This window comes from Aquimarina addita (assembly GCF_039539305.1).
GTDB classification, from domain to species: Bacteria; Bacteroidota; Bacteroidia; order Flavobacteriales; family Flavobacteriaceae; genus Aquimarina; species Aquimarina addita.
On the sequence record NZ_BAABCW010000002.1, the window covers coordinates 1 to 57671 of the forward strand.

Annotated in this window: 55 protein-coding genes (1 of these 55 running past the window's edge); 34 read left to right on the forward strand and 21 right to left on the reverse strand. The window is 33.2% G+C overall.

The features are described from left to right. Nucleotides 1–244: 244 nt before the first annotated feature. From ABD816_RS02725 to purN, 6 genes are all read right to left on the reverse strand, one after another. Nucleotides 245–430, reverse strand: coding sequence for a hypothetical protein (locus tag ABD816_RS02725; RefSeq protein ID WP_344924526.1), 186 nt, complete (start codon nt 428–430; stop codon nt 245–247). 585 nt (nt 431–1015) lie between these two features. Continuing rightward, complete coding sequence (locus ABD816_RS02730; RefSeq protein ID WP_344924527.1) at nt 1016–2914, reverse strand: amidophosphoribosyltransferase; 1899 nt, start codon at nt 2912–2914, stop codon at nt 1016–1018. Nucleotides 2915–2999: 85 nt separating this feature from the next. Continuing rightward, nucleotides 3000–3926 carry a PfkB family carbohydrate kinase gene (locus tag ABD816_RS02735; protein ID WP_344924528.1) on the reverse strand — a complete coding sequence of 309 codons (927 nt, stop codon included), beginning with the start codon at nt 3924–3926 and terminating at the stop codon, nt 3000–3002. Nucleotides 3927–4117: 191 nt separating this feature from the next. Continuing rightward, a complete protein-coding gene (locus tag ABD816_RS02740) occupies nt 4118–4693 on the reverse strand; it encodes a hypothetical protein (RefSeq protein WP_344924529.1) in 576 nt (191 codons plus the stop codon). 337 nt (nt 4694–5030) lie between these two features. Beyond that, the gene (locus ABD816_RS02745) at nt 5031–5666 is read right to left on the reverse strand and encodes a ribonuclease H1 domain-containing protein (RefSeq protein ID WP_344924531.1); all 636 of its coding nucleotides are present in this window, start codon (nt 5664–5666) and stop codon (nt 5031–5033) included. A 156-nt stretch (nt 5667–5822) separates the two neighbouring features. Beyond that, on the reverse strand, nt 5823–6395 hold the full coding sequence (gene purN / locus ABD816_RS02750) for a phosphoribosylglycinamide formyltransferase (protein ID WP_344924532.1): 573 nt from the start codon (nt 6393–6395) through the stop codon (nt 5823–5825). Between the two features lie 276 nt (nt 6396–6671). Here purN and ABD816_RS02755 point away from each other — a divergent pair, with 276 nt between their 5' ends. The 5 genes from ABD816_RS02755 (at nt 6672) to pyk (ending at nt 11029) form a co-directional block, all read left to right on the forward strand. After that, the gene (locus ABD816_RS02755) at nt 6672–6905 is read left to right on the forward strand and encodes an acyl carrier protein (protein ID WP_027394586.1); all 234 of its coding nucleotides are present in this window, start codon (nt 6672–6674) and stop codon (nt 6903–6905) included. Nucleotides 6906–6922: 17 nt separating this feature from the next. Continuing rightward, nucleotides 6923–8176 carry a beta-ketoacyl-ACP synthase II gene (gene fabF / locus ABD816_RS02760; RefSeq protein ID WP_344924534.1) on the forward strand — a complete coding sequence of 418 codons (1254 nt, stop codon included), beginning with the start codon at nt 6923–6925 and terminating at the stop codon, nt 8174–8176. A gap of 3 nt (nt 8177–8179) precedes the next feature. Continuing rightward, a complete protein-coding gene (gene rnc, locus ABD816_RS02765; RefSeq protein ID WP_344924537.1) occupies nt 8180–8917 on the forward strand; it encodes a ribonuclease III in 738 nt (245 codons plus the stop codon). 190 nt (nt 8918–9107) lie between these two features. Beyond that, entirely contained in the window at nt 9108–9602 is a 495-nt protein-coding gene (locus ABD816_RS02770; protein WP_344924540.1) for an IPExxxVDY family protein, read from the forward strand. Then, a complete protein-coding gene (gene pyk, locus ABD816_RS02775; RefSeq protein WP_344924542.1) occupies nt 9602–11029 on the forward strand; it encodes a pyruvate kinase in 1428 nt (475 codons plus the stop codon). The genes ABD816_RS02770 and pyk overlap by 1 nt, the downstream gene beginning before the upstream one ends. A gap of 50 nt (nt 11030–11079) precedes the next feature. Here the strand turns inward: pyk and ABD816_RS02780 are convergent, their stop codons facing one another. From ABD816_RS02780 to ABD816_RS02810, 7 genes are all read right to left on the reverse strand, one after another. Continuing rightward, nucleotides 11080–11496: a response regulator gene (locus tag ABD816_RS02780; protein ID WP_344924543.1), complete on the reverse strand. Its 417-nt coding sequence runs from the start codon at nt 11494–11496 to the stop codon at nt 11080–11082. 12 nt (nt 11497–11508) lie between these two features. Further along, nucleotides 11509–12960 (reverse strand): ATP-binding protein, encoded by a 1452-nt coding sequence (locus ABD816_RS02785; RefSeq protein WP_344924545.1) that lies wholly within the window; start codon nt 12958–12960, stop codon nt 11509–11511. A 41-nt stretch (nt 12961–13001) separates the two neighbouring features. Beyond that, nucleotides 13002–13397, reverse strand: a complete 396-nt coding sequence (locus tag ABD816_RS02790; RefSeq protein WP_344924547.1) for a DUF2721 domain-containing protein — start codon at nt 13395–13397, stop codon at nt 13002–13004. A gap of 112 nt (nt 13398–13509) precedes the next feature. After that, a complete protein-coding gene (locus tag ABD816_RS02795; RefSeq protein ID WP_344924549.1) occupies nt 13510–14097 on the reverse strand; it encodes a hypothetical protein in 588 nt (195 codons plus the stop codon). A 272-nt stretch (nt 14098–14369) separates the two neighbouring features. Continuing rightward, nucleotides 14370–14984, reverse strand: coding sequence for a hypothetical protein (locus ABD816_RS02800; RefSeq protein ID WP_344924551.1), 615 nt, complete (start codon nt 14982–14984; stop codon nt 14370–14372). A 79-nt stretch (nt 14985–15063) separates the two neighbouring features. Then, entirely contained in the window at nt 15064–15681 is a 618-nt protein-coding gene (locus tag ABD816_RS02805; RefSeq protein WP_344924553.1) for an SIMPL domain-containing protein, read from the reverse strand. 222 nt (nt 15682–15903) lie between these two features. Next, on the reverse strand, nt 15904–16869 hold the full coding sequence (locus ABD816_RS02810; RefSeq protein ID WP_344924555.1) for a helix-turn-helix domain-containing protein: 966 nt from the start codon (nt 16867–16869) through the stop codon (nt 15904–15906). 276 nt (nt 16870–17145) lie between these two features. Between ABD816_RS02810 and ABD816_RS02815 the strand changes: the two genes are divergently transcribed. Continuing rightward, nucleotides 17146–18864, forward strand: a complete 1719-nt coding sequence (locus tag ABD816_RS02815) for a helix-turn-helix domain-containing protein (RefSeq protein WP_344924557.1) — start codon at nt 17146–17148, stop codon at nt 18862–18864. A 115-nt stretch (nt 18865–18979) separates the two neighbouring features. Beyond that, nucleotides 18980–19162 (forward strand): hypothetical protein, encoded by a 183-nt coding sequence (locus ABD816_RS02820; RefSeq protein WP_344924559.1) that lies wholly within the window; start codon nt 18980–18982, stop codon nt 19160–19162. A gap of 135 nt (nt 19163–19297) precedes the next feature. Here ABD816_RS02820 and ABD816_RS02825 read toward each other — a convergent pair whose 3' ends face one another. Next, nucleotides 19298–22150 carry a beta propeller repeat protein gene (locus ABD816_RS02825; protein WP_344924560.1) on the reverse strand — a complete coding sequence of 951 codons (2853 nt, stop codon included), beginning with the start codon at nt 22148–22150 and terminating at the stop codon, nt 19298–19300. 201 nt (nt 22151–22351) lie between these two features. On the opposite strand from ABD816_RS02825, the gene ABD816_RS02830 reads away from it, so the two are divergent. Then, the gene (locus ABD816_RS02830; RefSeq protein ID WP_344924562.1) at nt 22352–23644 is read left to right on the forward strand and encodes an aminopeptidase P N-terminal domain-containing protein; all 1293 of its coding nucleotides are present in this window, start codon (nt 22352–22354) and stop codon (nt 23642–23644) included. Nucleotides 23645–23834: 190 nt separating this feature from the next. Continuing rightward, nucleotides 23835–24218 (forward strand): VOC family protein, encoded by a 384-nt coding sequence (locus tag ABD816_RS02835; protein ID WP_344924563.1) that lies wholly within the window; start codon nt 23835–23837, stop codon nt 24216–24218. On the opposite strand, the gene ABD816_RS02840 is transcribed toward ABD816_RS02835, so the two are convergent. From ABD816_RS02840 to brnQ, 3 genes are all read right to left on the reverse strand, one after another. Further along, nucleotides 24215–25555, reverse strand: a complete 1341-nt coding sequence (locus ABD816_RS02840) for a cytochrome-c peroxidase (protein ID WP_344924565.1) — start codon at nt 25553–25555, stop codon at nt 24215–24217. The genes ABD816_RS02835 and ABD816_RS02840 overlap by 4 nt on opposite strands. Before the next feature lie 189 nt (nt 25556–25744). Then, a complete protein-coding gene (locus ABD816_RS02845; protein ID WP_344924567.1) occupies nt 25745–26674 on the reverse strand; it encodes a T9SS type A sorting domain-containing protein in 930 nt (309 codons plus the stop codon). 74 nt (nt 26675–26748) lie between these two features. Further along, a complete protein-coding gene (gene brnQ / locus ABD816_RS02850; protein ID WP_344924570.1) occupies nt 26749–28041 on the reverse strand; it encodes a branched-chain amino acid transport system II carrier protein in 1293 nt (430 codons plus the stop codon). Between the two features lie 37 nt (nt 28042–28078). On the opposite strand from brnQ, the gene ABD816_RS02855 reads away from it, so the two are divergent. Together ABD816_RS02855 and ABD816_RS02860 are read left to right on the forward strand one after the other, a co-directional pair. Next, on the forward strand, nt 28079–28852 hold the full coding sequence (locus tag ABD816_RS02855) for an alpha/beta fold hydrolase (RefSeq protein ID WP_344924571.1): 774 nt from the start codon (nt 28079–28081) through the stop codon (nt 28850–28852). A gap of 333 nt (nt 28853–29185) precedes the next feature. Next, complete coding sequence (locus ABD816_RS02860) at nt 29186–29455, forward strand: hypothetical protein (protein WP_344924574.1); 270 nt, start codon at nt 29186–29188, stop codon at nt 29453–29455. Between the two features lie 3 nt (nt 29456–29458). Here the strand turns inward: ABD816_RS02860 and thiL are convergent, their stop codons facing one another. Further along, a complete protein-coding gene (thiL, locus tag ABD816_RS02865) occupies nt 29459–30505 on the reverse strand; it encodes a thiamine-phosphate kinase (RefSeq protein WP_344925220.1) in 1047 nt (348 codons plus the stop codon). A 113-nt stretch (nt 30506–30618) separates the two neighbouring features. Here thiL and ABD816_RS02870 point away from each other — a divergent pair, with 113 nt between their 5' ends. The 12 genes from ABD816_RS02870 to ABD816_RS02925 all read left to right on the forward strand — a co-directional run bounded on the left by ABD816_RS02870 (nt 30619) and on the right by ABD816_RS02925 (nt 44589). After that, complete coding sequence (locus ABD816_RS02870) at nt 30619–31866, forward strand: choice-of-anchor B family protein (protein ID WP_344924575.1); 1248 nt, start codon at nt 30619–30621, stop codon at nt 31864–31866. A gap of 326 nt (nt 31867–32192) precedes the next feature. Continuing rightward, a complete protein-coding gene (locus ABD816_RS02875) occupies nt 32193–34898 on the forward strand; it encodes a choice-of-anchor B family protein (protein WP_344924576.1) in 2706 nt (901 codons plus the stop codon). Nucleotides 34899–35038: 140 nt separating this feature from the next. Continuing rightward, nucleotides 35039–36394 (forward strand): hypothetical protein, encoded by a 1356-nt coding sequence (locus tag ABD816_RS02880; protein ID WP_344924578.1) that lies wholly within the window; start codon nt 35039–35041, stop codon nt 36392–36394. Nucleotides 36395–36398: 4 nt separating this feature from the next. Then, complete coding sequence (locus ABD816_RS02885; protein WP_344924580.1) at nt 36399–37169, forward strand: MbnP family protein; 771 nt, start codon at nt 36399–36401, stop codon at nt 37167–37169. 7 nt (nt 37170–37176) lie between these two features. Then, entirely contained in the window at nt 37177–38223 is a 1047-nt protein-coding gene (locus ABD816_RS02890; RefSeq protein WP_344924582.1) for a cytochrome-c peroxidase, read from the forward strand. 221 nt (nt 38224–38444) lie between these two features. Further along, complete coding sequence (locus tag ABD816_RS02895) at nt 38445–38774, forward strand: HesB/IscA family protein (RefSeq protein WP_344924583.1); 330 nt, start codon at nt 38445–38447, stop codon at nt 38772–38774. 63 nt (nt 38775–38837) lie between these two features. Then, on the forward strand, nt 38838–40283 hold the full coding sequence (gene sufB / locus ABD816_RS02900) for a Fe-S cluster assembly protein SufB (RefSeq protein WP_344924584.1): 1446 nt from the start codon (nt 38838–38840) through the stop codon (nt 40281–40283). Between the two features lie 25 nt (nt 40284–40308). Beyond that, nucleotides 40309–40746 (forward strand): hypothetical protein, encoded by a 438-nt coding sequence (locus ABD816_RS02905; protein ID WP_344924586.1) that lies wholly within the window; start codon nt 40309–40311, stop codon nt 40744–40746. 35 nt (nt 40747–40781) lie between these two features. Further along, a complete protein-coding gene (gene sufC, locus ABD816_RS02910; RefSeq protein WP_344924588.1) occupies nt 40782–41534 on the forward strand; it encodes a Fe-S cluster assembly ATPase SufC in 753 nt (250 codons plus the stop codon). A gap of 83 nt (nt 41535–41617) precedes the next feature. After that, a complete protein-coding gene (gene sufD, locus ABD816_RS02915) occupies nt 41618–42931 on the forward strand; it encodes a Fe-S cluster assembly protein SufD (RefSeq protein WP_344924590.1) in 1314 nt (437 codons plus the stop codon). 131 nt (nt 42932–43062) lie between these two features. After that, entirely contained in the window at nt 43063–43632 is a 570-nt protein-coding gene (locus tag ABD816_RS02920) for a DUF2306 domain-containing protein (RefSeq protein WP_344924592.1), read from the forward strand. A 66-nt stretch (nt 43633–43698) separates the two neighbouring features. Then, nucleotides 43699–44589 (forward strand): YARHG domain-containing protein, encoded by an 891-nt coding sequence (locus ABD816_RS02925; RefSeq protein WP_344924593.1) that lies wholly within the window; start codon nt 43699–43701, stop codon nt 44587–44589. A 54-nt stretch (nt 44590–44643) separates the two neighbouring features. Here the strand turns inward: ABD816_RS02925 and ABD816_RS02930 are convergent, their stop codons facing one another. Then, the gene (locus ABD816_RS02930; protein WP_344924595.1) at nt 44644–45996 is read right to left on the reverse strand and encodes a serine hydrolase domain-containing protein; all 1353 of its coding nucleotides are present in this window, start codon (nt 45994–45996) and stop codon (nt 44644–44646) included. Between the two features lie 95 nt (nt 45997–46091). On the opposite strand from ABD816_RS02930, the gene ABD816_RS02935 reads away from it, so the two are divergent. The 8 genes from ABD816_RS02935 to ABD816_RS02970 all read left to right on the forward strand — a co-directional run bounded on the left by ABD816_RS02935 (nt 46092) and on the right by ABD816_RS02970 (nt 53116). After that, nucleotides 46092–47306, forward strand: a complete 1215-nt coding sequence (locus ABD816_RS02935; RefSeq protein ID WP_344924597.1) for an aminotransferase class V-fold PLP-dependent enzyme — start codon at nt 46092–46094, stop codon at nt 47304–47306. A 165-nt stretch (nt 47307–47471) separates the two neighbouring features. Further along, nucleotides 47472–48590 carry a hypothetical protein gene (locus ABD816_RS02940; RefSeq protein WP_344924599.1) on the forward strand — a complete coding sequence of 373 codons (1119 nt, stop codon included), beginning with the start codon at nt 47472–47474 and terminating at the stop codon, nt 48588–48590. Nucleotides 48591–48734: 144 nt separating this feature from the next. Continuing rightward, a complete protein-coding gene (locus ABD816_RS02945) occupies nt 48735–49742 on the forward strand; it encodes a zinc metalloprotease (protein WP_344924600.1) in 1008 nt (335 codons plus the stop codon). Nucleotides 49743–49846: 104 nt separating this feature from the next. After that, nucleotides 49847–50548 (forward strand): DUF4377 domain-containing protein, encoded by a 702-nt coding sequence (locus tag ABD816_RS02950; RefSeq protein WP_344924601.1) that lies wholly within the window; start codon nt 49847–49849, stop codon nt 50546–50548. 172 nt (nt 50549–50720) lie between these two features. Next, nucleotides 50721–51146, forward strand: a complete 426-nt coding sequence (locus tag ABD816_RS02955; RefSeq protein ID WP_344924602.1) for a SufE family protein — start codon at nt 50721–50723, stop codon at nt 51144–51146. Between the two features lie 9 nt (nt 51147–51155). After that, entirely contained in the window at nt 51156–51479 is a 324-nt protein-coding gene (locus tag ABD816_RS02960; RefSeq protein ID WP_344924603.1) for a DUF59 domain-containing protein, read from the forward strand. Nucleotides 51480–51518: 39 nt separating this feature from the next. Further along, nucleotides 51519–52028, forward strand: coding sequence for a DUF2480 family protein (locus ABD816_RS02965; RefSeq protein WP_344924604.1), 510 nt, complete (start codon nt 51519–51521; stop codon nt 52026–52028). Between the two features lie 149 nt (nt 52029–52177). Then, nucleotides 52178–53116: a DUF3078 domain-containing protein gene (locus ABD816_RS02970; RefSeq protein WP_344924605.1), complete on the forward strand. Its 939-nt coding sequence runs from the start codon at nt 52178–52180 to the stop codon at nt 53114–53116. A 70-nt stretch (nt 53117–53186) separates the two neighbouring features. Here the strand turns inward: ABD816_RS02970 and ABD816_RS02975 are convergent, their stop codons facing one another. Next, nucleotides 53187–53636 carry a GNAT family N-acetyltransferase gene (locus ABD816_RS02975; RefSeq protein WP_344924607.1) on the reverse strand — a complete coding sequence of 150 codons (450 nt, stop codon included), beginning with the start codon at nt 53634–53636 and terminating at the stop codon, nt 53187–53189. A 172-nt stretch (nt 53637–53808) separates the two neighbouring features. Between ABD816_RS02975 and ABD816_RS02980 the strand changes: the two genes are divergently transcribed. Continuing rightward, nucleotides 53809–54840, forward strand: coding sequence for a DUF3078 domain-containing protein (locus ABD816_RS02980; RefSeq protein ID WP_344924609.1), 1032 nt, complete (start codon nt 53809–53811; stop codon nt 54838–54840). Between the two features lie 90 nt (nt 54841–54930). Here the strand turns inward: ABD816_RS02980 and hflX are convergent, their stop codons facing one another. Continuing rightward, nucleotides 54931–56142: a GTPase HflX gene (gene hflX, locus ABD816_RS02985; RefSeq protein WP_344924611.1), complete on the reverse strand. Its 1212-nt coding sequence runs from the start codon at nt 56140–56142 to the stop codon at nt 54931–54933. 232 nt (nt 56143–56374) lie between these two features. Between hflX and ABD816_RS02990 the strand changes: the two genes are divergently transcribed. Then, nucleotides 56375–57346: an endonuclease/exonuclease/phosphatase family protein gene (locus tag ABD816_RS02990; RefSeq protein WP_344924613.1), complete on the forward strand. Its 972-nt coding sequence runs from the start codon at nt 56375–56377 to the stop codon at nt 57344–57346. A 50-nt stretch (nt 57347–57396) separates the two neighbouring features. After that, nucleotides 57397–57671, forward strand: the 5' portion of a protein-coding gene (locus ABD816_RS02995) for a hypothetical protein (protein ID WP_344924615.1). The gene runs 46 nt beyond the window's last position; only the first 275 of its 321 coding nucleotides appear in the window; its start codon is at nt 57397–57399; the stop codon falls past the right edge of the window.

Here is a 57671-nt window from a genome sequence, read left to right on the forward strand (position 1 = left end):
CCTTTATAACCCTGCTCTAAAACTGATATATCTAAGGAATCTATAATGGTATTGACAATACGAACAGGATGATTGGCTGGAACTAAATCATCGTAACTAGGTGGTAAAAGACTTAACTGATCTTGATCGTAAGTCTTGAAGATTACTTTGCGACTCATAATCTAAATTTACAAATAACCGAAATTTTATACAAAAAAAAGACTGCCTTTTTAGACAGCCTCTTTTAATTTTTAAACCACTGCGCTTATAGATTATAGCTTACGGTTTTTCTGCAATCAATCTTAGTTCCATCTGCTAGAATACCATAAACTGCATAGTCATCATTTTCAGTTAACGCAGTTTTGGGAGTGTACGCAATATATTTTTGAGTTGGAGTTAGATTATAAGAACCATCAAATGTTTCACACGCTATAATTTCAGTGTTATTCACATTCCTTAATTCGATACCTAGTATATCTACATCATTTGCGCTTCTAAAGTAAAAGATAGTATCTGTTTTTCTGAACTTAAATTGTTTAAGGCAATATCAGCAGCATTATCTCCTCCCCAGGAAATAAACAATAAAGAAAGAACTGCAAAAACAGTGAGTAAAGTAATTCTTAAATATTCTTTTAAGAAATTAACACCTATAAATAAGCTTTGGATAAAGAAAATAACGAAATCAGAAGTGACCAGAAAAGAAAACCAAAATGTGTGATTGGATCTTGCTATATGTATTCATTAAAAATTCCAATAATAAGCAACCTATGATAAAATAAGGGGTAACAAAAAACATCTGGCTGATGCTAAGAGTATATTAATAAAATTTATATTTTTACGAACTATTATAAAATAAAAAAAGGTGGAAAGTCCACCTTTTTTTGCCCCAAATCTACCATGAACTTAACCTACTTATGCTATGGCTCTGCTAATATAAAGCGTTATTTCATAGTGAAAAAATGTTTTAGATGAAAGGTCAGAATAATTGTTGAACTACACAAATTAACTTTTTTTAACGTGTTGGTTTTTTATTTTTTTAGTATGCCCTCTCGTGTATTCCTTCATAAAAATTAATAAAAGCTTTATTCACAACCCGATTTCCTCCCACAGTTGGGTAATCACCAGTAAAATACCAGTCTCCTAAGTTTTTTGGACAAGCTATATGTAGGTTGTCAACCGTTTGATAAATAATTTTAATTTCTGCATTTACCGTATCATCACCTAGTAACTCAGCAATTTTATCACTAATTTCCTGATCTTCGAATCCATCATAAATTTCTTTTACAAAATTCTTAACATCTTTATCCTCCAGATGCTCCTGTGCTTTACACTTTTCATACACCTGCTCTACAAGATCATAATTGCCGTCTTCTTTAAGCAATTCTAATGCTGCCTTAAATGCTATTAACCCTTCCATATTAGCCATGTCAATTCCATAACAATCAGGATATCTGATTTGAGGAGCAGAAGAAACCACTACAATCTTTTTAGGCTTTAACCGATCCAACATCTTGATAATGCTTTTCTTTAATGTAGTACCCCTTACAATACTATCATCAATAATGACCAGATTATCTTCTCTCTTTACCACACCATAAGTCACATCATATACGTGAGCGACCAGATCATCTCTACTACTGTCTTCTGTAATAAATGTGCGGAGTTTAGCATCCTTTATGGCTAACTTTTCTGTTCTTAACCTGGATGATAGTATTTGCGATAGCCGTTCATCTGTTAAGGAATCCTTCTCTGCTAATATAGTTTCCGTTTTTTGTTTATTTAATTCGTCTTGAGCAGCTTCTACCATTCCATAAAAAGAAGTCTCTGCTGTATTGGGAATAAAAGAAAAAACTGTATTTACAGTATCGTGTGCTATTTCTTTTAAGACCTGTGGCATAATCAATTTACCCAGTTTTTTTCTTTCCTTATAAATTTCTGCATCACTTCCTCTGGAAAAATAAATCCGCTCAAAAGAACAGGCTTTTCTCTCTAACGAAGTTAGAATTCTTTTTATAGATGTTGTACCATCCTTCTTTACTATAATAGCTTTTCCCGGATCTAATTCTACAATATCATCAAACGAAACATTAAACACTGTTTGTATTACCGGTCGTTCTGAAGCAACAACTACTACCTCATCATCCTGATAATAGTATGCCGGTCTTATCCCTGCCGGATCCCTAAGAACAAAAGCATCACCATGCCCTAACATACCTGCCATCGTATATCCTCCATCCCAGTCTCTTGATGATTTTTTAAGGATTTTGGCAACGTTTAATCTTTTTGCAATCTCTGGAGAAGCGTCTACTTTACTAAATCCTTCTTTTTTAAGGCTTTTATAGAGCTTTGCTACTTCAGAATCTAAGAAATGTCCGATTTTTTCCATGACTGTAACTGTATCCACTTTATCTTTAGGATGCTGTCCTAATCGGATCAAATTATCAAATAACACATTGTTATTTGTCATATTAAAGTTACCAGCCACAATAAGATTACGATGCATCCAATTGTTTTGTCTTAAAAAAGGATGTACACTCTCTACACTATTTTTACCAAATGTTCCATATCGTACATGTCCCAACAACACCTCTCCTATATAAGGTATGTTCTTTTTCTGTAATTCTACATCATCTGCATATTCTGGATTAGCGACTAACTCATGATTAATTCTGTCGTTAATCTGCGAAAAAATATCCTGAATAGGTTGAGATTCACAAGAACGAACCCTGCTGATATAGCGTTGTCCAGGAACAGTATCTAATTTAATACTAGCAAATCCGGCTCCATCTTGTCCACGATTATGCTGCTTTTCCATCATCAGATACATCTTATTTACTCCATAAAATGCACTTCCGTATTTCTCCTTATAATACTCTAATGGTTTTAAAAGTCGAATGAATGCAATTCCGCATTCGTGTTTTAAAGCATCACTCATTATATTCCAAAAATTGTTGTGTTGTTGTTATTTGTATTGTATTAAAAAAGCCCTTATTTCGTTAGAAACAGGGCTGCTTTTATAATTATGATAATTCTATTTCGAATTGTGTCAGCTCCTTAAACTGATACAATCTTTTTTGAACTTCTTCTTTCTCCAAATGCTGCATTCTTTCTGTACCAAATTTCTCAACACTAAATGATGCTAAATTAGAAGCATGAATAATCGCTTTTTTCATGTTTTCAAAAGAGAGGTCTTCCGTTTTAGCAAGATATCCTGTGAATCCTCCTGCAAATGTATCACCAGCTCCCGTAGGGTCAAAAACTTCTTCTAACGGTAAAGCGGGAGCAAAGAATACCTGACCTTTATGAAACAAAAATGCTCCATGTTCTCCTTTTTTAATCACAATATATGCCGGTCCCATATCTTCAATAACTCTTGCTGCTTTTACTAAAGAATATTCCCCACTAAGTTGTCTGGCCTCTTCATCATTGATAGTAATAACATCTACGTGAGCTATTACTTTTTTTAAGTCTTCCAGTGCGTTATCCATCCAGAAGTTCATCGTATCTAATACCGCCAGCTTGGGCTTAGTAGTCATTTGTTCTAATACACCTAATTGAACTAGTGGATGTAAATTACCTAACATAACGATATCTACATTCTTGTACGCATCCGGAACGATCGGATTAAAATCACCTAATACATTTAATTGAGTTTCGAGTGTATCTCTGGAATTCATATCATTATGATATTTACCTCTCCAGAAAAATGTTTTTCCACCTTCTACGCGTTCTATTGCAGAGGTATCAACATTTCTTGATCTAAGCATTTCCAGATATTCCTCAGGAAAATCATCTCCTATAATAGATATAATAGCAGATTCAATATCAAATTGAGATGCTGATAAGGCAATATAAGGAGCTGCTCCTCCTAGAATTTTATCTGTTTTGCCAAAAGGTGTTTCTATAGCATCAAAAGCTACGGAACCTACGATAAGTAATTTACTCATAAATAAGCACTTTTTTTTGCAAAGATAAGCTTTTGAAATTCCAAATCACAAACTAAATGAATTGTTAAAAGATTTGATTTTTCTTAGGAATATTTATTGATGAAGATGATCGTAAACAACAGTAACTACAAATTGATAATAATAAAACTTAATATAAGATTTCTTTCTTTATAAAGGCTTTTTGGTTTCTATCAATTTGTTATAATCATCAAACCCAATTTTTCAATTAAATTTTGGATAAGATCTTCTTCTCTGTAAGGATTTGACATTTTATAGCGATTACCAAATTTCTTTTCGTGAAATCTATTGAGATATAATGAAAAAGCACCAGGTTTTATATCTCCTTGTATATAACCTTTATATAAATAAGAAAACAATTCTTCTCTGGGTTTCATTTTAATTGCATGATGTATGACCAGACAAGGAGTTGCACAGGCTTTTTCACTATGTAATTTCATTGAAGGGTGACCATGTGCAATTAAATATTGTTTGATTTTTTCTAAATTTGAATTATCAATTTCTATCATTTTTAATAAAAACTGATCATATTCTTCACTTTTTTGACTAAAAGAGGATAACACATTTGTTAACTCATTTCTTATATCTTGATCTCTTTCATAAATATTTTCTAAAAATGATTGTTTTTCTTCTTCTGTTTTTAAATTTTCTATTTCAGCTATGATTGTTGACTTATTTACTCTTTTGTCACTCTTATTAAACTTACAAGATGACAACATAAGTAGAAAAATTAAAGTTCTTATAACCATTATTTATGTATGCTTTTTTATAATATCTATTAATATTTAAATTGACCGCTTATTCGGTCTACAGCTAGACTATATAATTAATCGCTAAAAATTTAAGTGGAATATTATTATAACTCATTCAAAATCTAATATAACAATACAATCTTAAGGAAGTTTTTATAATCTCATAATGATATTACTATTTTAAAATTACTCAATTACAATAAGTTAGGTTGTAAGATAAAGACTAGATAATGAAAGAATTTTTCATATACTATTAAAACCATACCTCACAGTCTTCTATAATCTGTGGCATCTAGGAACTATAAATTCCAATACTTTTTATTGCAAATTATATTTACTTCCTTCCAAAATCTGCCGGAATCTCTCCCCAGGCTTTGGTTTCCCATTTTACAATGGTTGTGGTATACGTATTTTTTTTAAGCCAATCAATGCCACGATCTACTAACTCAAACATTTTGCTGTTCTTAGCCGTTCGCTGAAGTTTAGTTTTACATGTTTTTTTCTTCACCCAACTCATCGCTATTTTAGAATCTGTATATAAAATGCGATCACTGCCCTTCTTTTTTAGGTAAGCTAGCCCGTGAACCAGTGCCAGAAACTCTCCTATATTATTAGTTCCTTGTGGAAATGGTCCCTGATGAAATAATTGTTTCTTTGTCTGTGTATCCACTCCTCTATACTCCATAATACCCGGATTACCACTAGAAGCGGCATCTACAGCAATAGAATATAAATTAGGTTCCCCTATTTTATCTAATTGCGCCTTTGTAAGTACACTTTTAGACTTTGCAGTTTCTTTATAATCTTCATAATTACCATTAAAAGCTTTTTTTGCTATGGCAAGCGTTTCAAAAGATTTAAATTTTGCTCCTGCGTATCCTTTTACAGCAACCTGACAATCTGCCCAAGTATTATAAATCCCAGGCTCATGTCCCTGCCAGACCACATAAAACTTTTTTTTCTTTGCCATATTCTAATTGATCCTTAATCGTTGTTTAATGAAAGATTTACAAAAGATAGTCGCCTTTTTCATCTTTGGCAGAAAAGAAACCACCATCATTTTCTAACTGATATATCACATTTTTAAGTGACGCTTTTTATTCTATACCTTATAGTAGATACTATATTAGCTTTTTGGAAACAACACTTTTTCTATAACGATAGGAAAGTGTTTATATTCTAAGGCATGGATATTCTCAGCAACATCAGCCGCTGTATCAGTCATCGCAATAGGAGTTGTTGCTTGAAATATAATAGCTCCTTCATCATAATGTTCATTTACATAATGAATAGTAATACCGCTTTCCTTTTCCTTGTTTCTAATTACAGCTTTATGTACATGATCTCCATACATTCCTTTACCCCCATATTTAGGTAATAAAGCTGGATGTATGTTAATCACACTATTAGGAAAAGCGTCAATGATTTTTTTAGGAAATATCCATAAAAATCCTGCAAGGATGATTACGTCAGGTTTGGCATCAAGTAGGATATTCAGCACTTCATTAGTATGATAAAACGACTCTTTGTCAAAATGTAAAGCCTTTACTCCTAGAGAATTAGCTCTCTTTAATACTTTGGCACGTAGGTTGTTAGAAAACACATGTGTAACCTGAGCATTTTTTTTCTCAAGGAAATATTTAATTATATTTTCGGCATTCGTTCCGGAGCCGGAAGCAAAAATTATAATACGTTTCATCTGATTATATTTATTATTTTTTATGAGTCATATAAAAATCACCACGAATAACTCAAAACAATATAAACTTAATTAGCAGGACTTAATTCCTATATGTTTAGAATTGTTAAAGGCTAAATTAAACACAAAAATTATTATTATTATTCATTTTAGGTAGCAAAAACGCAATACTTCCATATATTTGATAAAATACAAATACATTTTTAGCGGATTGTGGGGTTTTAAAATAAAGTTTTTTATTTTTGCCACCTAATTAAAAAATTAAAATTAAACATTATGTCAGACATTGCATCAAGAGTAAAAGCGATAATCGTTGACAAATTAGGAGTAGACGAGAACGAGGTTGTAACTGAAGCTAGCTTCACAAACGATCTAGGCGCTGATTCCTTAGACACTGTAGAATTGATTATGGAATTCGAAAAAGAATTTGATATTCAGATTCCTGATGATCAAGCGGAAAACATTGCAACGGTAGGTCAAGCAATATCTTATATTGAAGACGCAAAGTAAAAACTTCACCACAAAGTATGAGTCTTAAGCGAGTTGTAGTCACAGGGCTAGGTGCACTGACACCTATAGGTAACAATATTGATGAATATTGGGATGGATTAATAAACGGTAAGAGCGGTTGCGCTCCTATCACGTATTTTGACACCGAAAAGTTCAAGACAAAATTCGCTTGCGAAGTCAAAAATTACAATCCTTTAGATTATTTTGACAGAAAAGAAGCACGTAAACTTGATAAATTTGCACAGTTTGCTATTGTCTCTTCAGAAGAGGCTATAAAAGACGCTGGATTTGATCCAGAAGCAGTTGACAAATTTAGAGTAGGTGTTATCTGGGGAGCAGGAATTGGAGGAATCGAAACATTCCAGCAAGAAGTATTGGATTATGCTAATGGTGATGGAACCCCTCGTTTCAATCCATTTTTTATACCCAAAATGATTGCTGATATTGCTCCCGGACATATTTCTATTCGAAATGGTTTTATGGGACCTAACTATACGACAGTTTCTGCTTGTGCATCTTCTGCCAATGCTATGATTGATGCACTAAACTATATTCGTTTAGGTCATTGTGATATCATCATTACAGGAGGAAGCGAAGCAGCAGTAACGATCGCTGGTATGGGTGGATTTAACGCCATGCATGCCTTATCAACAAGAAATGAAAGTGCAGAAACTGCCTCAAGACCTTTTGATGCGACCAGAGATGGTTTCGTTCTGGGTGAAGGTGGAGGAGCATTAGTTCTTGAAGAGTATGAACACGCAAAAGCACGTGGTGCCAAAATTTATGCCGAAGTCGTAGGAGGCGGAATGTCTAGTGATGCATATCATATGACAGCACCTCATCCGGATGGTATAGGGGTAGAACGTGTCATGCATAATTGTTTAAAAGATGCAGGTGTACAACCAGAAGAAGTACACGCTATTAATACACACGGCACCTCCACACCATTAGGAGATGTTGCAGAATTAAAAGCGATTACTAAAGTTTTTGGAGATCACGCACCTAATATCAATATCAATTCAACAAAATCTATGACGGGTCACTTACTTGGTGCTGCTGGAGCTATAGAGGCAATTGCTTCTATTTTATCTATGCAACACGGTTTGGTTCCTCCAACAATCAATCACACTACTGTGGATGAAAACATAGACCCTTCGTTAAATTTGACATTAAACAAAGCGCAAAAACGTGAGATTACATATGCGATGAGTAATACATTTGGATTCGGCGGACACAATGCTTGTGTGTTGTTTAAAAAACTAGACGAATAATATATGAGTGTTATTCGAAAAATATTAAGTTCCCGTTCTGACAAGACCGGGAATTTTTTTTCTAAAATTCAAAATATACTGGGGTTTAAGCCTAAAGCAATCGCTGTATATGAAAAAGCATTTACACACAGATCCCTTAATCTAAAAGATAAAAAGGGAAATGCTATTAACTATGAACGATTAGAATTTTTGGGCGATGCGATGTTAAGCAGTATTATTGCAGCTCACTTATTCCGTGAAGTTCCAGAAGGCAATGAAGGCTATCTTACAAAAATGAGAGCCAAAGTAGTGAGTAGAAAACATCTCAATGAACTGGGAAAAGATCTTAAACTTATCGAATTAGTTCGCACTAATATACCAAAATCACAGTTCGGTATCAACATTCATGGTAACCTGTTTGAAGCATTAATTGGAGCAATTTATCTGGATAGAGGTTTCTCTTATTGCGAAAGGTTTATACACGAAGCTGTTATCAATCCTTATGTAGATATTGAAAGTCTGGAGGGGCAAGTAATTAGCTATAAAAGTTTGTTAATAGAATGGTGCCAAAAAGAAAAAAAAGATTTCAATTTTGAAATCTATGAGGATACCGGAAAAGATGAAATGAAACATTTTGCTGTAAAACTCTGGATTGATGAAAAAGTAGTAGCAAAAGCAAGAGCTACTTCTAAGAAAAAAGCAGAAGAAAAAGCATCAAAACGTGCTTTTTTCGCCTTACAATCAAAAATAGATACTGCGTAACATATTTCCTTATTTTTTTAGAAAGATGCGTACTGGATTGTAACTTCTTTATTACATCAACAGATTCTGCTTTCTTTGTATAAAAGATATGAACGCAATCGTTTTCGTATAATATCTTTATGTTTTATTAAACTTCTACGGAGTTTTTATTTGTATATTTCACGTGAATTCTGAAAAAATGTAAATTCTAATGGCTACCCAACGATTAGTTTTAGAGACCATTACGGAGGATGATTATGAATTGATTGCTATTCATTGTTCATTAGCTCCTTATAGAGTCGCTTTTCTGTTGAACACCTATTTGGACCTGCATCTTTACAGAAAAAAAGAAGATATAAACTTTGAATATGGTGATGTTACGGCTAATTATCCGTTATTTCAATATGAAGACCATTTTCATTATAATACCTATAATCTTTTGGGGAATCAATGCAAAGTAATCATACAATTAGATGCTACATCAGAGGATAGATTATTTGAATCATCAAACGATGATATGCATATTACTAAATATCTGATTCCTGAAATGAGAAAGGTAGATTACTTTCTTAAGATAGAAACAGAAACTTCTCAATTTTCGGGAAAATCACTAGCTAATCAGTTACTTACTATACCGCAGGTACTGACAGCTTATGTTGTAGATTACACACAACTTAAATCAAAGAACAATTTAATATTCGAATAATGCCAAAACGTAAAAAGACTAAAATAGTGGCAACACTAGGACCTGCAACCAGCACAAAGGCTGTTTTAAAGAAAATGCTTGATGCAGGTGTAAATGTGTTTAGAATAAACTTTTCTCACGCTGATTATGAAGATGTAAAAGAACGTGTGAAGATGATCCGTAATCTTAATAAAGAACACGGGTATAATGCAGCTATATTAGGGGATTTGCAAGGACCTAAATTAAGAGTTGGGGTTATGAAAGGTGATATTGTTGCCACTGATGGTGAAACTATCGATTTTGTAACAGGAACCCCTTTTGAGGGAACTACGGAAAGAGTATACATGAATTATGAAAACTTTCCTAAAGACGTTAAAACAGGTGAGCGTATTTTACTTGATGACGGGAAGTTAATCTTTGAAGTAATTTCCTCTAATGGTAAAGATACCGTTACTACTAAAGTAATTCAGGGAGGTCCTTTAAAATCAAAAAAAGGGGTAAACCTGCCTAATACGAATATATCCTTACCTGCACTGACTGAAAAAGATGTAAAGGATGCTATTTTTGCGTGTAGCCTTCAGGTAGATTGGATAGCATTATCTTTTGTACGTCATGCTGAAGATCTAATGGAGCTACAAGAGCTTATCAAAAAGCATAGCGAATATAAAATTCCTATTGTTGCTAAAATTGAAAAACCAGAAGGTGTAGAAAATATTGATAAAATTGTTGCTTATTGTGACGGTTTAATGGTTGCCAGAGGTGACCTGGGCGTTGAAATTCCTGCTCAGGAAGTACCTTTAATACAAAAGAAACTAGTTCTAAAGGCCAAAACTGCCAGAATCCCGGTAATTATCGCAACACAGATGATGGAAACGATGATCGATAGCCTCACCCCTACACGAGCAGAGGTAAATGATGTTGCTAATTCTGTGATGGATGGTGCTGATGCTGTGATGCTATCCGGAGAAACTTCTGTAGGTAAGTATCCGGTACAAGTGATCGAAACTATGTCAAAGATCATAAAAAGTGTAGAACATTCTGATCTCATAAAAGTCCCGCAAAACCCACCGCATATCAGGACTAAGCGATTTATTACTAAATCTATTTGTTATCACGCTGCGCATATGGCTAATGATATAGATGCAAAGGCTATCTGTACATTAACTAATAGTGGATATACTGCTTTCCAGATATCCGCCTGGAGACCAGAAGCACATATTCTTGTTTTTACAAGCAATACCAGAATACTTTCTCAATTAAGTCTTCTATGGGGAGTTACTGTATTCTACTATGATAAATATGTAAGTACTGATGAAACAGTTGATGATGTAAATAATCTTGCTCTTGAGCGTGGATTTGTAGGTAAAGGTGATATGTTGATTAATCTTGCTGCTATGCCAGTAGCTGAAAAAGGAATGGTCAATACATTAAGGGTTTCACAAACATAAAATCAATTTCATACAAAAACAACCACAAGTAGGCCCTTTATAAAAAGGGCTTACTTGTTTTCAATAGCGCCAAAAATAGATTCTAAATCTTTAATAGTTACTGGCTTTATTAAATAATCAGTTACACCGTTTAAACTTTTAGCTTTATTTATATCTGCTGGATTAATTGAGGAACTTACTATATACAAAGTGATTATTTTATTAAACTGGTTCTTAATCTTTGTAAATTCTTCCATAAACTCCCATCCATCCATCATAGGCATATTAAGATCCAAAAAAATGATTTCAGGAATACGTTGTTCTTCTATGTTTTGTAAAATCGTTTCAAAATAAACTAATGCTTCTTTACCATTTTCAAAAACTAACACGTTCTTACACAAATGTTTTGCCTTTATAATACGTTTTATAAGTCTTACATATACACTATCATCATCAATGATGCAGGCTAACTCTATTTTATCACCCATGAACTATATTTTTTAAAATTGTATGATGAAAGTAGTTCCTTTACCTACCTGACTTTCTACTGTAATTATTCCATCCAAAGATTCTACCTGATTTTTTGTAATAAATAATCCTATACCTACAGCATCTTCATTATAATGAAATGTCTTATACATCCCAAAAATCTTATCCTTAAACAGTGCCATATCTATTCCTCTTCCGTTATCCATTATTTTTAAAAACTTATTACCTTTCTCCTTATAACTTTTGATAGTTATTATGGGAAATCGATTCTCATGCTTGTATTTTATGGCATTCGTAATCAAATTCAATAAAATACTTTCTAGATATGCAGGTATATATCTAATTTCTTCTAACTCACTAAAATCTGCACGTATCTGAGATTGGCTCTGATGAATCATATGACTAATCCCATTGATTACCAATTGTAATGCTTCATTAAACTTTACAGGCAATCGTTCTTGTTTATTATTGGTTTGTATGGTTACAATCTCATTAAGATGTTCTATCGTTGTATTTAGATTAGAAGAAATCGTCTTTACCTCACTAATAAGCTCTTCTTTTTCTTTTGGGTCATCAATATCCTCTATCAACTGTACTAATAAAGATAGATTACTGGTATGGGATCGCAAATTATGGGATACAATATGCGCAAAATTAAAAAGTCTTGAGTTTTGAGCAGCTATAATATCAACTGATTTCTGCAAGCCTTCTTCTTTTTTTTTGCTTTCGTTAATGTCCTGAAAAACGCCACGTATACCTACAATCTCTTTATTATCATTATACATTGGTTTTCCAATAGCTTTTGCCCAGAACTCCCGTTTATTAGCCGTTACCATTTTAATTTCTGTATTAAATGGTGTACCTGCCATAGCACAATTAAAAAAACATTCTGCTGCAAGTTGCTGATAGTCCTCTGCATAATAATTAGCCGAATCTTTTAAGGAAGGAATATAATCTTCTGGATATTCTAGTATTCTATAGGTTTCAAAATCCCAGTAACTTTGTTTTTTATTGAAGTCAACATACCAACTGCCTGTAGCAGTCATCTGCGCCGTCTCTTTGTAATAAAAATTATCTTTTTTTAAGGTTTTATCCGGCTCCAGTTTAATTTCAAAAAAAAAGACATATTTCGTTTCTGATTTTATGTCTACCGGCAGTGTATCATTCGTAGCACATCTAAACAACTGGTAAACATCTTGATTCGTACGAATTTTGATGTGTTGTTTAAAATTTACAGAATTCTTTCTGTAATTAAGAAAGTTGTCTCTAAAAACATCTTTATCATCTTTATGAATCAAATGTTCCAAAAAATAATCTAAATTGGATTCCTTATCATTTTTGATATATCCAAGAGTTTCATAAAACAAATCTGACCAGTTTTCACCATATGGATTGATGAGCAATTCCCAATATCCCGCATTGAAATCTTGCATTACATTATTAAAAAGCTCATTTTTAAGCATCAAAAATTATTTTACGAATCATTCTAACAATATAAGAATTTCTATTCGTTTTTCTGTATGCTATCTAGTCGTATCGCTAGTGCTTTTGTAGAAATCTGAACTTCAATAAAGGATAAAATAAGAGAGATCATCAGGCATAGAAGACTTATACCAAATATGAGGTTTGCTAAATTATTATGTTCGACATATAACAAAAACATTGTTATAACACTAGTAAGGAAACTCAGTATAGCTATTGCCTGCATATTTCTTATGAGCCATAAACGTTTTCTTAAGTTTTTTATTTGTAATACAATATTGGGTGATGGACTTGCTACATGTTCATTGTATAATTGACGAACTAGCCCTGCAATAGCAAGATATCTGGCGTTATAAGCAAGCATTGTTAATGATATTGCAGGAAATAATAATGCTGGGATACTCATCGTAAGTGTCATAACCATTCTGTTTAATGGTTACTAATGTACTTAAAAAAACAGCGAATAGTAACATTGAATTTACTATTCGCTAGAGATATGTTATCCTAATTATTTTGATTACTACTACACACTATTTGGGAATATTAAATAGTTTGGCTATCTCATTATAAGACATAGATGTATAGTCTTGTGCTGACTTATTAGCGGTTGCAGTAGTTTCTCCCGGAATTAGTATATATCTAAAAGTGTCATTAAAAAAAGGAGTTCCTATATTATCAGATACCACACCTTCTACCCCAATATTAAAAGAGCCAGGTTCAATAATTCTAACAAAATAACTTTCATTTATGTTTCCATAAAGTACTAAAGGAATTTGGTATACTGTACCATTATCAATTCTTCCGTACACCAATAACGTTCCTGAATCAATCAATTCCTGAGTTAATTCTGGTGCAGAAATACTAAATGAATCAAATCCATCAGTAATATCCTCATCAAATTCAGAATCGATCCAATCAGAATAAATTACATTGGCTGTCCCTGTTTCGCCATCCGTTCCATCAACACCATCTTCTCCATCAATTCCATTAATGCCATCAGTCCCATCCTGACCAGCGGGTCCTATAGCTCCATCTTCTCCATCAGAACAGGAAAATAACATAGCCGATACCATCATTACAACTAAAATCTTTCTTACTAAATTTGTTCTTGCTTTCATTGTTTTGTTTTTTAAAAAATTAATGACACAAACCTATGAAGAGCTAGAAAATACAATGTCCGAAAAAATTTAATCTCAAAGAATCCGGACATTTTCTGGGGGGTTTACCTATATTTTTCAAATGAACTACCTTGACCCCACCAAGGTAAGAGGTATTCAAAATAAGACCGCTTCCTTACAAGAATCTTGAAACAAGACTCCCTTATCCTGATTCTATGCACTACACTCGAGCCAGAGCCCCGTGGAATTCTATTGATTAAAAAAGCTATAATTCAGTTTTTTGCTTCTTTACACCTTATTAATTGCAGTGCCTCGGTTTCTAAATCGTGGAGTTTCCAGAGATCCATCTCCTCCTTTAGCATAAGCGCATCTTGACCTGACAGGATATATCTTTTTATGACCTGTATCAACGGATCCTTATTTCCATTTACTTTTAGAAGTGATTTTCGCCCTGGTATACTATAATTTTCCTCATACTCATAGCAGAAAACAAGTACCTGATCTCCTTCTCTTAAATCTTGTTCATAAAAACAATCCGAAACCATCACCTTTTGTTTGCTATAACGATTCTTTTTTAAATCTCTGGCGACAAGTACTTCATCTATTTTAATACTACCTTTCTGAGAAGGATGGATACTTTTATCATTCTGAACGGTATGATCAATCTGCTGAATTGTTCCTAGAAAAACGAATCCATACTGTTCTCCACAATAACCAATAAAAGGTCCTGATTGTGTCCACCAATATGTATAACCTACACTAAGTGTATCTGATACTTTTGAAGCTTTAGTAATTATTTGTTTAAAATGTTTTTCACTTTGAGCACAGGTATTATTACAAAAAATAAGGCCTACAATTGTTAAATATATTAGGAGTATTTTATACATAGTATTATTGTATATTATCAGTGTCTGGATTTATATAAACGAATTGCAAAAATACACTACAAAGTGTTTTATTATCATTCTATTCTAAGCCAAATGTTACTTTTATATAATATTTTGCAGGCTCCTTTTCTTTAGAAGAACTGATATATTGATATTTATAATTTACATCTTCAATATACGTTATATTACCAATTTTTTTATTTGACACATTAGCTATTAATAAGGCTCTTTCTTGAGCATCAGCTAAAGCTCTTTTATGCAATTCGGCTAATTCTTGATTTGTTTTTTCTTTTGCTACTACATCTACCCATGTATTTCTAAGACCTTTCATTTTAATACTTACTATTTTTTCTACCTCTTCTACAGCACTTGTTGCATAAAAGAAATAAGATGCTGTTCTATATTGACCAGAAGTAATTCTATATAGTTTTTTCTCTTCGAATTTATCAAAATTTATACCTTGCTTTTGTAGCATAGTACTAAATTGTAATTGTAGTTCTTTTAAACTTTGAGCTTCTAAATTTTGATATGCATCTGCTACAATCTCATTAAATTCAACATTAACAATAAATTTTTCTATTTCGATATTTTTAATACATTCCCCTGTGACCGTAATTGTATTCTTTTGTTCTTGACCAAAAACAGGAATAAGACATATTAATAATAATGTGGTGCTTACTTTTCTAACTACGTTCATATTTATTTATTTTAAAAATTGTATTCTATAAATTCAAAAGAATCCTCATTACTTTAATCAAATTAAGTTCGGTAATGAGGACCCTATAAGCAATGAAAAGCAATTAGACTATACCTAATCATTATCCTTATACGCTTATTAATCTTATTATTTGGGAAAATACTATCAATTACAATAAAGAATGTCCAAAAAACTTGAGTTTCAAAGAATCGGGACACATTACTATATTTTTCTATATACACTTGGAGAAATTCCAGTGATTTTTTTAAAAGCACTATAAAACGTAGACTTAGAATTAAACCCTGCCTCCAGAGCAATGCCAATAATAGTGTAATTTATAAAATTGATATTTCTTAATTTTAGCTTAGCATCTTCTACTCTAAATGTGTTAATATAATCTGCAAAGTTTTTGCCTGTTAATTTATTGACTAATTGTGATAAATAATTACTACTTATTTTAAGTTTTTTTGATACACTATCTAATCCCAATTTAGGATCTCTATATATTTTAGCTTCCTTCATCAAAAATTCTAGCTCTTTATAATATGGGTTATCCTCAGTTACCTTACAATTACTATAATTACCATAAACTTGCTTAAGTTTTTTTTCTGTAAGTTTTGCTATCAAATGAAATGTAAAGATATGTTCATTAGTAAAAAAATTATTTTCTGAATGTTCAGAATCTAAAACACCGATAATTGTACCATCCATAAATATGGGTACTGCCAATTCTGATTTTCTGGAAGCATCGTCAATTATATAGTTAGAATCGCTGGTTACATCTTTAAAACATTGATAATTTCCAGATGCTGCTACATGTCCAACAATACCGTTACCGACTTTAATTTTAATTGGACTCACAATCTTTTTTTCTCCATTATTTTTGTTACCATATGCCGCTTTTTGGATCAGATATTGTCTTTCTTTATCAAACATATAAATAACACAGTCTTCTAAGTGGAGATGCGAAATACAATTTTCTACAATATCCCAGAGTATATTACTAACATTATTTTTCTCAAAAAGTGAGGTTGCAAAATAGCTAAGTATCGTTAATGTTTCTGGTAGTGTATTCTGAACGATATTTCGTTCTTTTTCCAAAAATAATGATGGTAAGCTAAGTACCTCAAAATTTGGTAATACTCTTTGTCGATTACTTTTGCTATATTCTTTTTTAGTTAAAATCATTGTGTGCAAAGGTTTAAAAACTGCAGTGTTCTTACTATTTTTTGTTTAGTAGCTATTAATAATGACAATTCTACCCTTATTGATAAAGAGCATGTTTTTTTGCCTTGTATCAAATGTACTATCATTGCATCGCATAAAGCAAGGAAAGTTTATCGATATTCTGAGAATTCCGTAATCAATTTTACAACATAAATTACTGATATATAATTAATTATAATCAAAATGTTATAAAACATAAAATAGTATATTTATATCACTATAAATAGGTAGAAATCTTTGAAACTAAAAATTACATATCGCCTTTTAACTTCTATTTTTATAAGATTCATTGTATTATTAATTATTTTTAGCGCTCCATCCATCACTGCCCAACAAAAAGATTTTGTAGTTCCTGATTCTTTACAATCATTAGATTATAATACTGTATATAAGAATTATAGAAAGACATTACGAGATACACTATCGTCAATTATCTATTTACAAACCTGTATTAAAAAAGCGACTATTGAGGATGATGATATAAAATTGGCAGAAGCCTATACTATGTTATCCTATTATATAAAAGGAGAATCAGAAAAAATAGAAATGCTAGATCACGCCATTGCCCTAAGTACGGATCTGGACGACAGCAGATACCCTTTTATGGCTTATTCTTTTAAAGGTTCTTATTATTTTAGAAAAGGAAAGTTTAGAGCCGCATTGGATTGCTATTTAAAACTTTTAGAAAAAGCAGAAAAAAAACAAAATACTGAGTTTGTTACTATAACAAAACATAATATCGCAAGGATTAAAATAGCCATAGGTAAGTATGAAGAAGCGCTACCTCTTTTTAAAGAAAATTTTACACATATTATTACAAAACACCACGCAGATACAATAAGGTATCTCAACTCAATCATTCCGTTAGCAGAGGCATATCGTTACAACCATCAATTAGATTCTGCATCAGTATATAACTTTAGTGCAATTTTAAGAGCGGTACAAAAACCGTCTTATTATGATCGATATTATGGTAGAATTCTTATTAATGAAGGTATTAATCTATATTTTAAGGAGCAATATAAAAATGCGACTGACAGTATTAATAAAGGTATTTTGATATTAAATAAAAACAATTCAGAACATCAAAAGGTACATGTATTGGGCGAGTTTTATTTGGGTAAACTCCATCTTTTGCAACAGGATAATGTTGTTGCCAGATCGCATTTCTTACGAGTAGATTCTTTACTACAAAAAGAACAAATTATCCCTACTGAAGTACGAGCAGGATATGAATTCTTAATTAATGAGTTTCGTGCCAGCAATAAAAAAGAATTACAATTAGAGTATATTAATAAATTACTTCGGTTTGATAGTATTATTAATAAAGAGACTTCTTTTGTATCTTCTCGCTTATTTAAAGAATTTGACACTCCGTTATTACTAAATGATAAAGAATTATTAATCAATGATTTAAAAGGAAATAATAAAAATTTAAATCAATTGGTGTTTTTTCTCATACTACTTAGTATCATAACTATTGCTTTTTTATATATTCAATATGTAAAAAGAAAAACGTACCAAGATAAATACGAAAAGCTTATTGTAAAGGATAAACCAGAAGAAACACTACAAGAAAAATTACCAAGTGATATCGGAGTAGCTGATGATATTGTAGAAAAAATCCTAAACAGACTTGCATTGTTTGAGAAAAACAAGCATTTCTTAAAAAAGAATATTAATACAACCTCATTAGCCAAAGAGATCAAAACCAACACAAAATACTTATCTAAGGTAATAAACCATCACAAGGGTAAAAATTTTGCAAATTATATTAACGACCTCAGGATTACTTATGCCGTGCAGCAACTCAAAGAAAACCAAACTTTAAGAAATTATACAATACAAGGAATTGCAGAAGAAATGGGGTTTAATACTGCTGAATCATTTTCATCTGCATTTAAAAAATCTACAGGTATTAAAACTTCTTTTTTTATAAAAAAACTGCAATCTTAAATATCTTATTTTATCGAAATTCACGGAATCTCGACTATTAACTGACTTATTATCAGATTATTTTCACATTTTTAGATTATTTTTAGGTGTATGAAAACACAAAAAAAGTAATATCATGAAAAAAACAAGTGGGAAAAAACTAACAATTGACAAATTTAAAATTTCTAAACTAGATCAACCATCAGCTATTAGAGGTGGTGCACAGAAAACAGATCAACCAGATGACGGTATTTTCTATTATCTTCTTACAAGAACCACCATCAATCATACTGGCGGAAATACCAATTTTGGAAATTAGCTATTCATCTTAAAAAATTAATGTGATCTCGCTAAAAAACGGGATCACATTAATTTTCTTTTTTAAGCTTATTACTTCATTATGCCTTTTGGTTCAAAACCTAAACAAGGTATCCATTTAATTAGTATGGATTTCCTAATTGATTTCTAAATCAGTTTGCACGCTTTTTTTTCCTTGAACTATTGTAACTTTATAGTTCCCAACAGGCAGGTAATACTTTCCGTTTTTCTTCTTAGAAATCTCCTCATCCGGATATTCTTTCATTAAGATTTTTCTTCCTTTTTCAGAAACTGTAAGATCATAGGATACATAATTAAATCCTTTATTCGTCTGCTTAGATAATTCCTGTACTACTTTTCCATCCTCTGTAGCGACTGTAATCGTACTAGTAGTAACTATGCTAGTATAGTAAGCAATCATAGTAGAAGGCTCTGTAGAGGGAATCCAGGAACTCCAGCTATCTCCCCATTTTGGAGAATATTCTATAGAATCCACAGGGAAAATATATAAAGTAGAAGCGCTTACTTCTTCAGTAAATTGTTGTAACGGCTCGATATTTGTTTTATAAATACTTCTACCATGTGTACCCAGCAATAGATCATTTGTTTCTTGTTGTATAACTAAATCATGAACTGCTACATTAGGCAATCCTTTAGAAAAAACTTGCCAGTTTTCTCCTCTGTCCAGCGATACATATGCACCATTATCAGTTCCTATATATAATACATTTTCATTATTAGGATCTTCCTTAATTACATTCACAGCTGATACTGGTAAATTTTGTCCAATATTTTTCCAGGTTTGACCATAATCATCACTGCTATATACATAAGGTGTAAAATCATCCCATCGATATCCATTAAGTGTTACATACACCCGCTCCTTCTTATGTGTGGATGCTATTACTCTCGAAACCCATAAATCTTTAGGAAAACTACCTGAAATTAATCTCCAGTCTACTCCAGAATTTAAGGTGACATAAACTAATCCATCATCGCTTCCTGTATAGATCAACCCAAATTGAAAAACAGATTCTGAAATGGAGGTCAATGTGCCATATGCTACATTTCCTTTTTTACCACCACCAGTAAGATCTTTAGAAATAGAGGTCCAGTCATCTCCTTGATTCATAGATCTCATTAGTTTATTACCTCCCATATATATGATATCCTGATTATGTGATGATAATAGAATAGGGGTCTGCCAATTGAAACGATAGGGTAATTCTCCTAATTCATGTTTGGGTTGGATATAGGTCTGCTCTTCTGTCTCACGATTCAATCTAAAATAATTACCAAATTGAAATCCTGTATATACAATATTAACGTTACGATTGTCAATCTCAACCTGCATACCATCACCTCCCATAATCTGTTGCCAGGGATAGTGTCCGGTCTGATGCCATTTTGAATCTTCTTTGGCATCTATGGATCCTACCCAGACTCCATTGTCCTGTAAACCGCCATATACATTATACGGTTCCTCATGATCTACATTAATAGCATAAAATTGACCCACATTAGGTTGATTAGCTTTTAGCCAATTGCTGCCATCATCATAACTTATATTAACACCGCCATCATTACCGTTAATTAAATGATGAGGGTTCTGCGGATTGATCCACAACGCATGATGATCTGCATGTACATTTTCTGAACTTATACTTACAAATGATTTCCCGCCATCCTTAGACTTTAAAATAGGTACACCAGAAATATAAATATGATCTTTATTCTCTGGACTTACCTGTATTTGTCCAAAATAATATCCGTAACTATAAAAAATATCATTTAGATATTCCTTGTGTGTCTTTTCCCAAGTCACGCCTCCGTTATCGCTCCTATACACCTCAGCACCTATTACCGGAGTGTCAAAAAGTTGAGAGTTGGCATTTTCAAGATATTTTGCAAGATCAATTGGTTTTACAGCACCACTATGAACCATTTGTTTTACATTTTCAGCCCGATACTTCTCCTGAAATCCATTCGTTTTTAAATATTGATTAAGCTTTTTATCATCTAATTCAATAAATGTTTCTACAGACATGGTTTTAAAATCTTCTTTTGTCAATTGGCCTTGCGGTTTATCCATTTTATCAGCATCTCTTCTAAACTGATTATCCAATATAGCATATATAGTATCTTCGTTATAAGCTGCTAATCCAATCCTTCCAACACCTGTTCCAATAGGAAAGCCACTTGTCTCTGTTGAAATTTTCTTCCAGGTATTGCCACCATCAGTACTTTTATAGATTCCTGATCCTGATCCATTACCTTTAAAATTCCAGGCTTTTCGATCTTTATCCCAAGCTGATGCATACTGAATATTAAAATTTCCGGGAACAGATACTACATCGATTATTCCTGTTTGCGCATCAATAAATAAGGTTTTCTTCCAGGTTTTTCCACCATCGACTGTTTTATATACTCCTCTTTCCTCATTAGAAGAATATAAATGTCCGGTTACTCCAATAACCACTTCATCAGGGCGCTCAGGATTAATTAAAATACGACCTACATGATGCCCGTCAATAAGACCTGCATTTTCCCAATTTTTACCAAAATCTGTAGATTTAAGGATGCCTACACCAGCATACGAGGATCGCGAAGCATTATTTTCTCCTGTACCTACCCAGATAGTTCCATGCTGCCAATCTACAGCAATATCTCCAGTATTAATGGTCTCAGCAGTATCCAGAATGGGCTCAAAAGTTGTTCCATTATTTACAGTGTGCCAAACTCCTCCGGATGCATAAGCCACATAAAACTCTGTTGTATTTTCTGGATTTACTTCTACATCCACCACACGACCACTCATTACAGAAGGTCCTATATTCTCAAAAGGAATAGTACGCACCAGAGAAGAAATTTCCATTTGTTTTTTTTGTAATAGTGCTTTCTGTACCTCATCAGCAGGAGTAGCTACTTGCTGAGAAAAAATTGGCATGGATAGAAAAATGAAGACTATTGATGCGATATGTGTATGCATTATAAGCGTTTTAATTTTGTTCATTTAGTACACCTTAGGATATGGCACGATACGATAGATATTTTAATAATCGTATATATCGTTAATTTAAATGAAAATAGATAATGCCTATATCGTGTCAAAACTTTTAGACATTGTTTAACAAAACATCTCTTCTGCTTTAGTATTTTTGGTAGTCTATACAGATCTAACAAACAGGATATGAAATACCACCAAATAGATAATAATCTTTTTATAAAAAACCGTAAAAATTTTATCGCTAACATGAAACCAAGTAGCATTGCCGTTTTTAATAGCAATGATATCTACCCGATAAGTGCAGATAGTACCATGCCATTTGAACAACATAGGGACATTTTCTATTTAAGTGGTGTAGATCAGGAAGAAAGTGTGTTGGTATTATTTCCGGATGCACCCAATGAAAAGCATAGAGAGATTTTATTTTTAAAAGAGACCAGTGAATTAATTGCTGTTTGGGAAGGTGAGAAACTAACAAAAGATAGCGCGTTTACAACTTCTGGAATTAAAACGGTCTACTGGTTACAAGATCTGGAAAAGATCTTCTTTGAGCTCATGACGCAATGTGATATTGTATACATTAATACTAATGAGCATTACAGATCGAGTGTAGTTACAGAAACTCGTGAAGATCGTTTCACAAAATGGCTAAAAACAACATACCCTGCACATTCAGTGGCAAAAAGTAATCCTATATTACAGCGATTACGGTCAGTAAAAGATCCTATAGAAATCGAATTGATGCAAAAAGCTTGTAACATTACAGAAAAAGGATTTAGAAGACTACTTGGGTTTATCAGACCCGGAGTATGGGAATATAATATCGAAGCAGAACTACTTCATGAATTTATTAATAACAGGTCTAAAGGTTTTGCCTATACACCTATCATTGCCAGCGGTACTAATGCTAACGTTTTGCACTATATAGAAAACAATCAACAATGCAAAGAAGGAGAACTTATACTGATGGATGTTGCCGCAGAATACGCAAATTATTCTAGTGATCTAACCAGAACAGTACCTGTATCCGGGAGCTATTCTAAACGTCAACGTGCTGTCTATGATGCTGTATTACAAATAAAGAATGAAGCCACAAAAATGCTGATTCCAGGAACTATCTGGGGTGAGTATCATAAAGAAGTTGGTAAACTGATGACTTCTGAGTTATTAGCACTTGGGTTACTGGATAAAGCAGATATACAAAATGAAAGCCCGGATTGGCCTGCTTATAAAAAATATTTTATGCATGGAACCTCTCACCATATAGGATTAGATACGCACGATTATGGAATCTTAACTGAACCTATGCAAGCGAATATGGTTTTTACTGTAGAACCTGGAATTTATATCCCTGATGAGGGATTTGGAATCAGAATTGAGGATGATGTTGTAATTCAGGAAAAGGGAGCACCTTTTAATTTAATGGGCACGATCCCTATAGAAGCCGAGGAAATTGAAGAATTAATGAATCAATGATAACTTAGGTCTATCGTTAAAAATTCTCAAAACCAATAGGAAAAGTCAGAACTTACGTAATCATCAATGGGTTACACTACTTCATAACTTTTTAAAACAAAAACTTCATCCATAAATTAGCAAAGTTTTTTAATTGCATAAAAAATAATTCATAGTATTCCTGCGTTGACTATTAAATTAAAGTAGGATCATGCGACGAATGAAAATTACGGCAGGACATCAACAAGCGATGCCCTATCTTATCGTAAAAGATGCAGAAGAATTTATTGAGTTTGTTAAAAAAATATTTCACGGTCAGGAAATGATCCGTAGCCTGGATGCTCATAAAAAAATTCAGCATTCAGAAATTGTGATTGGTGATAGCACCATTATGGTTACAGAAGCATCCAGAACATATCCGGCACAACCTAGCTCTATGTACGTGTATGTCAAAGATACTGATCAAACCTATTTTAATGCTATAGATGCCGGCTCTAAACCCCTTATGAAACCTATAGAGGAAGATTATGGAGCTCGTGGAGCAGGTTTTAAGGATCCTTTTGGAAACACCTGGTGGATCACTACACTTAATTAGTTACAGCCTAAATCACTCTGAGATGTGGGATCGTTATTAGGAAAACAGTTGCCAGAACTAATAGTTTCTGGTACATACCTCGATAATGCTGGATCTCTTAGACTGTAAGCGATAAATGAAGTTAAGTTTTCTATTTCTTCATCTGTTAAATCAATCGTTCCAAATTGTTCTGCCAAATTCTCTAAAGGAACTTCTGTGTTCTGCGGAGTACCCTCATTCTTATAAACTATCACATCTTTGATAGAAGTAAAAGTAGCACCATGACCATAAAAACTATTATCGATCAAATTATAAAGGGTAGGTGTTTTGAACTTGTAATCATCTGCCTGATTTGATGTAAAACCACCCCTACCTTTTTTAACTGCATCAAAATCAACATCCGATAGAATCATCGCTTTATCTGAATTGTCAAAATCGCCCATACCAAAAGCGTGGAATTTTTTGTCTTTTAACGCTGGTCCTGTATGGCACTCATAACATTTACCATTACTAAAAAAAGTAATTGCACCTTCTTTTTCAGCCGTGCTCAATGCTTGAGTTTCTCCTTTTAACCATGATTGCCACGGAGATTTATTAGCTAGTAATGTTCTTTCATATGCAGCTATTGCCAGCGCTCCGTTCTGTTTAGTATACCTGTCATTTTCTTCGATTTCTGGAAATGCAGCATCAAAAAGGTTTTTATATCCGTTTGTAAGTACAAAATCTCTATCAATAAGTAATCGATGTGCTTTTTGTCCCACAATACCTTGTACTTCTAATCCTTGAAATCCTAAAAAATTTTCTTGAATCTCTGTCCAACTTGCCTCTGTACCAGCGTTTGTTCCAGTGCCACCCAGCTGACCATTCCAAAGCATCACATCCTGATACGCCACATTAAGTAATGTAGGTACGCGTATTGGTTGTACATCTACAGAATCTCTGGGTACTGCTGTATTCACAAATCTACCTTCTCCTTCACTTCCAAAACCTACTCCACACTCTCCAATTCCTTGTCTTAATCCTGAACTAAATCCTGCTTTAGGATGATGACAAGATGCACAAGAATAGGTGCCTTTCATCTCCTCTATTTTAGGGTTTCCTCCTGTCGCTGTTTCGTGTAGAAGTAACTTTCCTAATGCTACTTTTTCTTTTGTGATAGGATTTAAAGGATCTTGTGGGATATTTATAAAATCATCGCTCTCAGGCAATACAAAAAAAGAAGTACCTTTTCCATCAGAAACCTCATCTAATACATCTAATAACTCACTATCTAAATCTGATTCTATTGGAATATACTCATCATTTGCACAAGATATTAATAGTAAAAAAACTGTTCCCAGAGTAATTTTTTTTCTCATACATACTTTTTTAAAAATAAAGCTTTATTGTTAACAACTCTTAATGAAGTGTTAAAAATACAAACTTACTAAAAAAAGTAATATGTAAAATGAGTTTACTGAATTTTAAAACCATTTTAATTCAGCTCACTATAAACTAAAAATTCTGTATTTAATTTGTGTTTACTTATGATCCAAAAACTCAATTTGTTAAAGTTTGATAAAACGATCAACTCCCAGATCAGATGTTACAAGATATATTCCGGGTGAAAGTGTTGTAATATCTATTGTCAAGTTTTCCTGAATAGCCTTGACTTCTTTCACAACCATTCCAGCAAGAGAAATAATTTTAATAGTCGATTGTTGATGTTGTTTTATATGCAACTGATTTTCTTTTACAGGATTAGCAAGTACCTGCAAATAACTACCTGACTCATCATACTGAAGCTCATAAATCCCTAAAGTACCTGCACAATCTGTATCATCTAATTGATAAATAGCTTCACGATTATTAGTTCCATACTGATCAATTTTAAAAAACACGATACGATCCACATTATATTGTTTTGATCGGCCTGACATCACAAAGGTATAAGTTTCTCCAGCTTTAAAATCATAGATCGGAATCCTTTTATTAGTCTCACCGCCAAGATCAAGATTAAATGAAGTACCCCATGAGTCAGTATTACCACCAAATAACTTAGTGTCTTTCTGTAAATCTTCTAATCTGGCATCATCTTGATGATTGTCACCTGCATCAGGACTCTCACCATAATCCCCGTCTACCCGAACATAAGAATCATTACTTTTATCAGAGGTATCTCCCTCAGAAATTCTCTTTCTTGATCTTATAATTAATCGATATAGTCCTCCTTGATTAATTTTAAATGTATAAGCTAATGGGGATTTAGGACTACCATTACTTGTAGTATTGCCTGTAAATTCTAAATGACCCGAACCTTTGTAATCCTCCACATCAGTTTTCAAAACCCATAAATCGTAATCAGATTTAGTATCTTCTGCTTCCATAATAACCAAACCATCTACCTCATTGTATTCTGTTGAACAATCAGTTTGTCCGTAAATTACAACAGCAGGGATAAAGGTACATAGCAATTTTAGTAGTGTTTTTGTCGTCATATTAAGTTATCGTAGTTAGTGTGTAAAAAACAATAACGCAAAAAAATAACTTTCCTTATTTGGAAATCAATTATTTAGATGTTAAAAATAGTAGCTTTCTTTTTTAACCAAATAAAAATATTCAGTAACCATAGTGTTAAAAATGCTGGTAGTAGCCAAGCTAAACTATGTGTTCCTAATGGCAATGCATTTAAGATAGGGGTCACGAATTCTTTCATCCCTATAGATGCTAAAAAATCTGGTAAACTAAAAACAATAGTCATTATTACTACAGCTCTAAAAACAAAAGAAGATGTATATTTTTCTGGAAGTACGTTTAAAAAAATCAGCACAATCGTTATTGGGTAAATAAACATTAATGCGGGTACTGCCACCACTATAATATCGTTTACATCTAGTTGTCCCATACCAATTCCTAGTATACATCCAATAATAGCAGTTATAGTATAAGCTTTTGATGATTGATGGCATACTCCTTTAACAAAATCGGCAGTTCCTGTTACAATACCTACCGCTGTAGTAAAACAAGCTAATGATACTAAAACACTTAAAAAAATAGTCCCTATACTTCCTAATGTTTTGATGCTTAACCCTGATAACAGGTTAGTTCTGGTTATACCTTGCTCAAAATCGGCATTAAACAATGCTCCATTCATTATCAATCCTGCATATACAATAAAAAGACCTGTCCCAGCGATGATCCCAGCCTTGCGAATCAGATTTCTGGTTTCTTCAAAACTCTTTTTTCCTTTAAGCTGTAATGAAATAATCACCACACCCCCTACAACCACTGATCCAATAGCGTCAAATGTTTGATATCCCTCTAACAGTCCATTTATAACCGGTGTTTTATATAGTGATTCATTCATTGGTGGATGTATGGAAAAAATTCCTATAAGAATAATACTTAGAATTACTAGAAAAATGATGGGCGTTAAAAACTTTCCTAAAACAGAAAGAATTTTAGACCTGTTAAGTGCAAAGATCAATACCAGTATAAAATAAACACTGCTTGTTATTAAAGTATGTACCTCATAAAAAGGAGCTATTGCCATTTCATATGTTACAGAGGCTGTTCTAGGAGAAGGTAAAGCAATAGAAATAATATATACGATGGAGCAATAGATAAGACTAAAACCAAAGGAAACTTTTTTACCAAAATCTAACATAGTTCCTTGTAACCTTGCATGTGCAAAAATCCCAAGCAATGGTAAAACAACCGCAGAAATTACAAAACCTACAGTTACCCAAGGCCAAGTATTACCAGCCTCTAATCCTAAATGGGGTGGAAGAATTAGGTTTCCCGCTCCAAAAAACAGAGAAAACAAAGCAAATCCTGTAATAAATGTTTCTTTATTAAATCGCATTTAGTTAGGTTTATCTCGCTAAAATAGAAATTTAGAAATGACATTAGGATATAAAGGAATTAAAATTAATTATGACACCGAAGGAAATGGCACTCCATTAGTTTTCTTACACGGTTTTTTAGAAAATTCTACTATGTGGGATATGATTACTCCTCATTTTTTACCAACTTATCAATGTATTACGATTGATTTATTAGGGCATGGAAAAACAGATTGTAAAGGATATATCCATAACATGGAAGACATGGCCAATGCTGTAAAAGCTGTATTAGATATATTAACAGATCAAAAAATTACCATTATTGGACATTCTATGGGGGGATATGTCGGGTTGGCATACCTGGATTTATTTCCAGAAATGGTTTCAGGACTTTTATTGCTTAATAGTACTTCCTTACCAGACAGTGACGAAAGAAAAAAAAATAGAGATCGTGCGATACAAATTGTAAAGAAAAATCCGGATGCATACACCAGTATGGCAATTGCTAATCTTTTTGCGGCAAAAAACCGTGCAGCTTTTAGTAAAGAAATCGATGCTATAAAAATTAGAGCTTCAAAAACTACACTGCAAGGAATCATCGCTGCGTTAGAAGGAATGAAAATAAGAAAGGATCGCTCAGAGGTATTTAAAAACTTTAACGGTTCCAAAGCAATTTTTGCAGGAAAAGAAGATCCAGTTTTACTCTATCAGCAGCGTATACTGGAAGCTAAAAAATATAATATCAATTTAGTTTCTTTTGGAGGAGGTCATATGACCTATCTTGAGAATAAGGATCAATTTTTGAGATCACTGCAAGATTTTTTAAAATAAATAACTACTTATAGCATACAAATCAAATAAATTCTTAAAATGATTTTAATTAATGCAGAAAAAATATGTCAATGTACTTTACTACGACCCATATAATTTTCTTATATTATTCATATCAAAATTCCCTAATATGAAGCTTATAAATAAATTTATTAACAAATATTTTATCGACAGATTATACCGATAAAGTGCTTTTTTTTAAGCTGAAGCGTAAAAAAATGGGTTAAAAAAGAAAAAAAAGAGGTTTTTTTAAAATTTTTTCTTACAAAATATTGTTAATAACTAAAAAAACAGTATTATTGTACTGATAATGAACTTTTAACCCCCTACATTATGAAGCATTCTACCCCTAATTCGAGCTTTTCGATTGCTAAAATCTACTGTTCTATCTTTGGACATAACTATATAATGTCTAAACAAGTTACCCATCATATCAAAGAGTACACATGTTCACACTGCCGTGAGCAGGCAACTACAAACAGTAGAGGACGTCTGGAGGTAATGACTCCTAAACTTAAAGAAATTAATGATGCGCTAGCTTCAGTACACGCCAAAAAAGCAGCTAGAAATACAAACAAGGTTCCTTTTCAGGCAGCATCTTAATAATTATTCTTGTATCGGATTCCATCCCTGAGCCTGTAATTCAATCTTCTCATTAGCTCTTGTTACTAGTCCCATACCACTACTCTCGTTAGTCATATGACCAACAATACTTAGATTTGGATTTGCTTTAATCTTAGGAAAATCATCCTGTTTTATAGTAAACAGCAACTCATAATCTTCTCCACCATTTAGTGCCACTGTTGTACTATTTAGTTTAAATTCTTCACAAACAGCAATTACAGAAGGATCTAACGGAATTTTATCCTCATATAAATTCACACCAACATTAGATTTTTTACAAAGATGAATCACTTCAGAAGATAAACCATCACTAATATCAATCATACTGGTAGGTGTTACTTCTAAAGCTTTGAGAAGACCCTGAATATCTTTTCTGGCTTCTGGCTTTAACTGACGTTCAATTAAATAAGAATACATATCTAAATCGGGTTGCGAATTAGGATTTGCTAAAAATACCTGTTTCTCTCTTTCTAAAATTTGAAGTCCAAGATATGCAGCACCCAGATCACCAGTAACAACTAATAAATCTGATTCTCCCGCACCGTTACGATATACTAGATTTTCTTCATCTGCATATCCTAGTGCTGTAATACTAATCATTAACCCTGTGGTCGAAGAAGTAGTATCGCCTCCTACTACGTCTATATTATATACCTTTGCAGCAGCTTGTATTCCAGCATACAGCTCCTCTAATGCTTCCAATGGAAATCTATTAGAAATAGCAATCGATACTGTAACTTGCGTAGCAGTAGCATTCATGGCATATACATCAGACAGATTTACCACTACTGCTTTATATCCTAAATGTTTTAATGGAACATAAGATAGATCAAAATGAACACCTTCTATCAATAGATCTGTAGTTAATACGCATTTTTTATCTTTAAAATCCAATACGGCTGCATCATCACCTATACCAAAAACCGTAGATTCCTGAACAATATTAAATTTCTTAGTTAAATGATCTATAAGTCCAAATTCTCCTAACTCAGATAAGGACGTTCTTGTAGTATTTTTATCTTCAATCATAAATGCAAAGGTAGGGAACGTTCTCATTTTGATTTATAAAACATATCAAAAAAATAAAATAAGGAGACTTTCTTCATTTAGTTATTTTATATTTATAGAAGAAAATAAAATTAATGAAAAATAAAATACATCTTTATATACAAAAGTCCGGAACATTTTTACTTTTATTCATTATGATAGCTACAGTTATTAAATGTAGTAAAGATGATGACTCAGAGGATTCATCATCAGCTAATAGATGTATTAATGAAATTGCGGGAGGAATATTTCCTTGTAATAATTTTGATCTCCTTGCCACCATATCTCTTACTGATATGGGTGCCACGTCAGGCAATGATAGTTGGGGATGGACAGATCCTTCTGATGGTAGTGAATATGCTATCATTGGTCTTAATAACGGTACGGGTTTTATTGATATTTCGATTCCTGAGAGCCCTGTGTATCTGGGTAAGTTACCTACTGCGACTGCTAGCAGCTCCTGGCGTGATATTAAAGTGTATCAAAACCATGCTTTTATAGTCAGTGAAGCCTCTGGTCATGGAATGCAAGTTTTTGATTTAACCCGATTACGTACAATTGTTGATGCACCTCAAAGCTTTACTGCAGATACCTGGTACACAGGTTTTGGTAGTGCTCATAATATTGTGATTAATGAAACCACAGGTTTTGCATATGTAGTTGGTACCTCCAGATCAGAAACATATCAGGGAGGTCCATTATTTATAAATATACAGGACCCTAAGAATCCTATAAATGCAGAAGGTTTTCTTGCTGATGGTAATCAAGCATATAGTCACGATGCACAAGTAGTAAGTTATAATGGTCCGGACAGTGATTATACCAATAGAGAAATTTTAATCAGCAGTAATGAAATTGAAGTTGTAATTGCTGATATAACGGATAAAAGTAATCCTGTTACCATAGCTACCATTGGCTACACTAATATTGGATATACACATCAAGGTTGGTTTACAGAAGACCAGCGGTATTTTCTTCTGGGAGATGAGTTAGATGAACAGTCTATAGGTTTTAATTCCAGGACTATCATTTTTGATTTAGAAGATTTAGATAATCCTCTTTTTCATATGGAATACAATGGAACAACCCCGGCTATTGATCATAATGGATATGTAAAAGGAAATACTTTTTATCTGGCAAACTACAGAGCAGGTATAAGAGCTATTGATATCTCTGATATTGCAAATAAAAACGTAAAAGAAATTGGATTTTTTGACACATTCCCTTCTGATGATAATGCTGAATTTAATGGTGCATGGAACGTCTATCCCTTTTTTGAAAGTGGAAATATCGTAATTAGTGATATCAATGCCGGGTTCATTTTGGTAAAAAAAAGTGAATAATGCATCTTTTTCTTGCTGACTAACAAATAAGTACAAAAGGATTTCCTAAATTGCATAACTCAAACAAACTCAACAAATGAAAAAAAACTCACACTTATTCTATTATCACTCTACTTTATTCTAAAGTCTAAGGACTACTTATAAAAATTAAATGATAACTAATTTTCTGCTGAAGTAACTACACCCTAGTTTTAGAAACAGGCTACCTAATAACTTAAAACTATTTAACCACAAGTTTTAAATCATAGGTTGTTTATTCATTTTATAATATAAAATACTATGAGCTAAAACCTAAAAAAACACAAACTCTTAAAAACTCAAACTCAATGAAAAATTTAATTTACACACTTCTATCCGTATGCACGGTAGTTTTTTCCTTTGCACAAACTTCGCCTTGTGTCAATGGTTTAGCAGGATCTTACCCTTGCAATGATTATGACCTAATGTCTTCCATATCACTTTCTCAGATGAGTGCTAGTGATGGTAACGATAGTTGGGGATGGACTGATAGCTTAACAGGAAAAGAATATGCTATTATTGGTTTAAATAATGGAACTGCATTTATAGATATTTCAGACCCTGTAAATCCTATATATCTGGGTAAAGTACCAACTGCAACTGGTAATAGCCTGTGGAGAGATATAAAAGTTTATAACAATCATGCGTTTATTGTTAGTGAGGCATCAAACCATGGGATGCAGGTTTTTGATCTTACCAGATTGAGAAATGTACCAAGTCCTCCAGCGACTTTTAATGCAGATACCACCTATACAGAATTTGGTAACGCTCATAATATTGTCATTAATGAAGACTCTGGCTATGCATATGTAGTAGGAGCACAAAGAAATTCTGGTCCCTATAGTGGAGGTCCTTTATTTATTAATATTCAGGATCCTAAAAACCCTGTCAATGCCGGTGGACTTTTATCTAGTGGTCAACGTGCATATACGCATGATGCACAAGTTGTAACCTATACCGGGCCTGATAGTGATTATACTGGTAGAGAAATCCTAATCGGCAGTAATGAAATAGAAGTTGTAATTGCTGATATAACGGATAAAAGTAATCCAGTAACTATAGCAACCATTCAATATTCTGATATTGGATATACGCATCAAGGATGGTTCACAGAAAATCAACGATATTTCATCTTAGGGGATGAAACAGATGAGCAAGGTGTAGGATTCAATACCAGAACTATTATTTTTGATTTTCAGGATTTAGACAACCCAATACAACATATGATCTACAATGGACCCACTGCTGCCATTGATCATAATGGATATGTAAAAGGTGATTTATTTTATCTGGCTAACTATCGTGCAGGGATGAGAGTAATAGATATTTCTGACATAGCTAATAAAAATATGACAGAAGTAGGTTTCTTTGACACTTACGCTTCTAGTAATAGTGCCTCTTTTAATGGTGTGTGGAATGTCTATCCTTATTTTACAAGCGGAAACATTGTTATTAGTGATATAGAACAAGGTTTTTTGCTACTTCGAAAAAGTAGTCCCGCTGTATGTGACCCTACTACTCCAACTGCAGTTACTACTGCTACTATAGGAGGAAATCAAGCAAGTATAAACTGGGATACTGTTACCAATGCAACCTATCAGATTAGATCAAGACCTACTGGCACATCTTCCTGGACAACTAATACCGCTACAACAAACACATACACAATCACCGGGTTAACAGCTACTACAACATATGAAGTGCAGGTAAGGAGTATTTGTGCTGATGGCAGCACATCTGGATATAGTAGTACTATCACCTTTACTACCACAGATATTCAATTAAATTATTGTGATGCTAACGGACAAATCACAACAGACGAATTTATAAGTAATGTAACCACAGGAACAATTAATAATACCTCAGGAGCTTCCAGTGGTGGTTATGGGGATTTTACTGCTTTTACCACTGATTTTATTATAAATAACACATATCCAATAGCAATTACCACTACGTGGACAGGTACAACCTATAGTGAAGGATATGCCGTTTGGATCGATTTTAATCAAGATGGTGATTTCTCTGATGCGAATGAACAAGTATTGACACAAAATGCTACTCAAGCCAGCCCGGTTAATGGAAGTATTAGTATTCCAGTCGGAGCTGTTGCTGGAAACACAAGAATGCGTATTGCTATGAAATATAATGGCGTTCCCACCTCTTGTGAATCATTTCAATATGGAGAAGTAGAAGACTATACCGTCAATATACTTACAGATGGAGGTGGCCCAGGAAATGAAACGTCTTGTACTGCTGAGATTCTATCATATCCGTATGCTCAAGAATTTGAAAATACCTTAGGTTCCTGGCAACAATCTGAAGAAGACGATCTTGATTGGTCAATAAATTCTGGTGGGACTCCATCAAACAATACTGGACCCACTAATGCAAATCAAGGAACATATTATCTATATGTAGAAGCTTCAGGAAACAATACAGGCTATCCTAGTAAACAAGCAATTATTACCTCTCCCTGTTTTGACTTGAGTACACTGTCAACAGCTACTTTTTCTTTTGAATATCATATGTATGGTGCTATAGATATGGGTACCATTGCCTTAGAAGTAAGTACAGATGATGGAACTTCCTGGATAAGTATCTGGAATGAAACAGGTAATAAAGGGAATTCCTGGAACACTGTATCCGTTGACCTGTCAGCTTATACCGGACAAACAATACAGCTTAGGTTCAACAGAATTACAGGAGGTACCTGGCAAGCAGATATTGCAATTGACACATTAACGTTAACTACAGGAAGTGCTAAAAGCACCTCTATAGTCAAAACTAACGAACTCATATTATCTATATATCCTAACCCTGCAGAAACAACAATACAAGTATCATTAAATACTAAAGATTTCTCTGGATATGAGATCAAAAATTATATAGGGCAACTAATAGATAAAGGAGATGTTACCAATACTATAGATATTTCTGATTTAACATCTGGAATCTATTTTTTTCAGGTTGTTTCAAAAGATCAAATTCTTTCCACACGATTTGTTAAAAAATAAAATATTGATTTAACAATTATTAAATTGAGGTATTTATTTGATGAAAATGATAAAAATTAAAGACATTTCTTCGTAACACTCTTTTAAATCAATTACAATCAATTAGTGAATCTTAAAAAAACTTATCAAATTTAAAGAAAATGACTACTAAAAAAGTAATATCATATGTCTCGGCACTCTTTATTGCACTCATCCTTTTGATGAGTTGTAATGATGACGAAGGCGAAGCTATTATACCCGATGATGAGTTTAATGGCGAAATTGACTGGATTACTACGTATGGAGGAAGTAATGAAGATAGTGCATTATCCATCGTAGAAACTTTGGATGGAGGATATGCTATAGCAGGATATACCTTTAGTTTAGATGGTGATATTACAGACAAAACTGCAACGGATAGTGATTATTGGTTACTTAAATTAAATCCTGATGGCACCTTACAATGGAGTAAAACCTATGGCGGAACCAATGATGATCGTGCCACAAAATTGATTCAAGCAACAGATGGCGGTTTTGTAATGGTGGGATATAGTAGAAGTAATGATGAAGATGCAAGTTTAAACGCAGGACTTCAGGATTACTGGGTGATTAAGGTAAATACCAATGGAGAAATCATTTGGGAAAAAAGTTTTGGTTTTGGTGGTATTGATCAGGCATTTTCAATTATACAAACAACAGATGGTGGTTATTTTATAACCGGTTTTCTAGATGTAACCGCTAGTGATGGTGGTGGTAATGATGACAAGAGTTTTGGCACAAAACATGGGGTTGGTGAATTTTGGGGTATTAAATTAGACGCCGATGGAAATCAGGAGTGGAGACGATATTTTGGAGGTACTAATAACGATCGAAGCTATGATGTTGTTCAAACAGAAGATCAAGGTTTTATATTAATAGGTTCTTCTGAGAGTGTCGATTTTGATATTACCAATAGCAAAGGAAGTTATGATTTCTGGGTTCTAAAAATCAATACACAGGGCACTCTTGTATGGCAAAAATCATTTGGAGGTTCTGAAATTGATGTTGGCTACACTATTGGAGCAACGGGCGACGGAAAATACATTATTGTAGGAGATGCCAGAAGTACTGATGGTGATATCACTAGTCCTAAAGGAAATGCAGATTTATGGATGATACAAATTGATGGAAATGGTAATTTACTATGGCAAAAATCCATAGGTGGTACAGAATTCGATACCGGTAGAGGTATCCATAAAATGAATAATGGTAATTTTATCATTACAGGAAATACCAGAAGTACTGATATGGATATCACGGATAATAAAGGCCAGGCAGATCTTTGGAATATTATGATCAACACAAATGGTGACATGATATGGAATACTACTGCTGGAGGTAGCAAAGATGATTTTGGCTTTAGTTGTATAGAAACTATGGATCAAAAAATAGTGGTTGTAGGAAGCTCAGAAAGTAATGACGCTGATATTCTTACTAATAGAGGATCAAAAGATATATTAATTATAAAATACAAATAAAAACATGAAAAAATTCACATTATTTACACTTATAATTGGCTTTTTCTCAATCATATCTTGTGGAGATGATGATAAAAATACAGAAGCTACATTTGGAACCGTTGAGCTTAATTTTACCAATACTATTGATAATGCTCCTATTGAATTAAATAATACCTCTTATATTAATGGAAGTGCTGAGAGTTATACGATTTCAGAATTAAAATATATTGTTAGTAACATCGTATTGATCAGTGACGACGGATCTGAATTTGTATATCCGGTAGCTGAAAGTTACTTTGTAGTGAATGAAGAAATAGAAACAAGCAAAAAAATAACATTGACCGATGTTCCATCTGGTACCTATACTAAAATCCAATATGGTATCGGGGTGGATCAATCTAATTATCCATTAAATGATGTAAATGATTTTATTCCCACTGCAGATGAAAATGGAATGCTTTGGTCTTGGTCAGCGGGATATAAGTTTCTCAAATTCGAAGGAACCTATACCCCAGAAGGAGGAAGCCCTGCAGATTTTATTATTCACGTAGGAAGTCACGGTGCTACATTGGACAACTATAAAGAGCTTACACTCAACCTATCTGATGCATTGCAAATAAAAGAAACCTCCTCATCAGAAATCATGATCAATGCTGACGTTGCTAAAATTTTTGACAGTGCTAATACACATTCTCTTACTGTAAAAAGTGATATTCAGGTAGATCCTGTGAATGCTCCAAAAATAGCTGAAAACGTGCAGACAATGTTTACTATTAGTAATGTATCAAACTAAAAATATATTGAGAATACTATTATACATATACCTCTTTATTTTCATTACTGCCTGTAGTTCTGAAAATAAAGAGTATGTAAGTATCCCAGAAAATCCACTATTAGAATTTACAGTTCCTGCTAATTTTCCCGAACCTAGTTATAATATTAGCCTTAATCCTCCCACAAAAAAAGGGTTTGAATTAGGCAAAAAACTATTTTATGATGGTAAGCTTTCCTCTGATGGAGTAATTTCCTGTGGATTTTGCCATTTACAGGATTTTGCATTTACACACCATACGCATATTGTTAGTCATGGTGTAGATGGTGCATTAGGCACCAGAAATGCACAACCACTGCACAATCTTGCCTTTATGAACGAGTTTACCTGGGATGGAGCGGCTAGTCATTTAGATCTACAACCTATCATACCTATTACTGCCGCCGTAGAAATGAATGAGACTTTTGCCAGTGTCATTACAAAATTAGAAGAGACACCTGAATATGTGGAATTATTTGCAGCAGCTTTTGATAATCAACAAATCAGTACTGATAATATCCTTAAAGCATTATCTCAATTTACCATCATGATGATTTCAGCTAACTCCAAATATGATAAAATTGAAAGAAATGAAGGTACGGTTTTTACAGATGATGAAGCTGCAGGATTAGAATTATTTACAGCAAAATGTGCTTCTTGTCATAGCGGAACATTGTTTACAGATCAGTCTTACCGTAACAACGGTTTATCCATCGATCCTCAATACAACGATGTAGGTAGAAACCGAGTAACAGGACTTGCATCTGATCTATATAAATTCAAAGTTCCTTCCTTACGAAACATAGAACTTACTTTTCCGTACATGCACGACGGTAGATTAAAAACATTAGAAGATGTACTAAATCATTACAATACAGGAATAGTAGATTCAGAAACCTTAGATCCCATTTTTAAGAACGCCACTTCAACTATTGGAATATCCTTATCCGAAATCGAAAAACAGCAAATCATAGCATTTTTAAAAACACTTACAGATGATACCTTTCTTAATGATAGTCGTTTTTCTGAATTCTAAAAATATCCAGAAGGGTAAATACTATCGTATTTTCAAGTTTTAGTACCTATATCGTTAAAAACCAATTTTTGAGTCAGTATTAAGAGTAAATAAATTATAATCTGCCTTAGTATAGCTTTTGTCTATTAGTATATATGTTAGATAAATGTTAGGTTTTGCGTATAAAACCTACTTATGTAGTATATTTGCAATCAATTTAGAATTTATCTATTTTATAAAGTATGATTAAAGTATCCGATATAGCTAAAAAGAAGGTTGTAGAGATGATGAACGATGATGGATATAATGCTGCTACAGACTACATTCGTGTAGGTGTAAAAAGCGGTGGATGTTCTGGTTTATCATATGACCTTAAATTTGATAAAAATCAGGAAGAAGACGATAAGGTTTTTGAAGATAATGGTGTAAAAATCATTGTGGATAAAAAGAGTTTTTTATATCTTATTGGCACCACCCTAGAATATTCTGGAGGACTCAATGGAACTGGTTTTGTATTTAATAATCCCAACGCAAACAGAACCTGTGGTTGTGGAGAAAGTTTTTCCCTTTAACAATTAAAAAACAGGTCTTATTATAATAAGTAAGACTCTGTAAAAAAGTTCAGGAACAAATAGATGGCATATACTGAAGACGACTTAAAGAAAGAATTAGAAACCAAAGAATACGAATACGGATTTTATACCGATATAGAATCTGATACGTTTCCTGTAGGTCTTAATGAAGACATCGTTCGCGCAATTTCTATTAAAAAAGAAGAGCCAGAATGGATGATTGAATGGAGGCTTGAAGCTTTTCGTATTTGGGAACAGATGGAAGAGCCGGAATGGGCGAATGTACACTATGAAAAACCTAATTTTCAAGACATTTCATATTATTCTGCACCTAATAAAAAACCAAAATACAATAGTATTGATGAGGTAGATCCTGAATTACTGGATACTTTTAAAAGACTTGGTATTTCTTTAGATGAACAAAAAAAATTAGCAGGAGTAGCTGTGGATATCGTTATGGATTCGGTCTCTGTAGCCACTACTTTTAAAGATACATTAGCAGAAAAAGGAATTATATTTTGTTCTATATCAGAAGCAATCCGAGAGCATCCGGAATTGGTTAAAAAATATATGGGTTCTGTAGTACCTCAAAAAGATAATTTTTATGCAGCATTAAACTCTGCGGTCTTTAGTGATGGTTCTTTCTGTTATATCCCAAAAGGTGTTCGATGCCCGATGGAATTATCTACCTATTTTAGAATCAACCAAGCCGGAACAGGCCAATTCGAGCGTACACTCGTCATTGCTGATGAAGGCAGTTATGTAAGCTATCTGGAAGGTTGTACAGCTCCATCCAGAGATGAAAATCAACTACACGCAGCTGTGGTAGAATTAATAGCATTGGATGATGCAGAAATAAAATACTCTACCGTACAAAACTGGTATCCTGGCAATGCAGAAGGAAAAGGAGGCGTTTTCAATTTTGTTACTAAACGAGGGTTATGTGAGAAAAACGCTAAAATTTCTTGGACACAGGTAGAAACAGGATCTGCAGTAACCTGGAAATATCCTTCTTGTATTCTTAAAGGAGACCATTCGGTTGGAGAGTTTTACTCTATTGCCGTTACTAATAATTTTCAGCAAGCAGACACAGGAACAAAAATGATCCACCTTGGTAAAAACACCAAAAGTACCATCATTTCTAAAGGAATCTCTGCTGGAAAATCACAAAATAGCTATCGTGGACTCGTACAGATAAATAGCAGAGCAACCAATGCACGTAATTTTTCTCAATGTGATTCTTTACTCATGGGCAATGAATGTGGCGCTCACACGTTTCCATATATTGAAGCAAAAAACAAAACTGCTCAGATAGAACATGAGGCAACTACGAGCAAAATTGGAGAAGATCAGATTTTTTACTGTAATCAACGAGGTATTGATACAGAAAAAGCCATTGCTTTAATCGTAAATGGTTTTAGTAAAGAAGTTCTGAATAAACTTCCCATGGAATTTGCCGTAGAAGCTCAAAAACTTTTAGAAATATCTCTGGAAGGTTCTGTAGGGTAAATGTATAACTAACAAAATCACATTAATGAAAAAATCAATCATCCTCCTTTTCGTAAGCTTACTTATCTTTTCGTGTAAAAAAGATACTTCTAAAGAATCAGATAAAGAACCTACATTAATTAGAGGTGAATTTATATTAATCGATGGAGCAGGTGTTATTAAAGGTGCGGATTTTATTTATGGTGTTATCATAGATGATATGGCTAAACAACTAGATGCAAAAGTAAAGCCACTACAGCGAGAAGAATATGATATGGTACCAGTAGTCATAAATGGTATTATACAAAAAAATGCTGATGAAGGATGGCCGGAAGTAGTTAAAATCACTGAAATTATTGGTGTTACTGAACCTACCTCTGAGCTTCCCACAAAAATAAAAACTTCTGAAGGTTCTACAGAACAGAATGAAGCTAGTGAAGGTCACGATCACCAAGGTCATGGTCATGAAGGTCACAGTCACTAAATCAATTAGTTAACAATAGAAAGATACAACACAAAATGTTAGAGATAAAGGATTTACACGCTAGTATAGAAGACAAAGAAATTCTAAAAGGTCTTACACTAAATGTAAAAGCTGGTGAGGTACACGCGATAATGGGACCTAATGGTGCCGGTAAAAGTACATTAGCCAATATTGTTGCTGGTAAAGAGGAATATGAAGTAACAAAAGGTACCATCATCTTAGAAGGAGAAGATATCGAGGAATTAGCTGCAGAAGAACGTGCTCATAAAGGTGTTTTTCTTTCTTTTCAGTATCCGGTAGAAATTCCCGGGGTTACGGTTACTAATTTTATGAAAACCGCTATTAACGAAACCAGAAAAGCACAAGGGCTTGAAGAAATGCCTGCTAAGGATATGCTTAAAAAAATACGTGAGAAGTCTGAATTGTTAGATATTGATCGCAAGTTTTTATCGCGTTCCTTAAATCAAGGATTCTCTGGAGGTGAAAAAAAACGTAATGAAATCTTCCAGATGGCTATGATGGAACCTAAACTGGCGATTCTTGATGAAACAGATTCTGGATTGGATATCGATGCATTGCGTATTGTAGCAAACGGTGTAAATAAACTTAAAAGTGAAGACAATGCAGTAATTGTTATTACTCATTATCAGCGTCTTCTCGATTATATAGTTCCTGATTTTGTCCACGTTTTATACGATGGTAAAATCGTAAAATCAGGAACCAAAGAATTAGCATTAGAATTAGAAGAAAAAGGATACGATTGGATTAAAGAAGAGATCAACGCATAAAAGTTGTTGGTAAAGTTGATAGTTCTAAGTTATTAGATCTTAAAATCTTTTAAACCAACAACAGACAACAAGCAACAATACAAATGGATTTGAAAGAAAAATTAGTATCTTCCTTTTTAGCTTTTGAAAATACTGTGGATGTAGAAGATACTATTCATGATATAAGAAGTCAGGCAATAAAGAATTTTGAAGAAAAAGGATTTCCTACAAAAAAAGAGGAGGCCTGGAAATATACATCGCTTAATGCAATCTTAAAACATGATTACAGTGTTTTTCCAAAAGAAGAAAATGCATTAGAGTTCAAAGATGTAAAGAGGTACTTTATTTATGATCTTGACACTTATAAGATAGTATTTATTGATGGACAGTATTCATCTCATTTATCAGAGACTACTCATGATAAAATAGATGTGTGTTTAATGTCATCTGCACTTACACACGATAAATACAGACCTATAATTGACAACTATTTTAATAAAATTGCTCCACAGGATGGTCTCACATCATTAAATACTGCTTTTTCTAAAGAAGGTGCCTACATTAGGATTCCTAAAAACAAGCTAGCAGACAAACCTATCCAGATTATACACCTTTCTACAGGCAAAGAATCTTCTCAATTATTGCAACCACGTAACCTGATTGTAGTGGAAGAGAATTCTCACGTGCAGATTATAGAGCGCCATCAGAGTTTAACTGATAATCCAACATTAACAAACTCAGTAACTGAAATTTTTGTTGATAAAAGAGCTATTGTAGATTATTATAAAATCCAGAATGATAATGAGCATGCATCATTAGTTGATAATACATTTATCGAACAACAAGCACATAGTATCGCGTCTGTACATACATTTGCTTTTGGAGGAAACGTAACAAGAAACAATCTGAACTTTATTCAAAAAGGAGAAGGTATTGACTCTATACTTAATGGTGTTACCATTTTAGAAGGAAAACAACATGTAGATCATAATACCCTGGTGCACCATACAGAACCTAATTGTGAAAGTCATCAAGATTATAAAGGTATTTTTGATGAAAGAGCAACTGGTGTGTTTAATGGAAAAATTATTGTTAATAAAGAAGCACAGAAAACTAATGCTTTTCAATCTAACAATAACATCTTATTAAGTGATAAAGCAACTATTAACTCTAAACCTCAGCTGGAGATTTTTGCTGACGACGTCAAGTGTTCTCATGGATGTACCATTGGACAACTAGATGATCAGGCATTATTCTATATGCAATCAAGAGGAATTGGAGAAAAAGAAGCCAGAGCTCTTTTAATGTATGCTTTTGCGAATAATGTTTTAGAAAGTGTAAAAATCCCGCAACTAAAACAACGAATTAATAAATTGATCGCAGCAAAACTTGGTGTGAATATTGGATTTGATTTGTAAAAATAAATCCCATTAAAATTTTATAAAAAACCTCTTCATATATTTGTCGAGGTTTTTTTATTATGCAAAAACGGAAAACAAACATATATCATATCATTCTCCTTCTCATATATGCCTTTTTCTGTATACTCATGTTTCAGATTACACTGCAGTATTTTCCTATTGATTTTGATGTAGCATTTTTACGGATCAAGCAGCAATATATTGTCTTTACTCATTATAAAATAGCCTTTTATATCCATGTGACTTTTTCAGTATTTTCACTTTTCGCCGGATTTACTCAATTTTCAAAAAAGATAAGAACTCAGTATACGAGTACCCATAGAATAATAGGTTGGATTTATTTAATTTCTGTATTAGGTTTTGCTGCTCCATCGGGTCTGATCATAGGGTATTATGCTAATGGAGGTTTTTGGTCTCAGCTCGCGTTTTGCTTATTAGCAATAGGTTGGTTTTGGTTTAGCTTACAAGCGCTGTTAGCCGTCAAGCAAAAAAACTATAAAAAACATCAAATTTTTATGATCAGAAGTTTTGCATTGACCTTATCCGCCATTACATTAAGAATATGGAAATATCTACTTGTTGTGGCTTTTCAGCCCAGACCTATGGATGTATATCAGATCGTAGCATGGTTGGGTTGGGTGCTTAACCTTATTGTAGCTGAGCTCATCATTTTAAAATATCTTAAAAATAAAAGTTAAGGATGTTGTTTAAAAATAACTGAAGTAATTAAAGTATCTTAGTAGATAAAATATAATTCTATATCAATGAAAAATATAATCGTTCTTCTCTTTTGCGCACTACTGGTTTGTTGTAAAAAAGAAGTTAAAACCGAACCCATTGCTGCTACACCAGTTGAAACTAAGGATGAAGTTAACGAGGTAATCACTGAAACCAAGGTTGAAGAAACCATTGATCAGACAAACATGTTGGGCTATTACGTGGGTCTATTTATCGCAGAAGATTATGGTGATATTTATGAAAAAAAAGGTTCTTTCTCTAATAAAATAAATATTGCTATAGATAGAGTTACACAAGACTCCTTGTATGGTCACTCTGTGGTTGCAGGTAATAGCAGACCTTTTAAAGGAATCTTCAATTCAGAATCATTACATGCCAAGGTATCAGAACCTGGTGATGACAAATATGACGGTGTTTTTGAATTTACTATACTGCCAGAAGATAAAAAATTAACAGGTGTATGGATTGCTAATAATACTAATTTAGCGGTACCGAGAAGGAAGTATGAATTAAATAAAAAAGCATACAAATATGATACGACACTAAATCTTTCTCCTGAATATGATTTTAATATTCCATTATCTAATACGCAGTTTGGTGAATCATTAGAATTAGAATCAGTAGACCCTGAAAAAATTTCGAAATTAAATGCTTCAGCGCAACAGTTGACCAATCAGGATGTAGAAAATTTAAATAAAGGCGAACTGGAAATTATACGAAATATGATTTACGCGAGACACGGCTATTCGTTTAAAAATCGAAAAATGAGGTATTTCTTTGATTCAGAAATTGACTGGTATGTTCCGATTTCTACAGATATCCGAAGTAAACTAACTGCAACTGAAAAGAAAAACATTGATTTAATCAAACGCTATGAAGAACACGCAGAGCGGTACTATGACTATTTTGGGAGGTAACATAAATACCACTATCTTGACATAAAATGGATTAGAATCAGGATCGGTTCATATCTATTGTATTGCAGTTGTAATTTCATTGATAAATGTATTAAAATCCACTCCTTTATCTCCTTCCAACCCAAAACGAACAATTACCAAATCTTTTGATGGAATTATAAAAACACGTTGTCCCTGAAATCCATTTGCAGAAAACATATCTCTGGGAGCATCCGGATAGAACCCTCCTTTATTTAACCAAAAATGTCCTCCATAATCGCCATCAGATGTAGGACTCGGTGTTGTAACATAATCCACCCACTCCGGATTAAAAATTTGCTGCCCATTCCAATTTCCTTTATGAAGATACAGTACTCCCAACTTTGCCCAATCCCTTACCGTTGCCCAACTATAGGATGAACCTATATAATTACCGGCCATGTCCGTCTCTATAATCATAGAATGCATTCCTATTTTATCGATGAACTCTCGATACGGGTAATCCAAATATTCCTGATAACTATTAAATTGTTTTCGTAAAATCCCTGACAATAGATTAGAAGTGCCCGAAGAATAATACCAATACTCGTTTGGTTTATGAATTGCCTTTTTATGGATTTGAGGCAGTGTCATATCACTATCCAGATATAACATAGTGGTCGCATCAGAAATAGACCCATAATCTTCTTCCCATGCTAACCCACTATTCATCTGTAATAAATTATTAATTGTAATTTCTTTTCGTTCATCTTGTTGCCATTCCTTAATCGGAGCTTTATGATCTATATCAACAATTCCTTGTTTCTGTAATACTCCATATACTGTACTAAGAATACTTTTAGTCATTGACCAGCCTAAAACCAATGTGTTTTTATCAAAACCATCTATATATTGTTCCTCAATAATTTGATCCTTATACACTACTAATACAGCCCTTGTTTTCTGTTTCTCTATACGATCAGTATCAAAAACAGAAGTAACGGCTTTTGATATTTTTTTATAGTTTACCTCTGCAAAAACTGTATCTTTTTGTGGTAATTCACCATATGGATAGGTCATATTAGTACTAATTTTATTTCTTTGAGGAGTTAAATAAGGTGCTTTTTCATCAAAATCATCATTAATTAACAGAGCTCCTAAGCCTTCTCTGTATATTGCCTTTCTTTTCTTAAGTCCGTAAACAGAAGCTATCACCTGTTTTTCTTCCTCATACAATTCATCATCTGCTAGGTTAATGGGTGAAAAATTATTGTCGGTAGCATCTGTATAGGCGACACTTCTATTTCCTATAAATACAGAAGAACACATATTTTTAGCTGAGTATCCAGAGATGATATCAAGTTTTGGGTAATTCAGAAAAATGACAACACCAATACCCACAAATAGTAAGAAAATTATAATTTTAGCAACTTTTTTCAATCGTTTCATCAATATGCGTTTAAAATCATTCTAAAAATAAACAATCCCTTCCATAAATAAGCAAATACTAATTGGTATTAGTATTTTTGCAAAAAGAAATTGATATGCTAGATGTACAAAAAATACGAGAAGATTTTCCAATCTTACAAAGGCAAATAAATGGGAACCCTTTGGTGTATTTTGATAATGCGGCCACTTCCCAAACTCCTCAAATAGTTATTGACGCTATTGTCGATTATTACAGTAATTATAACGCTAATATTCATCGTGGCGTACATACTTTATCACAAGAGGCAACAGATGCATATGAAAAAGCTCGTAAAATAGTACAGCAGCATTTTAATGCCAAAAACTCGTACGAAATTATTTTGACAGCAGGAACCACGCATAGTATTAATATTGTGGCAACAGGCTTTACCACCTTGCTTTCTAAAGGGGATGAAATTATTGTTTCAGCACTAGAACATCATTCTAATATTGTTCCTTGGCAAATGCTCTGCGAAAGAACGGGCGCTATGCTTAAGGTAATCCCTATGAACGAAGAGGGAGCGTTATTAATGGATGTCTATGATCAACTTCTTTCTAATAAAACTAAACTTGTGTTTACCAATCATGTTTCTAATGCATTGGGAACCGTCAACCCTATTGAGGAAATTATAAGCAAAGCACATAAAGCAGGTGCTGCGGTATTAATTGATGGAGCACAGGCATGTCCACATATTAAACCAGATGTACAAGCCCTTGATGTAGATTTTTATGTAGCTTCTGCTCATAAGCTATGCGGACCTACAGGAGTAGGTTTATTATATGGAAAAGAAGAATGGCTTAACAAACTCCCTCCCTATCAAGGGGGTGGAGAGATGATCGATCAGGTGTCCTTTGAAAAAACGACGTATGCAGGGTTACCTCATAAGTTTGAAGCGGGAACCCCTAATATTTGCGGAGGTATTGCTTTTGGAGTAGCTTTAGATTATATGAATAGTATTGGTTTTGAAAAAATTGCTAACTATGAGCATGAGTTACTTGAATATGGAACAAAAAAATTACTAGAAATAAAAGGATTAAGAATATACGGAACTGCTAAGCATAAAACATCTGTTATATCATTTAACATTGGATCCATTCACCCTTATGATGTGGGTAGCATTGTAGACAAATTAGGAATTGCAGTAAGGACAGGTCATCACTGTGCGCAACCCATTATGGATTTTTATAAAATTCCCGGAACTATACGAGCTTCTTTTTCATTTTACAATACTAAAGAAGAAATTGATGCACTAGTAACCGCTTTAAAAAAAGCTATATTAATGCTAAGCTAAAACAAAGAAAACTTTACATTCAAAAATTCTTATGAACCTAAAAAAGTAAGAATTAGATAGTGTCATAAAAGCAATGTATTTTATTCGTTTATAGTCTATTACATATACAATATACCGAATTAATACCCGTTTTTACATTTTAAAACTTAACTTGATATTTTTGATATGAGCATACGACATCTTTTTCTAAAATACATTCTCATTCTATTTTCATCGTTTGTTTTAATATCTTGTAGTGATGATAGCGATAATGACGCTATAGTTATTGATAATCCTTTAAACGATCCATATGATGGAATTCCAGCAGGAAATCCCGATGGAAGTTATCCGGTACCTGCAGAAGCATCTTTAGAGGACGTTTCTAATCCAACTACGGTGGTTGGTGATGGTACTCCAGAAAGTTGTACTGGTGAGGTTTTTATTGATGCTGTCGCAGGAGGAGGAAAAATTGTTTTTAATTGTGGATCTGATCCTGTAACCATAACACTTAATAAACCTGCCAAAATATTTAATGATACCACTCCAGAAATTGTAATTGATGGAGGAGGTTTGATCACTTTAAGTGGTAATAATGAAACAAGAATTCTATATATGAACACTTGTGATCCTGATCAAATATGGACTACAGATCATTGTGATAATCAAGATACCCCCAGACTTACTGTCCAGAATATTACTTTTATCAATGGTAACTCCACATCTGAAACAGCATACGATGGAGGTGGAGCTATTTGGGTTCGTGGTGGGCGCTTTAAAGTTGTAAATTGTCGATTCTTTAATAATACTTGTGCTAGTACCGGTCCAGATGTAGGTGGTGGCGCTATACGAGTATTCAGCCAATATAATGACCAACCGGTTTTTATTGTTAATAGTACTTTTGGAGGTAAAGAAAACTACGGAAATCATGGATCAAATGGTGGTGCTATTAGTAGTATCGGGGTCTCCTGGACCATCATTAATAGTCTTTTTTCTCATAATACCGCAATAGGTAATGGAGGAAATCCTTCACAAGCGGGAACTCCTGGAGGAGGTAGTGGAGGTGCGATTTATAATGACGGGAACACAATGACTCTTAAACTTCTAGGATCTCATATAGAATTCAATCAAGTGAATGACTTTGGTTCAGCCATTTTTTTTGTCTCAAATGACCATTCTGGAAATATTGTTATTGATGAGTCTGTTATCCAAAATAATATAGGAGGCTCTTGGTACCCTTCATATCCCGGTATCTCTGCACATGATGATACAGATATAATAGTAACAAATTCTTCTGTTACTGAATAATGGTATTTGATATACATGATCTCAGTGTTTTCATAAAAATTAACACATTCATAACCAACACGTTAAATATTTCCTATGGATGTTAAATAATAAAACAAAATAGCCACTTTTTACGTTTTTTATATCAACTCAAAACCTGTGATCATGAAAAAGAGAGCCTTTCCCATAATAGCTTTTATCATACTATTTGTTTTTAGTTCTTGTATAGGTGATAAAAAAAAAGATAAAGAAAATAATACTCCAGAAATTGTTACATCATCTGATGAGCAAACGCAAAATGATACTATCAGAAGGTGTTATACAATGAATGTGTTAGAAAAGCATATGATTAAAACTCCGGATTTGCGATCAAAAATGGAGCAAATAGAAAAAAGATGTCAAGCCTTTATAACACAAAGAAAAGAAGGAAAAGTTGAAGATTTAGATACGATTATTATACCCACGATACTTCATGTTATTTATAGCAATGAAGATGAAAATATTAGTGAAGCCCAAATACAATCTCAAATCAATGTCCTTAATCAGGATTTTAGTAAAACAAACACTGATATTGATCAAATACCAGAAGAATTTGCAGCATTAGCTTCCGATATTAAAATTCATTTTGAACTGGATTCTATTATTAGGGTTTCTTCAACAACAACCTCTTGGGGAACTAACGACCAAATGAAATTTTCTGCTAATGGGGGATCCGATGTAATCAATCCGGAAACACATCTTAATATGTGGGTTTGTGCCATTGGTGGAGGAATCTTAGGATACGCACAATTTCCAGGAGATAGTCCTACTACGGATGGAATTGTTATATCACCGCAGTATTTTGGAACAGAGGGATATTTACAATCTCCTTTTGATAAAGGCAGGACCACAACCCACGAGGTCGGTCATTGGCTAAACTTACGTCATATATGGGGTGATGGCGATTGCTCAGCAGATGATTTTGTGGATGATACCCCTTTATCAGACACCGCTAATTATGGATGCCCTAACTACCCCACATTGCATTGCGACTCTAATGACATGACTATGAATTATATGGATTATGTGGATGACAACTGCATGTATATGTTTACAGATGGGCAGATGGCACGTATGAGAGCTGTATTTACAGAAGGTGGAGGAAGAGAAGGTTTTGCTAAAAATTTAGAATAAATGGAGTTCTAGTTAACAATTATTTATTATTCTTGACCTAATCAACCGTATAGTATGGAAAATTAAATTCGTATTTTTATAGACGCTTAAAAATTATTGAATCAATGAGTAAAATGATCCCTTTTTTAGCAGGTATATTTTTACTGCTATCCTGTAAAGAAACCAAAACGGTGTACATAGCAAGTTATCAAACGAATTGTCAAGGTGTAGGCTCGCAAACTTGTATGCTGTATAAAGAAAATTCGGATGATGAATGGACTTATTTTTACGATACTATAGAAGGTTTTGAATATGAAGAAGGATACAATTACACACTGGAAATAGAGGTTTCTAAAGCAGAAAAAACGATTACAGATACCTCTTCACTAACATATTCGCTTGTCAATATTATTGCTAAAGAAAAAGATAATGTTTTGGCGCAAAACTTAGTATCCAATCAGGATGAATCTATGAAAATTATCTATAGCGCGCTTTCCAGAGGTTATTTTTTGAAAACTGAAATTGATCAACGTGATATCATTGTATTCAAAGATCGCAATCTTGATCAAAAAAAATCTAAAAACTGTAGTAAAAAACAATGGAATGAGATTAGAGCAATGGTGGAAAAAATTGATTTAAAAAAAATAGGAACACTTGAGGCTCCAACAGGAAAAAGATTGCACGATGGTGCACCACATGCAAAATTAGAAATTAGTAAAGGAGATCAAAAATTCATCTCTAATGGTTTTGACCACGGACACCCTCCCAAGGAGTTGGCATCTCTAGTTACCTATATAGTATCATTAACAGAAGGCATGGAAGAATAAACTTTATTTACATCTGTCCAGGGAGATATTTGGATTCTATTTTACCCGTATGAACTATATAAAATGGAATTTTAAGCTTTTGGGAATTATTTAGAGTAAAGATTTTAGTTGATGGACTAAACCTTGATTAAACTTATTTGTTGTCGTACTTTTGTTAAAAAATTGTAAGTATATGGCTTCTATACAAGAACTTCAGGAAGAAATTGTAGATGAGTTTAGCATGTTTGATGATTGGATGCAACGTTATGAGTATATGATCGATCTTGGTAAATCACTTCCTTTAATTGATGAGAAATATAAAATTGAGGAAAACATTATAAAAGGATGTCAGAGTAAGGTATGGGTACATGCAGAAATGAATGACAATAAAATCGAATTTACTGCAGATAGTGATGCTATTATTACCAAAGGAATCATTGCTATTCTTATTCGTGCTTTTTCTGGGCAACACCCACAAGATATCATTAATGCAGACACTGATTTTATTGATGAAATAGGATTAAAAGAACATCTGTCACTAACACGTGCAAACGGGCTGGTAAGTATGATAAAACAATTAAAAATGTATGCAATTGCGTATCAAACGCAAGTTAATTAATATTACAAAATGAGTGAAACTATAGATACTACAGAACTGGGAGAAAAAATAGTAAGAGTCCTTAAAACTATTTATGATCCAGAAATTCCGGTTGATATATATGAATTAGGATTAATATATGATGTTTTTGTGAATGAGGATTATGAGGTGAAAATTTTAATGACTCTCACCTCTCCTAATTGTCCGGTAGCAGAATCATTGCCAGAGGAAGTTAAAGAAAAAGTAAAATCATTAGATGATGTTAAGGATGCAGAAATCGAACTAACCTTTGAACCTACATGGACACAGGATTTAATGAGTGAGGAAGCTAAACTGGAATTAGGAATGCTATAATCAAAAACGACATATCAGAGGTTGTTAAAAAGCAAAATTATGGCTGAAGAAATTATCAATAGAGTAGCTACTAATAAAAATCTGATCACTTTTGATCTGGAAGATTACTATCCAGAAGGAGAACGGATCATATTAGATATTAAGGATTGGTTATATGAGGGATTAATATTACGAGAAAAAGATTTTAGAAAACAAGCGTCTGAGCATGATTGGAGTCAATATAAGGATACATATCTGGCATTGAATTGTACGACCGATGCTATTATTCCAGGTTGGGCTTATCTTTTATTGACGAGTCTTGCCACACCATTTGCTAAAAAAGTAGTAGTTGGTTCTCTACAAAATTTAGAAACCATACTCTACACCACATTAATTGATACATTAAATGTATTAGAGTATCAAGATAAACTTTTAATCATCAAAGGATGTTCTAATAAACCTGTACCCGAAAGCGCTTATATAGCATTACTCCAGAAATTACAGCCCGTTGCCAAAAGTATTATGTACGGGGAAGCTTGTTCTGCAGTTCCTATATATAAACGAAAATAAGGCTTTTGACCGTCTGAAGTTGTCTTTCGTCGAAAAACGAAGGTCTTATTCATACTATTTAAATCAAAAAACGTTACTTCTACTATATTTGCCAACGTAAAATTTTACAAAAATTTAAATCTAATAAAAACCACTTAAAACTATTAGTTATGAAAAAAATATTGTTAACCTTAACAGTTCTCTTTGCAGGAGCAATCACAGTGAATGCACAAACAGAAGAAGAATTAAAAACTTCACTTGCGGCTAAGAAAGATTCTATTGCCAGCATTCAGAGCAGAGCGAATGCAATTCAATCGCAGATCGATGCATTACCAGGATGGAAAATCGGAGCTTTTGGTACGATTGGAGGTAGTATTTCTGGTTTTGATAACTGGTATTTACAGTCTGCACCTAATAACTCTTCTGGTAATATTGGTGTTACCGTGAACGCTTTTGCAAATCTTCAACAAGAAAAATATTTTTGGAGAAATTCACTAAATGTAAACTTAGGGTGGGTAAAATTAGACAATAAAGATATAGATACAGATAGTGACGATTTTGATGTAGCTACTGATGTATTCAATGTAAGCTCTCTGTATGGATATAAAGTAAGCAAAACTTTTGCTGTTTCTGCCTTAGCTGAATATAGAACCGCTTTATTAGAAGGTGCGTTTAATGATCCAGGATACTTAGATGTTGGTGTCGGGGGTACTTGGACACCTATCCAGGATTTAGTAGTTGTGATACACCCATTAAACTACAATTTTATATTTAGCGAAGGAGAATCTCAATTCGAGTCCTCACTAGGTGCTAAAGTTGTTGCTGATTATACACGAAAAATTGGAGCAATTAACTTTAAATCAAACCTATCTGCGTTCTTAAGTTATGAAGATACAGATTACTCTAACTGGCAATGGACAAATGGTTTTAGTTACACTTTCCTGAAAAAGATTGGTGTTGGTTTTGACTTTGGTTTAAGAGGAAATAAGCAAGAAGCATTTAATGCCGGATCTGGCTTAACAGAGGCTAATGCGGATGATTTTCAACTTGAAGATACTGATAATGTATTACAGTCTTTCTGGATGTTAGGATTGAGTTACGCTTTCTAAACATCGTTTAATATATATAAAAAAACCCTTGTTGTCTTTCTAGAAAGACAACAAGGGTTTTTTTATTGTTTTAAGTGTCTCTGGTACTATCCAATATATATTCCATATAAAATTCGTGAGTATCTTGGTCAACAATCTGGAAGCCACATCGCTCATAAAGACGTACGGCAGGATTTTGTTTGAGGACTTTTAGCATTAATCTACTCTTCAAATCAAGGGATTTTTGGATCATATAGTTTACGATATATTTCCCAACTCCCTTTCCCTGATATTTTGGTAATATCTGTAGCTGTACTATTTCTGTTTTCTCTTTATTTTGAACATATTTAAGCATTCCAGCATTTTTATTAGCTATTCGTATTATAAATGTAGTATCAAAAAATAGAGCTATCCGCGATAAGTGCTCATCCTTGGATAAAAAAAGACCGGCTGTCGCAAGATGATTTGTCATGGTCGCTTTTCTCAAACTCAGCAAAAACCTTTTATCTTCATGTACCGCCTTGATTACTGTTATTTCCAAAATATATTGTATTTTGCTATAAATTTTTCTTAAAGATATACTATACTATAAAAATAATAGTTTTTGTAGTACATATATTATTGCACAAAACAATTCTTTAGTTTCTATTTTACACGGTTTAAAAAATAAGATATATCTAATACATGTATATCCGCCTGAATCTATTGTTTATATGATGCAAAAAATTATACTATTCATTTTTCTAATTGCCTTTGTGGCTCCTTGTATTGCTCAGGAGGAAAAAGAAGTAAAACAACTGGATTCCATACAAGTACAATTAGTTCGATCTCTGGATAGTGTTCTAAAAAACACTCCTAATGATCTTAATGTAATTGTATTAAAGGATATGCTTACTAAAATTACACCAAAACCAGCTAAAAAACCAGAGGTTGCCTGGAATACGATTGGTAAATTTTCTTTAATATTTAATCAGTCTGCTTTTAACAATAATTGGCAAGGTGGCGGTGGTACCTCTAATATCGCTGGGACTACAATACTTAATTATGAGTTTAATTACAAAAAGGAAAAACTAACGTGGGATAATAAAATTCTAGCAGATTTTGGAATTACTTTTCTAAAAGGGGAAGATTTTTCTCGTAAAACCACTGATAGGGTTGAGTTTAACACCCGATTAGGTGAACAAATTAAAGACTCATTTTGGAATTATTCTCTTTTTATCAATTTTAGATCCCAATTTGCCAAAGGATATACCTTTAGTACAGATGCTACAACTGGAGAAATCATACGTACAGAGGATACACATTTCTTTTCACCAGCTTATATACAAATTGGTCCCGGTGTACTCTGGAAAAAAAGCGACAATCTTAATATTAATATTGCACCTGTAACCTCGAGAATGATTTTTGTAGATAATCAATTTACAACCACTGAAGATTATGAAGATGGCGATTATTTTGGAATAGATTCAGGAAAAAGTTCCAGATTCGAATTTGGTGGATCTATAGCCGCATACTCTAAATTTACTATCCTTAAAAATATAACGATGGAAAACATCCTTAATTTATATTCTAATTACATAGAAGAACCTTATAATATTGATATTGATTATACCCTAAATCTTAATCTGGTAGTAAATAAATATATTTCTGGTAGTTTTGCTTTTCAAACTATTTATGATGACAATGCCACTGGTAATTTTCAGGTTCGAGAAGTGATCGGGTTGGGTCTTAATGTTACTTTTTAAAAAAATACATACACATTTATGTAGCCCTCACCAGCTTTAAAACCTATGAGAGCCCTATTATCTGAAATTCTTTTACAACCATATTAACTCCTAATTCTCTACAAACTCCTCTGGATATAAGAAGTTATTATAAGGAAAACGTGTCACATGGATATCTCTAACTTCTTTATACACTCTTTTTCTAAATGCATCCATGTTTTCTTTATTGATGGCTGAAATAAACAATGCATTGTCCCCTATCCTACTCATCCACGTTTTTTTCCATTCTTCTAGTGTATAATGAGCTTCCGTTCTTTCTGTCATCAAATCATCATCCTCAATAGTTTCGTGTTGATACGCATCAATCTTATTAAATACCATAATAGTCGGCTTATCTCCACTTTTAATTTCTTCTAAAATTTTAGATACAGATGCTATATGATCCTCAAACTGAGGGTGTGAAATATCAACTACGTGTAATAATAAATCTGCTTCTCTCACCTCATCCAGCGTACTTTTAAAACTTTCTACAAGCTGCGTAGGTAACTTCCTAATAAACCCTACGGTATCACTGAGTAAGAACGGTAAATTACTAATTACTACTTTTCTTACTGTAGTATCAAGAGTTGCAAATAATTTGTTTTCTGCAAAAACCTCACTTTTAGCAATTACATTCATCAATGTAGATTTACCCACATTTGTATAGCCCACAAGAGCAACCCTTATGAGTTTTCCCCGATTACCTCGTTGAGTAGCCATTTGTTTATCAATCGTAAGTAATTTCTTTTTTAACAGAGAAATCCGGTCTCTAACAATACGTCTGTCTGTTTCAATTTCTGTTTCTCCCGGACCACGCATACCTATACCTCCTCGTTGCCTTTCTAAGTGAGTCCACAGTCCCGTAAGTCGTGGTAAGTAGTATTGACATTGTGCCAGTTCCACCTGTGTTCTTGCATAACTTGTTTGTGCACGTTGTGCAAAAATATCTAAGATTAAATTAGTACGATCAATGATTTTAGCCTTTAATATACGTTCTATATTTCGCTGTTGCGCAGGCGATAATTCATCATCAAAGACTACAGTTCCTATATCATGCTGCTCTACATATATTCGTACTTCATCCATTTTACCACTTCCTAAAAACGTCTTAGCGTGAGGTGTATCCATTTTTTGTGTAAAACGTTTTACAACTTCTCCCCCTGCCGTATAAGTGAGAAATTCTAACTCATCCAGAAATTCCTTTAGTTTATCTTCATCCTGATGTTGAGTAATCACTCCTACTAAAACTGCTTTTTCGTATACAGTATCTTCTTTTTCTATCATTGATCCTCTTTATTTCTATAATCTTTTTAATAATACATACATTCGATATATTTAATTATAAATATATATGACGCTGCTGTTTTAATCCTTATTATACTACCTCAAAAAGTATGTATAAAATTATAACTTACTTAAGCCAATCTAGTGCTCTATTGATATAATTATTATACAAAGGTACGATAATGAATGCTTTTGAATTTGTACATTACGGCTTTACAGAAAAAATTTATACATGCCTACAAAAAAATACTTTCTTAAAAAAGAAACTAACTTATATACCATCGCTTTTTATAATCTAGAGAATCTTTTTGATATTAAAGATGATCTTAACATATTAGATGATGACTTTTTACCTGATTCTGAAAAACAATGGACTAAAAAAAGATACGAAAAGAAAATTTTTAAACTTGGAACTGCGATTTCTAATATAGGATTTGCAAATACTGGTAAAGCTCCTGTGATTCTTGGTGTGGCAGAAGTAGAAAATAAAGCCGTTCTAAAAGATTTAATTAAAACAAAAAATTTGATCCATAAAAATTATGGGATTGTTCATTATGACTCTCCTGATGAACGTGGAATTGATGTGGGTCTTTTATATCAGAAAAAATATTTTACGGTGACACATTCAGAAAGCATTGTTCTTTTAGTTGATAATGAATATGGAGAAAGAGATTATACCCGTGATATTCTATGGGTGACGGGAAATCTTAATGGGGAAGAAATTCACATTTTAGTAAATCACTGGCCCTCCAGACGTGATGGTGCCGAATCCACTTCTTATAAACGTGTGATAGCTGCCAAAAAAAATCGTGAAATTATAGATCAGATCACTGAAAAAGATCCAGCTGCAAAAATTATTATCATGGGAGATTTTAATGATGATCATACTAATGAAAGTGTCAAAGATCATCTTGTTCAGCAAGATTTTTATAACCCTATGGAACGATTACATACCAGATATCGTGGTACACTTAACTATAAAAGCCAATGGAATCTATTTGATCAAATTATTTTTAGTAACAACTTTCATAAATTTGAAAAATCAAAGCACAACTTTTCTCAAGCCAATATTTTTGATGAAAGTTTCCTGAAAATTTATAAAGGTCGTTATAAAGGAAATCCATTCAGAACCTATGCCGGAAGGAAATATCAGGGAGGATATAGTGATCATTTTCCCGTATATGTGCAACTAAGATTAAATTAACATCAGATTGGGTACTCTTATACTATCGTAAGGCAAAATTAAAACACACTATGAATATTGAACTTTTCACAGAATTGAATTTTGATAATCCATATTCAGAAATTATAAATATTGACATAAATGAAAACTTATCAATTGGAGAACTTTTAACTGAGTTACATAAAATAAAAGAAATTCCGACTTACACAGAACTTGAATGGGACGGCAAAATAGAAAAAATATCCTGTAGATATTATTTTAAATCTGAACCTGAATTTGGAGGTTTTAGTTCTATCGATAATTTAGAACAAAAAATTAATGATTTTCCAAAAAAAGGTTCAAATAA

Excerpts from the sequence above, each read along its gene's own strand:
- ABD816_RS02730 (WP_344924527.1), bottom strand. The coding sequence starts at position 2,914 with ATGAGTGATGCTTTAAAACACGAATGCGGAATTGCATTCATTCGACTT.
- ABD816_RS02735 (WP_344924528.1), bottom strand. The coding sequence starts at position 3,926 with ATGAGTAAATTACTTATCGTAGGTTCCGTAGCTTTTGATGCTATAGAA.
- ABD816_RS02740 (WP_344924529.1), bottom strand. The coding sequence starts at position 4,693 with ATGGTTATAAGAACTTTAATTTTTCTACTTATGTTGTCATCTTGTAAG.
- ABD816_RS02745 (WP_344924531.1), bottom strand. The coding sequence starts at position 5,666 with ATGGCAAAGAAAAAAAAGTTTTATGTGGTCTGGCAGGGACATGAGCCT.
- purN (WP_344924532.1), bottom strand. The coding sequence starts at position 6,395 with ATGAAACGTATTATAATTTTTGCTTCCGGCTCCGGAACGAATGCCGAA.
- ABD816_RS02755 (WP_027394586.1), top strand. The coding sequence starts at position 6,672 with ATGTCAGACATTGCATCAAGAGTAAAAGCGATAATCGTTGACAAATTA.
- fabF (WP_344924534.1), top strand. The coding sequence starts at position 6,923 with ATGAGTCTTAAGCGAGTTGTAGTCACAGGGCTAGGTGCACTGACACCT.
- rnc (WP_344924537.1), top strand. The coding sequence starts at position 8,180 with ATGAGTGTTATTCGAAAAATATTAAGTTCCCGTTCTGACAAGACCGGG.
- ABD816_RS02770 (WP_344924540.1), top strand. The coding sequence starts at position 9,108 with ATGGCTACCCAACGATTAGTTTTAGAGACCATTACGGAGGATGATTAT.
- pyk (WP_344924542.1), top strand. The coding sequence starts at position 9,602 with ATGCCAAAACGTAAAAAGACTAAAATAGTGGCAACACTAGGACCTGCA.
- ABD816_RS02780 (WP_344924543.1), bottom strand. The coding sequence starts at position 11,496 with ATGGGTGATAAAATAGAGTTAGCCTGCATCATTGATGATGATAGTGTA.
- ABD816_RS02785 (WP_344924545.1), bottom strand. The coding sequence starts at position 12,960 with ATGCTTAAAAATGAGCTTTTTAATAATGTAATGCAAGATTTCAATGCG.
- ABD816_RS02790 (WP_344924547.1), bottom strand. The coding sequence starts at position 13,397 with ATGACACTTACGATGAGTATCCCAGCATTATTATTTCCTGCAATATCA.
- ABD816_RS02795 (WP_344924549.1), bottom strand. The coding sequence starts at position 14,097 with ATGAAAGCAAGAACAAATTTAGTAAGAAAGATTTTAGTTGTAATGATG.
- ABD816_RS02800 (WP_344924551.1), bottom strand. The coding sequence starts at position 14,984 with ATGTATAAAATACTCCTAATATATTTAACAATTGTAGGCCTTATTTTT.
- ABD816_RS02805 (WP_344924553.1), bottom strand. The coding sequence starts at position 15,681 with ATGAACGTAGTTAGAAAAGTAAGCACCACATTATTATTAATATGTCTT.
- ABD816_RS02810 (WP_344924555.1), bottom strand. The coding sequence starts at position 16,869 with ATGATTTTAACTAAAAAAGAATATAGCAAAAGTAATCGACAAAGAGTA.
- ABD816_RS02820 (WP_344924559.1), top strand. The coding sequence starts at position 18,980 with ATGAAAAAAACAAGTGGGAAAAAACTAACAATTGACAAATTTAAAATT.
- ABD816_RS02825 (WP_344924560.1), bottom strand. The coding sequence starts at position 22,150 with ATGCATACACATATCGCATCAATAGTCTTCATTTTTCTATCCATGCCA.
- ABD816_RS02830 (WP_344924562.1), top strand. The coding sequence starts at position 22,352 with ATGAAATACCACCAAATAGATAATAATCTTTTTATAAAAAACCGTAAA.
- ABD816_RS02835 (WP_344924563.1), top strand. The coding sequence starts at position 23,835 with ATGCGACGAATGAAAATTACGGCAGGACATCAACAAGCGATGCCCTAT.
- ABD816_RS02840 (WP_344924565.1), bottom strand. The coding sequence starts at position 25,555 with ATGAGAAAAAAAATTACTCTGGGAACAGTTTTTTTACTATTAATATCT.
- ABD816_RS02845 (WP_344924567.1), bottom strand. The coding sequence starts at position 26,674 with ATGACGACAAAAACACTACTAAAATTGCTATGTACCTTTATCCCTGCT.
- brnQ (WP_344924570.1), bottom strand. The coding sequence starts at position 28,041 with ATGCGATTTAATAAAGAAACATTTATTACAGGATTTGCTTTGTTTTCT.
- ABD816_RS02855 (WP_344924571.1), top strand. The coding sequence starts at position 28,079 with ATGACATTAGGATATAAAGGAATTAAAATTAATTATGACACCGAAGGA.
- ABD816_RS02860 (WP_344924574.1), top strand. The coding sequence starts at position 29,186 with ATGAAGCATTCTACCCCTAATTCGAGCTTTTCGATTGCTAAAATCTAC.
- thiL (WP_344925220.1), bottom strand. The coding sequence starts at position 30,505 with ATGATTGAAGATAAAAATACTACAAGAACGTCCTTATCTGAGTTAGGA.
- ABD816_RS02870 (WP_344924575.1), top strand. The coding sequence starts at position 30,619 with ATGAAAAATAAAATACATCTTTATATACAAAAGTCCGGAACATTTTTA.
- ABD816_RS02875 (WP_344924576.1), top strand. The coding sequence starts at position 32,193 with ATGAAAAATTTAATTTACACACTTCTATCCGTATGCACGGTAGTTTTT.
- ABD816_RS02880 (WP_344924578.1), top strand. The coding sequence starts at position 35,039 with ATGACTACTAAAAAAGTAATATCATATGTCTCGGCACTCTTTATTGCA.
- ABD816_RS02885 (WP_344924580.1), top strand. The coding sequence starts at position 36,399 with ATGAAAAAATTCACATTATTTACACTTATAATTGGCTTTTTCTCAATC.
- ABD816_RS02895 (WP_344924583.1), top strand. The coding sequence starts at position 38,445 with ATGATTAAAGTATCCGATATAGCTAAAAAGAAGGTTGTAGAGATGATG.
- sufB (WP_344924584.1), top strand. The coding sequence starts at position 38,838 with ATGGCATATACTGAAGACGACTTAAAGAAAGAATTAGAAACCAAAGAA.
- ABD816_RS02905 (WP_344924586.1), top strand. The coding sequence starts at position 40,309 with ATGAAAAAATCAATCATCCTCCTTTTCGTAAGCTTACTTATCTTTTCG.
- sufC (WP_344924588.1), top strand. The coding sequence starts at position 40,782 with ATGTTAGAGATAAAGGATTTACACGCTAGTATAGAAGACAAAGAAATT.
- sufD (WP_344924590.1), top strand. The coding sequence starts at position 41,618 with ATGGATTTGAAAGAAAAATTAGTATCTTCCTTTTTAGCTTTTGAAAAT.
- ABD816_RS02920 (WP_344924592.1), top strand. The coding sequence starts at position 43,063 with ATGTTTCAGATTACACTGCAGTATTTTCCTATTGATTTTGATGTAGCA.
- ABD816_RS02925 (WP_344924593.1), top strand. The coding sequence starts at position 43,699 with ATGAAAAATATAATCGTTCTTCTCTTTTGCGCACTACTGGTTTGTTGT.
- ABD816_RS02930 (WP_344924595.1), bottom strand. The coding sequence starts at position 45,996 with ATGAAACGATTGAAAAAAGTTGCTAAAATTATAATTTTCTTACTATTT.
- ABD816_RS02935 (WP_344924597.1), top strand. The coding sequence starts at position 46,092 with ATGCTAGATGTACAAAAAATACGAGAAGATTTTCCAATCTTACAAAGG.
- ABD816_RS02940 (WP_344924599.1), top strand. The coding sequence starts at position 47,472 with ATGAGCATACGACATCTTTTTCTAAAATACATTCTCATTCTATTTTCA.
- ABD816_RS02945 (WP_344924600.1), top strand. The coding sequence starts at position 48,735 with ATGAAAAAGAGAGCCTTTCCCATAATAGCTTTTATCATACTATTTGTT.
- ABD816_RS02950 (WP_344924601.1), top strand. The coding sequence starts at position 49,847 with ATGAGTAAAATGATCCCTTTTTTAGCAGGTATATTTTTACTGCTATCC.
- ABD816_RS02955 (WP_344924602.1), top strand. The coding sequence starts at position 50,721 with ATGGCTTCTATACAAGAACTTCAGGAAGAAATTGTAGATGAGTTTAGC.
- ABD816_RS02960 (WP_344924603.1), top strand. The coding sequence starts at position 51,156 with ATGAGTGAAACTATAGATACTACAGAACTGGGAGAAAAAATAGTAAGA.
- ABD816_RS02965 (WP_344924604.1), top strand. The coding sequence starts at position 51,519 with ATGGCTGAAGAAATTATCAATAGAGTAGCTACTAATAAAAATCTGATC.
- ABD816_RS02970 (WP_344924605.1), top strand. The coding sequence starts at position 52,178 with ATGAAAAAAATATTGTTAACCTTAACAGTTCTCTTTGCAGGAGCAATC.
- ABD816_RS02980 (WP_344924609.1), top strand. The coding sequence starts at position 53,809 with ATGATGCAAAAAATTATACTATTCATTTTTCTAATTGCCTTTGTGGCT.
- hflX (WP_344924611.1), bottom strand. The coding sequence starts at position 56,142 with ATGATAGAAAAAGAAGATACTGTATACGAAAAAGCAGTTTTAGTAGGA.
- ABD816_RS02990 (WP_344924613.1), top strand. The coding sequence starts at position 56,375 with ATGCCTACAAAAAAATACTTTCTTAAAAAAGAAACTAACTTATATACC.